Here is a 57,671-nt window from a genome sequence, read left to right on the forward strand (position 1 = left end):
TTACCCGAAATCTGATTTATTCAACAAAGCCTCGATCATTCCCGGCGCAACGGCATTTACTCGTACGCCCCGCGGCGCAAGCTCAGCGGCCAGCGTTCGTGTGAAACTTAAAATGGCACCTTTGGAAGCGCTATAATTAACCTGACCAATACTCGGAACAATAGCAGCAATAGATGCAACATTAATGATTGTAGGGTTCTGGGCCGAACGTAACAAAAGTAAGACCTCTTTAGTCAAGCGAAAAAGCCCCAGAAGATTAGTATTAATAACAGAGCTAAAATCATCAAAAGTCATAGCAGCAAAGAGGTTATCTTTCACTATTCCTGCATTGTTCACTAAAACATCCAGTTTTCCTTTATCACTGGATAATTGTGCACATATGGCCGCAACATCTTCCTGATTCGATAGATCCCCCTGCAGGAGATGAAGTTTTTTTCCAGCAGGATGATGTGATTGAAGCTCCTTCAACTGCGTTTTATTGGTGCAGTAAAGTGCATAAACGACGCATCCTTGCTCAAGAAATTTGCCGCAAATGGCGTGACCGATATCACCGCTGGCGCCTGTGACTAATACGGTTTTATCAACGAGGTCATTATAATTATACATATCTATTGATCACCTTAATTAACAAAGAATAGTCACTGCGATTGCATGAGTACGGCAATGAGAGATACTTAAGGAGATATTAGCAACTCCTTGCTCATCGAGGATTTCCTTCAGTCTTCCGGTTATCAAAAACGCTGGCTTTCCATATTCATCATGCGTGACCTCAATATCATGAAAGCGGATTTTATTGTTAAACCCATAACCTACTGCTTTTACAATTGATTCTTTTGCCGCCCAGAACCCAGAAGCGCGCTCATAATTTGGGTCGTGCGGGTTAATTTTATTAATCTCAGCATGAGTAAACACTCTCTGTAAAAAGCAAGAATTGCTGTTCGTCAAGGCCTGAATAATTCTTTCCACTTCAACAATATCCGTACCAACACGCATGATTTATCGCTACGATAGTTATAATTGGTAATTAAAGTTAAACTTAACTTTATACTTATCTACATTTAAATTATCGGGGTAGACAAAAGGGCTCGATAAGGATAAATCGTACTCCAAACCATAAACAACTCCTTTTAAACCGGTTATGCCGCCCATTATTTTTTTACTCTCAATCTCCTGCACCGGGACCTTACCGATGATTTGGCCATAATCCAGACCAAAATAGGGAGTTATGTTTTTATAACCTGTAATAAGATTGAGCGTGTTCTGTATATAAAATCCCTTATTACCATAAATTCCTCCACTATCATCAAAGCCACGAACACTCCAACGGTCGCCTATAGTAAGCTGATCCTGTAGAGTAAGATTATCCGGCGTATACTGTACACCGAGATTAAGTTCATAATAAGCATCAACAGGTAATGAAGTTAGCCATTTCATATAATTCACATTCAGATTCATGATCTGACTCTGGCGACTTACATCTCCGTTACGCATATCCGGCGTTTCTGTACTTCCTAAGGCCTTGATAAAACGTTGCCAGCTTAAACTGGAATCTAATACGGCCCCGGGGAAATTTTTCTTGTAATTTACCCCGAGCTTCAAATTACTCATATCGCGTTTTTGTAAAACTAATTCTTCCCCCCCTAATGTATAATCATACTTGCGTCTGATAAGTTCTGCATTGGCGGAAAGCTTTGAACTCGCATCACGATGCAGCATTCGTGATCCCTTAAGGCTGAAGTACTGCGTCTTCCCCACATAGTCAAAATCATAGGGGCCAACATCAATACTCTGTTTTGATTTACTACTACTATAAAAAAGGCTTAATTCAGAGTATCCAAAAGGGATACTATAGTAGGTGCTAACATTTTTATACCCTCCTGTCTGACTACTGGTACCGGCCAAATAAAAAAGATCGCTAGATTTCGTTAAATTATAAAGATAACCGGTTGTCCCTAAGAGTTGGTTGCCAGTACTTTTATCACCAAAATTGTTATATGTTGTTCTTAAATTCCATCTTTTAGTACGCTGAGGTTTAATCTCAACTTCACTGGTACCGTTGTTAACGCCAGGTATGATATTTATCTTAACATCAACCCAAGGCGTCCTCTGTATATTTTCCAGCCCCTGCTCAATATCCCTGACATTCAGAATATCTCCTTCCTTAAAGGGCAACCCCCATGTACTTATATCATTATCAGATATAATAACTTGTGATATTCGCCCAGGAATAACTCGCAGCTTTAGTTTTTTAGTCAAAAGATCCTGAGAAGGTATCTCGACTCGGGTTGTTATGTACCCGGAATTTATAAAGTGATCCTGCAAAACGACAGCTGCTTTTTGTAATCCTTTGACCCCCAAACACTTACCGGTGATTCTTTTTTTAATTTTTTGGATCCAGCGATCGTTCAGGAAGTCATTTTCGAGAATAAGCTCGTCAATATCATAGCATGGCGTCTCTTGTGGAAAATCGCTATCCACCGCTATTTCCTGTACGGCTTGCGAAAAAACATCTTTTTTTTCAATCTTCCGTTCTTTGATTGATGTATTATCATTACTCTGCTGTTCTTTTATCATACGCCCGAGCGGCATGTCTGCAAACGTCTTCGAGCTGAAACTCATTAATATCAAGGCCGCGCTGAAAATATATCGAATATCCATTTCGTTTCCTGACAGGTAAAAGCAGCAATCCCTTGCTGCCTTTACCTTATATTTAGCGTTCTATCTATTTACCAACCACAGTACCAAATATATTTGTTATATTTGCAGCTGTCTGAAGTCCTTGAGCCCCACCAAAGACAGCCCAAAAGCCAGTATTGATAACTTTTTTGGCATTGATTACTGCTTTTCCTTCGGTATAGATATTCAAATAATTATAGATATTATTTGCCACATTCAGATTGAGTTGGGATGAAGCAACCAGGTTACCCATATTAGAGACATTATTAGCATCGACCCTGGTCGTATACCCAGTGATATTACCATTAGCATTGTTGGTCAAGTCAGTATTGGTAGTAATTGTCAATGCCTTCCCAGAAACGATATCTTTATTGTTAGCTATAGTGTATCCACTAACGTTAAGATTCCCGTCAGCATTAATGGTATGAGAATTTCTTAAATAGCCGGTGCTTTTTACAGTCACATCCCCCTTGCCACTAATCCAGCCATTATTGAAATAATCACCATTAACATTTATGAAAATATCTCTATCTGAGGAAATAATACCAGTTGCGGTATTTTTAGCGATAGAACCGTTACCTTCTAAAGACAGCGAGTCAACATTAATATTCATGTTGCCTGCACTGTAAACGGTTGAATAATCTGCAGCAACATGTTTGGCAGCGATGTTCATGTTGCCAGAATTAGCAACCACCTGCCCTTTGTTGTTTGCCAGGTTACCAGAAAGGTTAATGTTAGCATCTCCCGACTGAGAGATAATACGTCCAGAAGTATTGTTGACATTTTTTGCGGTAATATTCAGATCTTTACCGGCGATTACACCGCCTTCCTGGTTGATATAACCGAAATATTGTCCAGCATAAGCTCCAAACATGTTACTAGAACTAACATTAATGTCGCCTTCCGCCTTTAACGTCAGGTTTTCATCGGAGACCATCATTGAATACTTGCTGTCCAGATATGAGCCTGATTCAACGTTGATATTTTTGGCGAGAATCAATGAGCTGTCGTTAATAATTTTGTTAGCTTTAATCGATACGTCACCCTCGGTAGACGTTACCATAGCAAGACGGCTATCAAATTTGTCGCTAAGCTCGATATTAACACCTTTTATACCATTGATTCCTGCCTGGCTGGTCCGCAGCTCACGACCTTCGATTGAAATATTCTGACTACTTTCAATTTTCCCCTGGTAGTTATCGATATCTCTAGTGGTCTTTAATTTAATATCACCAGCTGAGGCGATTGTTCCAGCATTATTAAAGACATAATCTGCCGAGATGTCTGTGCCGCTTCCAGAAATTATACCTTTGGCCTCAGCACCGGCCGGATCGAGTGATTTATTATTGTTATTTTTAATAGCTTTAGTAGTTGTTATTTTCACATTAGCTGCACTGGAGCGAATCAAGCCAGTTATATTTTCTATATTACCAGTACTATTAATCTCTACGTTTCCATCGGCATCAATAACGCCAGAGTTATTAGCCATAGAGCTATTCTTTAGATTAATATAATTGCCATGTATTTGACCATTACTATTGCTGAGTTCTCCGCTCTCGATAAGTACTATTGCCGCTTCGATACCAGCGTTTTTGCTTCTTCCGGAGTTGTTCAGCTTATTATTGTTGGTATTAACCGTTAACATTCCTCCAGATGCAATCTTACCATTGGCATTATCCAGTGCACCGCTTAGAATGTTAATATCTGATGCAGCAGAAATATTTCCCCCAGTGGTATTATTGATGCTGCTTTTGGCAGTATCAATTGTAATACTTCTACCGCTGTTAATTTTACCGTTTATATTATCCAGAGCACCATTGGTATTTACAGCTATGTCGCCACTAGATTGAATCATAGCGCTGTTATTTATTAGCTTACCGTTGCTAGTGATATTAAGGCCACTGGCACCGCCGGCAATAGTCCCTTCGTTACGTACCCCAACGCCGCCTTCAGTGCTAATCAAATTAATGCGGTTGGCATACATACCGCCGAGTTTAGAGACATCCACGCCATAGGAAGCAGCTTTATCGATGGCCTCCACTGTGCCGGTGATAGAACCATCGACATCGATAACGTTGTTGCCTGCGGTGACTGATAGCTCATCAACTCTTAGACTTCCGTTCACTTTGACGCTGCGGGCTAAAATTTCTGTGGGTGATTCACTTTGGAAGTTACCAACAGTAATATTGCCGCCCTTCACGGTATAACCGGTTAATGCACCATCTTTTACATTTGGCGTACCGGTCGTCAGCGTCCCTTTTTCCGCATTGATGAAACCACCCCCTTGGGTGGTAATCCCATTTGGGTTAGCAATGATCAGATGAGCAGAATCGCCGGCCACTTCCATCATCCCGTTGATGGTACTTGCATTTTTTGAAGTTACTTCATTCAGAATAACTTTCGCGGTTCCACCCGCGAGATTAGCATTACCTTCAATCTGCCCGGCCAGAGTCGTTTGCACAGCGCTGGCGGAGTTATTGAAAATCACCCCTTCTTTGCCCACGTTCAGTGTTTCGTAAACGTTATGTGAAAGTCCTTTGCTATTTGCTTCTTTAATATTCACAACAGGAACACCGTTTGCTGACGTGACGTTCCCATTAATGATTGAGATATCAGCCTGGGCCATTACCGGTAAAAGCAGTAATATTGAAGCAGCAACAGGATTTAATTTTAGCATTCTTTTTTTATTCGCGTAATGTTTCATATAAACCTTTTCAGATAGTATTGATAGAGCACAGCCTGATGGAATTACACAATGTGCAAGCATCATCATTCACATCAGGCCATTTTTAGCACACTAATTAGTGCACCGATCCTTGTGTATAAATCACATCCAATTCATCAACATCTTGTATACAGCAACTAATATGATTTATGAAATATATGAAGCATAAACTTTAGTATTTTTAAGCAAAATATTTAGTCGATTATATTTTTAATTTACGAATTTTACCCTCTGCAGAGGTTGTATCCGCGTAAGCTTATCTCTGTTCTGCACCTTATGGTTTAGGCCGCTGATATTATCCCTGCCGGCCACAACTTTCATACAACACTTAACTGACTTCGCTATACTTTCCTCGAATAGTTTCATAAACAAAAGTGAATTATTACCCATTATATCAACTTCCAGACCTTCATGATGAAGATCAAGAATGAATATTATCTTTAAATTAAATCGGAAGATTTCTAATATCCTCAACTTTGTGTTTACTATTGTTTCATGCGAAATCAAAAAGAATAACACCGCTCAAATCCGGGCTTCAACAATCTGATTTTATTGGATTTTAGCAGCAACCTCAGATAAACACACCATTCAGACAGGCGCTATTCGTTCGAAAACTCATTTCACAATATTAATAAAGTGAGGGTTCTGGTAAACATCCGGATGTTAGTGTTACCTATCTGAAATCGCTTTAATTTTATTTTCATCAATTTCTGATACCTTATGCGATGTGTTATTGAACATTAAATTATAAAAATACCAGGCAGGTAAATAATAAGTACGATGAATAAAAACATCTCCATATTCCCCTACCAGACAAATTTTATATGGTGGCAACATAGTGAAATTCGAATAATTCAACCGACTCTTTGATGAGTAAAAGCGCTAATACGTCAATGAATAGTCTATTAAGGAATTAGTATGGCAAAACATGAAATATATTTGAATGCAAGCTCAAGGACATAACCTTGCCGGCTATCGCCAGTATTATGCAACTGGCGTGCTGTACCGCTTACCAGTCATAATCGATATGCGGGTTTAATGTCTGAGAGCAAGCCGCTGTTGCAAGGCTGAAAGGAGATTGATTAACTAAAGGGAATATTATTGTGTAGTTGAACTCATTAATTTCACATTTAAAATGTCATGATTCAGAACGTGAGTGAAAATGGGCGACGGCTTATCCGACCGTTCTAATGGGCCGGATAAGCGTGTACTATCTGAGCATACTGGCTAATCGCGGAAATTTTTGAACTGGAACGGCTGACCTAAATCACCGCCGCGTACCAGAGCCATAACCGCCTGCAGATCGTCACGAGATTTTCCAGTAACGCGAATTTCTTCACCCTGGATCTGCGCCTGCACCTTCAGCTTACTGTCCTTGATAAGCTTAACGATTTTCTTCTGCGTCGCGCTCTCAATTCCCTGCTTCAGCTTTGCATCGACAAACCAGGTCTTACCGCTGTGCACGAACTCATCCGGAACTTCAATAGAACTGCCTTCAATTCCGCGTTTAAGCAGCTTGGCGCGCAGAATATCCAGCAGTTGATTAATCTGGAAATCAGACTCACTGAGGACCTTGATGGACTCGTTCTTTTCGTTCAGTTCAAAGCTCGCTTCGACGTTACGAAAATCAAAACGCGATTCAACTTCACGGGTCGCGTTCTCTACGGCGTTTCGAACTTCCTGAAGATCGACTTCAGAGACAATATCGAAAGATGGCATCTTTTCCTCTCCTTCAGTTTCTTTTGCGTTGCATAATACCTGCAACGCGACATAACTCAACTTGTTATCCCGAAAGGATAACTGATAACGCTATACTTTAGCCATGAGCACCTGATGCAGCACTCACAGGTGAGGAGGAATAATGAAAGTAACCGTACTCGGATGCGGTGCACTGGGACAGTTATGGCTAACTGCGCTGTACAAACACGGGCATGAAGTCCAGGGCTGGTTACGCGTCCCCCAGCCATTCTGTAGCGTCAATGTCATTGATACCGACGGTAGCGTGTTTAATGAATCATTTATCGCTAACGATCCTGATTTTCTCGCCAGTAGCGACCTGTTACTGGTCACGCTGAAAGCCTGGCAGGTCTCCAACGCGGTGAAAAATCTGAGCGCAATTTTGCCCTCATCATCGCCTGTTTTGCTCATGCATAATGGTATGGGAACCGTGGATGAGCTTAAAAGCATCAGACAGCCGCTGCTGATGGCTTCGACAACCCAGGCTGCTCGCCGCGACGGCAACGTCATTGTCCATGTTGCCAATGGCACCAGCCACATTGGTCCAGCGAAAAATTATCCGCAGGACTACAGTTATCTTGCCGATGTGCTCCAGGGCGTGCTACCTGACGTTGCCTGGCATAATAATATCTACCCCGCAATCTGGAGTAAGCTGGCTGTTAACTGCGTGATCAACCCGCTGACGGCGTTGAAGAACTGCCATAACGGCGCCTTACGCGAATATCCTCAGGAGGTCGCTGACATCTGCTATGAAGTTGCGGCGGTTATGGAGCGCGAGGGGATGCATACCTCGCCGGAAAACCTGTTATTCTATGTTCATCAGGTTATTGAAAGTACGGCAGAAAATACTTCTTCAATGCTGCAGGATATTCTCGCCCAGCGCCATACGGAAATCGACTATATTACCGGTTTTCTGCTAAAGCGTGCTCGAGCCCACGGTATAGCCGTACCTGAAAATACCCGTCTGTTTGAACTGGTTAAGCGTAAGGAGAATGAATATGAGCGCGTCGGCACTGATTTGCCTCGCCCCTGGTAGCGAAGAGACCGAAGCGGTCACCACCATAGATTTACTCGTTCGCGGCGGCATAAAGGTCACAACCGCCAGCGTCGCCAGCGATGGCGATCTGACGATTGTCTGCTCGCGCGGCGTCAAGCTGCTGGCCGATGCGCCACTGGTGGAAGTGGCCGATGGCGACTTCGATATCATCATTCTTCCTGGCGGCATTAAGGGCGCCGAGTGCTTCCGCGACAGCCCTCTGCTGGTTGAGACCGTGCGTCAGTTTCACCTTTCCGGGCGTATCGTCGCAGCGATCTGCGCCGCGGCGGCCACCGTACTGGTGCCGCATAATCTGTTCCCCATCGGCAATATGACCGGATTTCCCGGGTTGAAAGATCGCATTCCTGCCGGGCAGTGGCAGGACAGGCGCGTCGTCTGGGATGCTCGCGTTAAGCTACTTACCAGCCAGGCGCCCGGGACGTCCATTGATTTCGCTTTAAAGATAATTGATCTGCTGGTTGGGCGTGAAAAAGCCCATGAAGTCGCATCACAGCTGGTCATGGCGGCGGGAATTTATAACTACTACGAAGCGTGAGCCAACGGCGGAAATTTCCGCCGTTACCTTCACATATGACGTTCAATAAACCTGAATACCTGCGCTCGCGGATACGCATCTAAATCAACGGGGATCCACAAAAATCCTAAGGTCCCTAAATCTAAATAATCCATTTTTCCGTGACTTACGATCCCCTTAACGTGTCTCCACGCCAGAAAAGCCCGGTAATTTTGATTAGAGTGATCCATCCAGCTTACGCCCTCCTCCCACAGCTGAAGGCAATATCCGCTGCGAATAGCTTCATTGGCGTCATAAAAGCGACGGGACCAACATCTCTGAAATCGGCGATAAAGAAGCCGGATGGTCAACACGCCGACAATGTAGCATCCCAGAAAAACGGCTATCACCTTTGAATTGCGTAACCTGAAAAGATACTCGCCCGCCCCATCGCTAATGGACCAGGCGCTTAATCTGAACTGATAATGACCATCGCTCAATGACGCAAAAAAGGCAAAAATCAGCCACATAATAAGTGTGCTAATAAGAAATGCGGGTACAGGAGCTAAACGGCGGCGACGTTCTGGCAATGCGAGCCGGGCCAGCCTCGCTCCCCACTGGTATTGGGAAAACGACAAACACTGTCCCGGAATATAAATCGTCAACGGCACGCCATCCTGGCCTGCGGGTTGTTCAGGAATCATATAACATCCTTGTTATCAATTTGTTATGGGCGATACACCTTCACATTCTGGAAGCCCTGCTCGCGCAGATACAGCGCCTGCAGGCGGCTCATCACGCCGCGTTCACACCACAGCAGCCAGGTTTTATTCTGGTCGAGATCGCCAAATTTGGTGCTGAGCTTATAGAACGGTAGAGAGACCACATCCACGCCTTCCACCTTTAACGGCCTGTCATCCTGTTCGTCGACAGAACGAATGTCGAGGATTACGTCGTTCGGGCCAAAGCCGCTGACGGTTTCCACTTCCACCACGTCCTGTTCTGTCTGCTGAGCAATATCGCGGATATCGATATTCGTCGCTTCCGCTACCACTCTTTCCAGGATGTCGAAATCGAAGTGCTCTTCTTCCGCCTCGATCTTCGCCTTTACCGCTTTAATGGTCGGGCTCTTCGAGATAACCCCGCAGTATTCCGGCATGGTACGGGCAAAATCTTCGGTACCGATTTCACGCGCCAGATTAATAATGTGCTCTTTATCGTGTGAAATCAGCGGACGCAGAATCAGGGTATCCGAGACGTTGTCGATCAGACGCAGGTTGGTCAGCGTCTGGCTGGAGACCTGTCCCAGCGCTTCGCCGGTAACCAGCGCCTGCACGCCGTAGCGCTCGGCGACTTTTGACGCCGCGCGAACCATCATACGCTTGAGCACCACGCCCATCTGGCCATCATCGACTTTTTCCAGAATCTCGCCAACCACGGGTTCGAAGTTAATCGCCACGAAACGTACCCGGTGGGAACTGCCGAAACGGTTCCACAGGTAGTGCGCCACCTGACGTACGCCGATTTCATGCGCAGCGCCGCCGAGATTAAAGAAGCAGTAGTGCACGCGACAACCGCGACGCATCAGCATATAGCTGGAGACGCCGGAGTCGAAACCGCCGGAAATAAGCGACAACACGTCTTCCTGGGTGCCGATCGGGAAACCGCCAATACCTTCATAGCGCCCTTTAACCAGCAGCAGGCGATCGTTTTCAATCTCGAGGTTCACCGTCACATCGGGGTCGGTTAACTTCACGCGCGCCGTTTCAATATGTTGGTTCAAACCGCCGCCAACGTAGCGCTCGACTTCGATTGAGGTAAACTCATGCTTACCGCGGCGCTTAACGCGCACGCAGAAGGTTTTACCTTCCAGCGCTTCACGCCACAGCGGCAGCGTCTGCTCGAAAATATCGTGCAGGGAAGTATAAGGAACGTCCTCGACTTCAAGAATATGGTGAATACCGGGGATACGGGTCAGGGCATCGCGAATAGCCAGGCGCTGGTTTTCATCCTTTGCCCGAACCTCGATATGATCCCAATGACGAACGACGGCAAGCGTCTCATCATAGTTTTTGAGAACGTTACGAATGTTCCCGGTTAAAATTTTAATGAAGCGCAATCGCACAGATTGGCTTTTGATGGTGATTTCCGGGAACAATTTAATGATAAACTTCATGGCGACAATATTCGTTGGCAAGCCCGACGGGGCTTTAAGCATAAAAAGTTGTACAGGCGCGATCGGCGTCTGCATCCAGGGCGCGGAGTATACCACTATTGGACGCTTTTCACCTGGCATTGCGCGTTATTTGATTAACCGCGCGACTTCGTTACCATATTGATAGCCATCGAGACATAACAAGAGTCTATATTCACTATGCCAAAGAAAAATGAGGCCCCGGCCAGCTTTGAGACCGCCCTGGGCGAGCTGGAGCAGATTGTTAATCGTCTGGAAAGCGGCTCGCTGCCGCTAGAAGAAGCGCTCGGCGAATTCGAGCGCGGCATACAGCTTGCGCGCCAGGGGCAGGCAAAGCTGCAGCAGGCCGAGCAGCGCGTGCAAATTTTGCTGGCGGATAGCGAAGATGCGCCGCTGACGCCTTTTACGCCGGACGCTGAATAAATGGATTTTCCGCAACAGCTACAGTCGTGCGTTGAGCAGGCTAACGAAGCGCTGCGTCGTTTTATCGCTCCGCAGCCCTTTCAGAACACTCCGCTGGTCGAAGCCATGCAGTACGGCGCACTATTGGGCGGCAAGCGCCTGCGCCCGTTTCTGGTTTACGCGACCGGCGACATGTTTGGCGTTAGCCGCGCTACGCTGGACGCTCCCGCCGCCGCCGTCGAATGCATCCATGCCTATTCGCTAATGCACGACGATCTTCCGGCAATGGACGATGATGATTTGCGCCGTGGACAGCCGACCTGCCATATAAAATTCGGTGAGGCGAACGCAATTCTTGCTGGAGACGCCCTACAAACGCTGGCGTTTTCTATACTGAGTGATGCGCCGATGCCGGAAGTACCGGATCGCGATCGTCTGGCGATGATTTCTGAACTGGCGCAGGCCAGCGGCATCGCCGGGATGTGCGGCGGTCAGGCGCTGGATCTGGAAGCGGAAGGTCATCAGGTTGACCTGCCGTCGCTGGAGCGTATTCATCGCCATAAGACCGGTGCATTGATTCGCGCAGCGGTACGAATGGGCGCACTGAGCGCAGGTGAAGCCGGACGCAGAGCGTTGCCCGCTCTCGATCGATACGCAGAAAATATCGGTCTCGCCTTCCAGGTCCAGGATGACATTCTCGACGTGGTAGGGGATACTGCCACCCTTGGCAAACGTCAGGGAGCCGACCAGCAGTTGGGCAAAAGTACCTACCCCGCCCTTCTGGGACTTGAGCAAGCCCGGAAAAAGGCCCATGACCTGATTACCGACGCCCGCCGGTCGTTAAACGAGCTGGCCGCGCAATCTCTGGATACCACGGCACTGGAAGCGCTCGCGAATTACATAATTCAGCGTGATAAATAAACAATAAATGAGTCTCTGATGAGTTTTGATATTGCCAAATACCCGACCCTGGCGCTGGTGGACTCCACCCAGGAGTTGCGTTTGTTGCCGAAAGATAGCCTGCCGAAACTGTGCGACGAACTGCGGCGCTACCTGCTGGACAGCGTCAGCCGCTCCAGCGGGCACTTTGCCTCCGGCCTCGGCACGGTAGAGCTAACCGTGGCGCTGCACTACGTCTATAACACGCCTTTCGATCGCCTTATCTGGGACGTCGGCCACCAGGCTTACCCGCATAAAATTCTGACCGGACGCCGCGATCAAATCGGGACTATCCGTCAGAAAGGCGGACTGCACCCCTTTCCCTGGCGCGGGGAGAGCGAGTATGACGTTCTTAGCGTCGGCCACTCGTCCACTTCTATCTCCGCCGGCATCGGCATAGCCATCGCCGCAGCCAAAGAAGATAAGCAGCGTCGCGCGGTCTGCGTGATCGGCGACGGGGCGATCACCGCCGGGATGGCGTTTGAAGCAATGAACCACGCTGGTGATATCAAACCCGACCTGCTGGTAGTGCTCAACGATAACGAAATGTCGATCTCTGAGAACGTCGGCGCGCTAAACAATCATCTGGCGCAGCTGCTTTCCGGAAAACTCTACTCCACGCTGCGCGAAGGCGGCAAAAAGGTCTTCTCTGGCGTACCGCCGATTAAAGAGCTGCTCAAACGCACCGAGGAACATATCAAAGGGATGGTGGTTCCGGGGACGCTGTTTGAAGAGCTGGGCTTTAACTACATTGGGCCGGTGGACGGCCACGATGTTATCGGTCTGGTTAACACGTTGAAGAACATGCGCGACCTGAAAGGTCCGCAGTTCCTGCATATCATGACCAAAAAAGGCCGCGGCTATGAGCCCGCCGAAAAAGACCCGATTACCTTCCACGCGGTGCCGAAGTTCGATCACACCAGCGGCGTGCTACCTAAAAGCAGCGGCGGCCTGCCAACTTACTCGAAAATCTTCGGCGACTGGCTGTGCGAAACCGCCGCAAAGGATGACAAGCTGATGGCCGTTACCCCCGCGATGCGCGAGGGTTCAGGAATGGTCGAGTTTTCGAAAAAGTATCCCAGCCAGTATTTCGACGTGGCTATCGCCGAACAGCATGCGGTCACCTTTGCCGCTGGCCTGGCGATTGGCGGCTATAAGCCGGTGGTGGCGATTTATTCAACCTTCCTGCAGCGCGCCTACGACCAGGTGATTCACGATGTCGCTATCCAGAAGCTGCCGGTGCTGTTCGCTATCGACCGCGCAGGAATCGTTGGCGCTGACGGTCAGACCCATCAGGGCGCATTTGATATCTCCTTCCTGCGCTGCATCCCGGATATGGTTATCATGACGCCAAGCGACGAGAACGAATGTCGCCAGATGCTCTATACCGGCTATCACTACAACGACGGCCCGAGCGCAGTGCGCTATCCGCGTGGCTCCGGTACCGGTGCTGCCTTTGAACCGCTGGCATCGCTGCCTATTGGTAAAGGCGTGGTGAAACGCGAAGGCGAGAAGATCGCCATCCTTAACTTCGGCACGCTGCTGCCGCAGGCCGCTAAAGTCGCGGAGAAGCTTAATGCCACTCTGGTGGATATGCGCTTTGCCAAACCGCTGGATGAAGCGCTGGTGCTACAGCTGGCCGCAGAACACGAGGTGCTGGTTACGCTGGAAGAGAATGCCATTATGGGCGGCGCGGGCAGCGGCGTGAATGAGCTGCTGATGTCTCGCCGTCGCGCGGTGCCGGTGCTGAATCTCGGCCTGCCTGATTTCTTCATCCCGCAGGGAACCCAGGAAGAAGCGTATGCCGATCTCGGCCTCGACGCCGCAGGAATTGAAGCCAAAATCCACGCCTGGCTAGCATAATTGCCGTCACCGCTCCTGCTATGCTTAAGGGATACTTTTATCCGTAGCAGGAGCGCACTATGCACTATATCCCTCTTGGCGATACCGATCTCCGCGTTTCCCGGCTCTGCCTTGGCTGTATGACCTTCGGCGAACCGGACCGCGGCAACCATGCATGGACCTTACCGGAAGAGAGCAGCCGCCCACTCATTAAATACGCCCTCGAAGGCGGGATTAACTTTTTCGACACCTCCAATAATTACTCTGACGGCAGCAGCGAAGAGATCCTCGGCCGCGCGCTACGCGAATATGCCCGACGCGATTCCGTAATCGTCGCGACCAAGGTTTATCATCAGGTGGGCGATCTGCCGCAGGGACTGTCGCGGGCGCAGATCCTGCGATCTATTGACGACAGCCTGCGCCGTCTCGGCATGGAGTATGTCGACCTGTTGCAGATCCATCGCTGGGATTACACCACGCCCATTGAAGAAACCCTCGAGGCGCTCAACGACGTCGTCAAGGCGGGTAAAGCCCGCTATATCGGCGCATCGTCGATGCATGCGCGCCAGTTCGCGCAGGCGCTGGCATTGCAGGAGCAAAATAACTGGGCTCGCTTCGTCACCATGCAGGATCATTACAATTTGATTTACCGTGAAGAAGAGAATGAGATGCTACCGCTGTGCAGCCGCGCAGGGGTCGCGGTAATGCCCTGGAGCCCGCTTGCGCGCGGTCGTCTGACGCGTCCCTGGGGAGAAACCACCGCCCGCCTGGTATCGGATGAATTCGGTAAGTCGCTCTATAATGCCATGGATGAGAATGACGAGCAGATTGCCGCAAACCTTGCTGAGGTCGCGGAAGAGCTTGATGCCGAGCGCGCTCAGGTCGCGCTGGCCTGGCTATTGAGCAAGCCCGGCGTGGCCGCGCCGATTATCGGCGCGTCAAGGCAGGAACAGCTGGATGAACTGCTGCATGCGGTCGATTTAACGCTGACGCCAGAGCAGATTGAGAAGCTGGAAGCACCGTATAAACCGCACCCGATCGTGGGGTTCAAGTAACCCGCCGTCCCTACCAGATTCCCGGCTCGCGCTGCGCTTAGCCGGGCTACAGATTCACCAATATCTGCGGACAACGGGTTGACCACCGCCTCCGGGAAATTACGCCACTCTGCGCTTTGCTCCCGGGGGCGGCGCAAAGCGCCTTGCCCGGGCTACGAGTTCTCCACCGTCTGCGGGACAGTAGCCCGGACAGGTGCGCAGCACCGCCTCCGGGAAACGCCGGCTTGCACGATCTACGGGCGGTACACGCCAGGTGGGTCGGACGACCTTTAGAAAAGCCCAATTGGCCAGTGGTGGCCAATGACGTACAGCACCCCGGCGGAAATCACCCCGGCGACGATATCATCCACCATGATCCCCATCCCGCCGTGGATATTGCGGTCGAACCAGCGGATAGGCCACGGCTTCCACATATCAAAGATGCGAAAAATCACGAACCCGGCGGCAACCCACTGCCAGTCCATCGTCGGCAAAGCCATCAGCGTAATCCACATCCCGACAAACTCGTCCCAGACGATACTGCCGTGATCGTGGGTCCCCATATCTTTCGCCGTACGGTGACAAATATAGACGCCGATGCAGATACTCATCATCACCACCAGCGAATAGAGCTGCCAGGGAATAAAGGTCAGCAAGTACCAGAAGGGAATCGACGCCAGCGACCCCATCGTGCCGGGGACCACGGGGCTAAGACCGCTGCCAAATCCCGTTGCCAGCAGATGCCAGGGGTTGCTCATCTTCAGCCGGCTTTTCGCCACATCTCTACTACGCGCCAAAATGGTCATACCCCTTAACGTCCAGCGTTACCGGCTTGCCCTCACGGGTGAATTGCAGGCCTTCCGATTCAGGAACGATCTGTCCAATACAGGTAAAACGCGCGCCGAGATTGGCAAGCGCCACGTCCAGCGCCCCGCGGTTGAGTTCAGGTACGGTAAAGCACAGTTCATAATCTTCACCGCCGGCGAGCGCCCAGCGCAGCGCCTGCTCCTTATCCACCTGGCGCAGCATCGCATCCGAGAACGGCATTGCATCAAGGTCGATGCGCGCGCCGCAGCCGCTGGCGTTGAGAATATGCCCCAGGTCGGAAATCAGGCCGTCGGAAAGATCGATGGCCGAATTCGCCAGATCGCGCAGCGCCTGACCCTGCAGAACCCGCGGCAGCGGGCGCAGATGACGCGCCAGGAGGTAATCCGCGTCGGTGGCATCTTCCACCTGCAGCCGATCCTGCAAAATCGCCAGGCCAGCAGCGCTGTCTCCCGGCGTGCCGGTGACGTAAATCCAGTCGCCATGCTTTGCCCCGGAACGCTTCAGCGCGCGTCCCGTTGGCACATAGCCGTGAATACCCAGCGTCATCGCCAGCGGTCCGCGAGTAGTATCGCCGCCAATGAGCTGCATATCGTAATAGTTAAGCTGTACGAACAGGCTGTCGCTAAAGGCTTCAAGCCAGGCTTCGTCCGCTTCCGGCAGGGTCAGAGCCAGCGTTAACCATGCCGGTTCGGCGCCCATCGCCGCCAGATCGCTTAAATTTACCGCCAGCGCTTTATAGGCGAGGTCGGCAGGGTCGATGTCGGGTAAAAAATGGTTTCCCGCCACCAGGGTGTCGGTGCTGATTGCCAGCGTTTTTTTCTCGGGGATATTCAGGAGCGCGCAGTCGTCGCCAATGCCGGTTTCAACATCAAGACGTGCGCTTTTTACGCGATCAAAATAACGGGCAATCAGGGAAAATTCGCCGCATGCCATACGTTATGCCTCAGAAAAAGAAAAGAATAAGGCCGGTTTGCAGAAGTGAGACTCTGCAAATCCGGCCCTGGAGTTTACTTTTTGTTGGGACGAATTACCGGGGCAGCTTTGTCCAGCACGCCGTTGACAAACTTGTGGCTATCTTCAGCGCCAAAGGTTTTCGCCAGTTCAATGGCTTCGTTAATCGCAACTTTGTACGGTACATCGCTACGCTTTGACAGCTCAAACAGCGCGATACGCAGGACCGCCTTTTCCACCTGACCCAGCTCATCCAGCAGACGAGAAAGGTACGGCTTCATCAGGCCGTCGAGATACGCGCTGTTAGTCGCCACTCCGGACAGCAGCTCGCGGAAATACAGAACGTCGACATCTTTTACATCCTGTTCCGCCAGGAACTGGTATTCGACATCAGCAATGTCGTTTTTGGACAACTGCCAGGAGTAGAGCGCCTGGACAGCACACTCACGGGCGCGGCGACGAGCAGCAGGTTTCACGGAATTCCCCTTACAAAAATCAGGCCTTGATGGCTTTCAATACGTTAATCATTTCCAGCGCGGTCAGCGCTGCTTCAGCGCCTTTGTTACCGGCTTTGGTGCCAGCGCGTTCGATGGCTTGTTCAATACTTTCTGTGGTCAGAACACCGAAGGCTACCGGGATTCCGCTGTCCTGAGCGACGTGCGCCAGGCCATTGCTTGCACCGCCAGCCACATATTCAAAATGCGCAGTGCCGCCACGAATAACGGTACCCAGCGCAATCACCGCGTCATACTTACCGGTTTTCGCCAGTGCGTCAGCCGCCAGCGGCAGTTCGTACGCGCCTGGAACCCAAACAACGGTAATGTTTTCATCTTTAACCTGGCCAATACGCTTCAGGGCGTCAATCGCACCTTCCAGCAGGCTGTCGTTGATAAAGTTGTTGAAACGCGCAATGGTGATGGCGACGCGAGCGTCCGGGGTAGCAACGTTAGCTTCAATAATGTTCATACTCTTCCTTCGGGTTCAGTTCATTTGGCCCCGCAAGGGGGGCGGATTCTATCATAATAATCGGCGCACTGCTTTCCCTTTTGATCGGGGAAATCAAGCGTTCACTAAATGCAGGCAAATATCCGGGCCTACATGACGTATCTCGTTGAATTTGAAATGGGGTGCTTGCGCTAGTTTCTCAAGCCCCGGCAGCGCGCATAATCCGCGCGCATCGCTGCCTAACAGTTTAGGCGCAATATAGACGATAAGCTCATCCACCAGCCCGGCTTGCAACAGCGCGCCGGCAAGCGTTGGCCCGGCCTCTACCCAGATCGAGTTAATTTGCTGTTTGCCCAGTTGCATCATCAATAAAACCAGATCCAGCCGACCGTTATGCTCCGGCACCAGCAGAGTACGTACGCTCTCCGGCCACTGCCGTTCATCTTCACGGGTGCGGGCAAACAGCGTTTCGCCCGCCTGCTGCACGATACGGTGCTGCGGCGTGACGCGATTGTGGCTATCAATAACGATGCGTAAAGGCTGGCGCAGATTTTCCTGCGGGTACAGCGCCTGGGTTTCAGCGTTGAGCTCGTCCCAGCGTACGGTCAGCGCCGGATCGTCCGCCAGCACCGTCGCGCTGCTGGTCAGAATAGCGTGGCTTTGCGCGCGCAGGCGCTGGACATCACGCCGCGCCTGCGGTGAGGTGATCCACTGGCTCTCTCCGCTGGCCATCGCCGTGCGGCCGTCCAGCGATGCGCCCATTTTTAGCTGGATCCACGGAAAGCCGGTGCGCATGCGCTTGAGAAAACCTTTATTCAGCGCTTCGGCTTCATTCATCATCAGCCCGTGGCTGACGTCAACGCCATCCTGCTGCAAGCGGTACAGACCGCGCCCCGCGACCTGGGGATTGGGGTCCTGCATTGCGGCAACGACGCGGGTTACCCCTGCGGCAATTAGCGCTTCGCAGCACGGCGGCGTACGCCCGTGATGGCTACAGGGTTCCAGCGTCACGTACGCCGTCGCGCCCTGGGCTTTTTCGCCCGCCATGCGCAGCGCATGCACCTCCGCGTGCGGTTCACCGGCGCGATAGTGAAAACCTTCGCCGGCGATCTCGCCATCTTTGACAATCACGCAGCCGACATTCGGATTTGGGTGAGTCGTGAAGCGTCCGCGCGCAGCCAGCTTCAGCGCTCGCGCCATGTATATTTCGTCCTGCATGGATCAGTCCTGTAAGCGGGCGATCTCTTCGCCAAACTCTTTGATATCTTCGAAACTGCGATAGACGGAAGCGAAGCGGATATAGGCCACTTTATCGAGCTTTTTCAGCTGTTCCATCACCAGATTGCCGATCATTTTGCTCGGCACTTCACGTTCGCCAGTTCCGCGCAGGTGGGTTTTAATGTGGTTAAGCGCCATTTCGACGTCATCTGAGCTGACCGGACGCTTTTCCAGTGCTTTAAGCATGCCGCTGCGCAGTTTGTCCTCATTAAAAGGCTCGCGCACGTCGTTGCTTTTTACGACTCGCGGCATCACCAGCTCCGCCACTTCAAACGTCGTAAAGCGTTCGTTGCAGACCAGACACTGGCGGCGACGACGCACGGAAGAGCCTTCGCCCACCAGACGTGAGTCGATAACCTTGGTATCTACGGCGAAACAGAAAGGGCAATGCATAGCGCGTCCTGACAAGTAGTTAAACTAACAGGTAGTTTACCGCGAAGTGACCCGACAACAAAGAAAGAGCTTTTGAGACAAAGGATCTATAGTGCGTTTAGCCGAACGATCTACCATTAAGCATCCTCTGTTAACGGAATCTCGACTATGACAAGACGTTATTTAAAGCTGGCCATTGTGGGTAGCATTTTCACCCTTAGCGCCTGCGCGCAGCAAAGCGAAATTCGCCAGATGAACCAGAGCGTGAGCACTCTGAGCAAAGAGATGACCCAGCTCAATCAGCAAACGGTAAAAATTACTCAGCAAAACGTTCTGAACGAGAAATCAAACAGCGGCGTATACCTGCTGCCGGAGGCGAAAACGCCAGCTCGCCTGAAAAGCCAGATTGGTACCCTGCGCATGTCGCTGCTCAATATCGCCCCGGATGGCGACGGTACCCGCCTCACCCTGCGCATTCAGGGGGAATCAAACGATCCGCTGCCGGCCTTTAGCGCGACGGTCGCCTCCGGGCAGATCAGCGGCACAACCGATAGCTACCAGGAGGTTAATGTACAAAATCAGCTCATTAGCGCTCCGGCAAGCGTCCTGGCGCCGAGCGATGTCGACATTCCGCTGCGCCTGAATGGCGTGACGCCAGAGCAGGTTGGCTTCGTTCGCATCCACGATATTCAGCCCGCCAGTATGCAGTAATGCCGTCTGCCGGATGCGTTCAACATCCGGCATTTTTCCGCTGTGCAAATCCACTTACAGATTTCCCGATCGGTTCACTAAAAATTGACAGGAATTATGAATTTCGGTGGCATTTCGTCAAGAAATGCATAAAATCGTGAACGCAATCGATTACCTATGTCTTCGTTATGTGAAACAACACATATTTTTGTGAGCAATGATTCCTATAATAGACGCCACAGAAATACGAAATATTTAGAAACGCTACGGCGATTCTTTTAACGCCTTCAGGCTTAATTTAAACAGTGGCATCATTATGAAAAAAACATTACTGGCAGCTGGCGCAGCTCTGGCGCTCTCCGCATCTTTCTCTGCCAGCGCGGCAGAAAACGACAAACCGCAATATCTGTCTGATTGGTGGCACCAGAGTGTGAACGTGGTGGGCAGCTACCACACTCGTTTTGGGCCGCAGATTCGTAACGATACTTATCTGGAATATGAAGCGTTCGCTAAGAAAGACTGGTTTGATTTTTATGGCTATATGGATGCGCCGGTATTCTTCGGCGGCAACACCGACGCGAAAGGTATCTGGAACCACGGTTCTCCGCTGTTTATGGAAATTGAGCCGCGCTTCTCTATCGATAAACTGACCGGTACCGACCTCAGCTTCGGCCCGTTCAAAGAGTGGTATTTCGCCAACAACTATATCTACGACATGGGCCGCAACAAATCCGGTCGTCAGAGCACCTGGTATATGGGTCTGGGTACCGATATCGATACCGGCCTGCCGATGAGCCTCTCCCTGAACGTCTATGCGAAATATCAGTGGCAAAACTATGGCGCATCTAACGAGAACGAATGGGACGGTTACCGTTTCAAAGTGAAATACTTTGTGCCGCTGACCGATCTGTGGGGCGGTTCACTGAGCTATATCGGCTTCACCAACTTTGACTGGGGCTCCGATCTGGGCGATGACAACTCTTATGATTTGAACGGTAAGCATTCACGCACCAGCAACTCCATCGCTTCCAGCCATATCCTGGCGCTGAACTACGATCACTGGCACTACTCCGTCGTGGCGCGTTACTTCCACAACGGCGGCCAGTGGGCGGATGACGCGAAACTGAACTTCGGCGACGGCGACTTTAACGTCCGCTCTACCGGCTGGGGTGGTTATTTCGTGGTCGGTTACAACTTCTAATCGGCTCGATTATCCCCGGCAAATGCGCCGGGGATAATTAAAGCTAACGCTCTTCGCACCTCACCTTACGCAAGAAATCACTCAATGAACGATCGGCTCGTTCGCTGAAATGACGCCCGGTGGCGGAAATCTCCAGACAGCGGTCGAGACGGAAACAGCGATAATCCTCACGCAGCTCGCACCAGGTCACCAGCAGCCAGCGCTCGCCCCAGAAAAAAAGCCCCAGCGGCAGCACTTCTCGCTGCGACTGATTTCCCGCTTCATCACGATAGCGCAGCGCGAGCGCCTGCTGAGCGGAGACCGCCCGATGCACCAAATCAAACTGATCTTTGCTATAGCCCTGGGAACCAAAGTCCGGTGCGAACAGCCGCGACTGCTCGGCCTTACGTCGGCTCTCCGCGGGCAATATCGCCAGCACCTTTTCCTGCGCCGATTCCAGCGCCCGGGACAGCGACGCGCCGCCCCAGGTTTGCAGTAGCCGAATAGCGGCTATCAGCGCTTCCGATTCCTGGGTTGTCAGCATTAACGGCGGTAGATCATAGCCCGCCAGCAGCCGATAGCCGCTTCCGGCCTCTCCCTCAACCGGAACCCCGGAAAGCGAGAGATCGCGAATGTCGCGGTAAATAGTGCGCTCTGACACGCCAAGCCGCTCGGCCAACAATCCGGCGGTGGTTAATCTCCTCCCCCGCAGGATCTGCACGATTTGAAAAAGACGGTCGGCGCGTCGGCTCATTTTTGTTATCTCATTTATGCGGGTTGATGCAAACCAATCCGATTCCCCTCACTATCGATAAACAGGGCAATCGTGCCGATATCGTCCGCCAGCTCAAAGGGGCCAAAAACGCAGCTTCCGCCCGCAGAGTTGACGCGTTCTAGCGTGGCCGTCAGATTATCGGTATGCAGATAGATAATGCATCCCTGATCGGAGGGCTTTACGCTATCAAACTTTGCCAGCGCGCCGCCGGGAGCCGGGTCCTGATAAGGAAATACGGCCATTTCGGCACACTCCATATTTTCCCGTTTCAGCGTGACCTGCATCACCGGCTCGTAAAACGCCACGGCACGATCCATATCGGCAACCGGGATCTCAAACCAGTTAATGACGTTGTTCATACTTCCTCCTGTCCATTGTTTGGGTTCAGGAGGAGTGTATGACAGACCTACTGACAGCATTGTGTCAGCATGGTGCGCAGACCAGCGCGCGCTCCGGGCTAAGCAGCCACGGACGCAGGTAGCCGACGGTACTGGAGAAAGGCAGCACCTCTTCAGGAAGCGCAATGCCAAGCCGATTGCCGATATACGATCGTCTGGCGACAATGCGCTGCCAGAGCTCGGGGTAACTTTGCTCCAGCTCCCGACGCAGCGCGCTGTCGGCAAGCGCCACGGTATCTTCAATGCTTGCGCCGCCGTAGCCCGCTCGGGAAGGAATAATGTCGATCTGCAATATCATTCCGCTTTGCAGACAGGCGGCTGAATGGGGACCAATGGGCGAGCAGAGCCACTCTTCATCCGCGACCAGATGCCCCGGATTCAGGTGCCAGTGATATTCCGCCTTCGGCAATACTCGCTCGATCAGGGCATACATATCGCCGCCGCGCATGCCGATGCGCAGATTTTCCAGCCAGTTCACCACCGCGTTGAAATAGGGCTTCGCCACTACGTCCAGATAATCAGCCACCTCAGGCGCCAGTTCACTCTCATCGGCCACCACGTAGGCGGCGCGGCTGCTCAGGCCGCCTTTAAAACTGGTGGTGAGCGAGAATTTATCTCCGCGCTGGATAGCTTTATCGCTGGGGTAGAGATTCGCTCCGGCAAAGCGATCGCCGGTGGCGGCAATCATCACCACGCTATTCGCTTGCCCTTCCGCCGCCAGCAGCGCGCCGATTTGCTTTTCCGTTTTTCCCGGCGCAATGGCGTTAAGCGCGGTCAGAATCGCGGTTGAGGCGAGATTAGCACCGTACTCATAGTGCGCCAGCTCGTTGGCATTATTGGTGATTCGCGCTCCGCTTGCCGGGTCGATAAAAATGCCGGTGGCGTTGGTTATACTTGCCTGCGGCCCGGCTGCCTCGCGAATAGCGTCAACGATAAAGGCGGGCAGATCGAACATCCGCGCGCGGTCATCAACCGCGCCGGTAAAGAGCTTCCAGCCCGCGAGGCCAATTCTTTTTCCCCCCGCAACGCCCGCCTCCTGAAACAGCTGAGCCAGCGTTTTGTGGGCTTCCATCGGTTGATTGGGCAGCGAAAACCACGGGGCGTGAATCACACGATTTTCCAGCCGCGCGTAGCTTGCCAGCTTCAGGTTCTCGTTACCCAGTACCAGCACCGCCTCACCGTCCCGATGCACTACCAGTAGCGCCTCTTCGAAACGGGGAATAAAACCGGTGAGATACTCAAAGTTGCCGCCGTGCTCTTTATCGGCATAGATGATAAGCGTATCCAGCCCTTGCTGCCGCATATTCGCCAGCACCTTCGCTTTGCGCTGGCGCAGCGTGTCGTCGTTAAGCGTGACGGAAGGCACATCGTACCAGAGCGGGGGTTGAGGAACGGTGGAAAGAGTTACGACAGCCATCGGCATTTCTCCATGTCATTTAGCGCTGATACAGGAGAGTAACCAAAATCCGGCCGGTTGTAATAAAAAAAATCCCGGCCTTACGACCGGGATTCGTTTATCAATGCACGATTGCCTTACGGCAGAATTGACGGCTGATCCGCCCCTTCTTTCTCGACTTTCTGCTGCAGCATGTGCTCGCGCTTCATGCCCAGCTTGAGCGCCAGCGCGGACGCAACGTAGATAGAAGAAGCCGTACCGATGGAGACACCGATCAGCATGGTCAGCGAGAAGCCTTCCAGAATCGGGCCACCGAAGAGATACAGCATCAGGATAACCATCAAGGTCGTCCCGGAGGTGATCAAAGTACGGTGCAGGGTCTGCGTCAACGACACGTTAAAGATTTCGTACGGCGTACCGCGGCGAATCTTGCGGAAGTTTTCACGAATACGGTCAGATACCACGATACTGTCGTTCAGCGAGTAGCCGATAACCGACATCAACGAGGCCACAATGGTCAGGTCGATCTCGATATGCAGTAGCGACAGCACGCCCATGGTGATCACCACGTCGTGCGCCAGCGCAATAACAACCCCTGCCGCCAGGCGCCACTCAAAGCGGAACCCTACGTAGATCAGGATACACACCAGCGCGGCTATCAGCGCCAGCGCACCGGTCTGCGCCAGGTCTGCGCCGACGCTCGGCCCCACAAACTCAATACGCTTGACCGTCGCATTCTGGCTGGTCGATTCGTTAATCACGTTAACGACCTTGCTGCCCAGCTCCTGGCTGCCGTTGGCGTCATGTACCGGCGGCATACGCACCATGATGTCGCGGCTGCTGCCAAAGTTTTGCAGCTGCGGCTCTTCGAAGCCCGCCTTCTGCAGCGACTGGCGCACCTGATCCATATCAACAGGCTTTTCGAGGGTGATCTCAATCACCGTACCGCCGGTGAAATCCAGACCCCAGTTAAACCCGCGCACGCCAATGATAATAATGGACAGAATCAGCAAAAAACCTGAAATGCCGAAGGCCCAGTAGTCCCAGCGCATAAAGTCCCAGACTTTACGGCCGTGGTTCAATTGTTCAACAGTATATTCCTGTGCCACAACGCACTCCTCAGATAGACAGCTTTTTAACGCGCTTGCCGCCGTACAGCAGGTTCACGATGGCACGGGTGCCGACGATAGCGGTAAACATTGAGGTCGCAATACCGATACCGGTGGTAATCGCAAACCCTTTAATGGCACCGGTACCGACCGCGTACAGGATAATGACTTTGATAAGCGTCGTAATGTTGGCATCAAAGATGGAGCTGAACGCGCCGCGATATCCTTCGTCAATCGCCTGCTGCACGGAACGCCCGTTGCTCAGCTCTTCTTTAATACGTTCGTTAATCAGAACGTTCGCATCGACCGCTACCGCAAGGGTTAACACGATCCCCGCAATCCCCGGCATAGTCAGCGTCGCCCCCGGAATCAGGGACATAATGCCGACAATCAGCACCAGGTTGGCAATCAGCGCCGAGGTCGCAATCAGGCCGAACTTCTTGTAGAAGAAGATCATGAACAGGATAGAGACCACCAGACCGGCCAGACAGGCTTCCAGGCCCTGTTTGATGTTCTGCATCCCCAGGGTTGGGCCGATAGTCCGTTCTTCAACAATCTGAATCGGCGCAATCAGCGCACCTGCACGCAGCAGCAGAGAGAGCTGACGCGCTTCGGTCGCATTGCTGATGCCGGTAATACGGAAGCTGTTACCCAGACGAGACTGGATATTGGCGATGTTAATCACCTCTTCCTCTTTCGCCAGAATCGCACGACCGTTGGCATCTTTCTTACCGCTGTCTTTGTACTCCACGAACAGGGTCGCCATCGGTTTACCGATGTTGTCCTTGGTGAAGTTAGACATGATGTTGCCACCAGCGCTATCGAGGGAGATGTTAACCTGCGCCTGGTTGTACTCATCCATGCTCGACGTCGAGTCGGTGATGTGGTCACCGGTGAGGATCACGCGCTTGTACAGCACAACCGGCTGGCCTTCGCGGGTATATTTCACTTCAGAGTCGCCCGGAACGCGACCGGAAGCCGCTGCGGCGCTATCAACGTTAGTGTTAACCAAACGGAACTCCAGCGTCGCGGTCGCGCCAAGAATCTCTTTGGCTCGCGCCGTGTCCTGGATACCCGGCAGTTCAACCACAATACGGTCGGCGCCCTGACGCTGAACCAGAGGTTCGGCAACGCCCAGCTGGTTTACACGGTTACGCAGGATATTGATGTTCTGCTGTACGGCGTATTCGCGGGCTTCTTTCAGACGGTCGTCGGTCATCACGGCTTTCAGGCCAGTGCTGCCCTGAGCGGAAATAACCAGATCGCGATGACGAGGGCTAAGGTAGGAGATAGCCTGGTCGCGCGCGGCGCTATCGCGGAAGGCGATGCTCAGGCCGTAGTTGTCTTCTTTACGCACGGTCGCGTAAGGAATGCCTTTATCACGCAGTTCGCTGCGCAGGCTGTCGATGTTTTGTTCCTGCAGCTTGCTCAGCGCGGTATCCATGTCGACTTCCATCAGGAAGTGCACGCCGCCGCGCAGGTCAAGACCCAGCTTCATTGGCTCGGCATACAGGGCCGCAAGCCAGCGCGGGGTTGCCGGAGCAAGGTTAAGCGCCACGACGTATTTGTCACCCAGCACGCCCATCAGCGCTTCGCGCGCGCGCAGCTGGATATCAGTGGTGTCGAAGCGCGCAAGAATTGCGCCCTCTTCCAGTGCCACAGACTTCGCGGTAATTTTTTCTTCTTGTAGTGTTTTCTGGACCTGGATCAGCGTTTGCTCACTGGCGGCGACGCCGCGCGCGCCAGTGATTTGAACGGCCGGATCCTCACCATACAGGTTGGGAAGCGCATACACTAAGCCGACGACAATAACGACGACCAGCATGACGTACTTCCACAAAGGATAACGGTTTAACACGGCAGTTCCCTTAGGGAAAATGGGTAATTACAGCGCCTTCATGGTGCCTTTCGGCAGAACGGCAGCTACGAAGTCACGTTTGATAACCACTTCAGTGGTGTCGTTCAGTGCGATAGCGATGTATCCGCTTTCGGCAACTTTAGTGACGCGCCCAACCAGGCCACCGTTCGTCAGCACTTCATCGCCTTTAGCGATGGAGTTCATCAGGTTTTTATGTTCTTTGGTGCGTTTCTGCTGTGGACGCAGGATCATGAAGTAAAAAATCAGACCAAACACCACCAGCATCAGGATCAGAGACATCGGGCTGCCCTGCGCCGCGCCACCGGTTGCTGCTACCGCATCAGAAATAAAAAAGCTCATTGAAATTCCCTCATTATTAAAATTAGTCAACGTTCAAAGGTGGAACGGTTCGACCCTGACGTTGGTAAAAATCGGTCACGAAGCTCTCTAATTTACCCTCTTCGATAGCCTTGCGTAAACCAGCCATTAAGCGCTGATAGTATCGCAGGTTATGAATGGTATTGAGACGCGCGCCCAATATTTCGTTGCAACGGTCAAGATGATGCAAGTAAGCGCGTGAATAGTTGCGACACGTGTAGCAATCGCACTCCGCATCCAGCGGCGAAGTATCGCTCTTATGCTTCGCGTTGCGGATTTTCACCACGCCGTCGGTGACGAACAGGTGGCCGTTGCGCGCGTTGCGCGTCGGCATGACGCAGTCGAACATATCGATCCCGCGGCGCACCCCTTCGACCAAATCTTCCGGCTTACCGACGCCCATCAGGTATCGCGGTTTGTCGGCCGGGATTTGCGGGCAGACGTGCTCCAGAATACGATGCATATCTGCCTTCGGCTCACCGACAGCCAAACCGCCGACAGCGTAGCCATCAAAGCCAATCTCTACCAGACCTTTAACAGAGATATCACGTAAATCTTCGTAAACGCTGCCCTGAATGATACCAAACAGCGCGTTTTTGTTGCCGAGGCCGTCAAAACGGTCGCGGCTGCGCTTCGCCCAGCGCAGGGACATTTCCATTGAGCGCTTAGCGTAGTCCCAGTCCGCCGGATATGGCGTACATTCGTCGAAGATCATCACGATGTCGGAGCCGAGATCGTACTGAATCTCCATTGATTTTTCCGGATCGAGGAAAATCGGATCGCCGTTGATCGGGTTACGGAAGTGCACGCCCTGCTCGGTGATTTTGCGAATATCGCCAAGGCTGAAGACCTGGAAGCCGCCGGAGTCGGTGAGGATCGGTCCTTTCCACTGCATAAAGTCGTGCAGATCGCCGTGCAGCTTCATGATCTCCTGACCAGGACGCAGCCACAGATGGAAAGTATTACCGAGGATGATTTGCGCGCCTGTCGCTTCGACTTCCTCCGGCGTCATCCCTTTTACGGTGCCGTAGGTGCCAACCGGCATAAAGGCTGGCGTTTCAACGACGCCGCGCTCAAACACAAGACGGCCGCGACGCGCGCGACCATCGGTAGTATCTAACTCAAATTTCATTATCACTCCTGCGTCAGAAAAACAGTCTGACGTTTAACGATTCGCTACGGAATGATTCCATAGCTAATAAATTCCTGAAGGCGTCACCGGCGCAGCCTGTTTGCAATCGCTCAGCGCACAGCCACCGGAGCGTACGCCGTGTCCGTGAGAATGGCGATTACTGCCTGGCGTCAAAATGGCGAGTGAGATCGCCTTCTTAGGGACGCTCAAAAATAGCCTGCGGATTGTACGTGATAAACATCGCGTCCCCGTAGCTAAAAAAGCGATATTTTTGTTCTACCGCAGCCTTATAGGCGTTCATCGTATGCTGATAGCCGGCAAAAGCAGAGACCAGCATAATCAGCGTCGATTCAGGCAGATGGAAGTTGGTCACCAGCGCATCAATGACTTTGTACTGATAGCCCGGGTAGATGAAAATCTGCGTATCGTTAAAGAAAGGCTCAATCAGGTCGTTTTTTGCCGCCTGCGCCGCGCTTTCCAGCGAACGCACCGACGTCGTCCCGACGGCAATCACCCGGTTGCCGCGCGCTTTTGCCGCCAGCACCGCATCGACCACCTCCTGCGGCACTTCGGCATATTCAGAGTGCATGATGTGATCTTCAATGCTGTCTACGCGCACCGGCTGGAAGGTTCCGGCCCCAACGTGCAGCGTGACGAAGGCCATCTCCACGCCTTTTTCACGAAGCTTCGCCAGCAGGGGCTCATCAAAGTGCAGGCCGGCGGTTGGCGCGGCAACGGCCCCCGGTTTTTCGCTATAGACGGTCTGATACAGCTCGCGGTCGGCGTCTTCGTCAGGACGATCGATATACGGCGGCAGCGGCATATGGCCGATAGCGTTGAGAATATCCAGCACGCTGCGCGCGTCATCGAACTCAACTTCAAACAGCGCGTCGTGACGTGCAACCATGGTCCCTTTAATACTTTCATCGTCGCCGAGCAGCAGTTCTGCGCCCGGTTTCGGCGCTTTCGAAGCGCGAATATGTGCCAGAATACGCTTATCATCGAGCATCCGCTCAACCAGCACTTCAATCTTGCCGCCGCTGGCTTTACGGCCAAACAGACGGGCCGGGATCACGCGGGTATTATTAAATACCAGCAGATCGCCAGGGTTGAGCTTATCGAGTAAATCAGTGAAAGTACCGTGCGTCAGCGCGCCTGTCGGCCCGTCTAATGACAGCAAGCGGCAGCTGCTGCGCTCAGGCATCGGATAGTGGGCAATCAGGGATTCAGGTAATTCAAAGGAAAAATCGGCAACGCGCATGACGGTAACTCAGACTTAATAAAGAGGCGGGTAGTCTAGTGCCGGGAGGTTATCCCTGCAACCTTTACCCCTCGGGATGAATAACATAATCTATACACAAAATCATTCAAGATGCATCGAAACAGCAACTGAGTGAGTGACAAATCTGCCAGGAACAGATTTGAACGCCGCGCAGCGGCGGCCCGTAAGGGCCAGTCTCATGGATGAGACGAGTAACTCAGCAGCCAACAAAGAGGCAGTTTGAAGGATGAAGTTTATATGAATTTTCTCGCGCACCTGCATCTTGCTCATCTCGCCGATAGCTCCCTTTCCGGCAATTTGCTGGCCGATTTCGTTCGCGGCAACCCCGCTGATGAGTGGCCGGCTGACGTCGCGGAGGGCATCTTTATGCACCGCCGGATCGATGTGCTGACCGATAACCTGCCGGAAGTCACCGAAGCCAAAGCGTGGTTCCGCGCCGAAACGCGCCGGGTTGCCCCCATTACGCTGGATGTGATGTGGGACCATTTTTTGTCACGCCACTGGGCGCAGCTGTCGCCGGAACTGCCGCTGCCGGAGTTTGTCCGCTACGCTCACGCCCAGGTCACGCCGATCCTCCCAGCCTCCCCGCCGCGCTTTATCAATCTCAATGAATATCTGTGGTCGGAGCGCTGGCTTGAACGTTACCGGGATATGGATTTTATTCAGCGCGTGCTGAACGGGATGGCCAGCCGCCGCCCGCGACTCGATGCCCTGCGCGACTCCTGGCAGGATCTGGATACCCACTACGATCGCCTTGAGCGGCAGTTCTGGCGCTTTTATCCGCAGATGATGACGCAGGCGGAAAAACGCGAACTATAAATGATTGCGCTTTTGGCGGAAAAGGCTATTCTGAAAAGCGTTTTTAAATAACGATTGATAGGCAAAAACTATCTCAGCGATTGTCAGCGTCGCGTTGAGTTCCCCTGCCCCTCTCCCTATACTTGCCCGCGTTGCGTTCCAATTAACCTTAGTATTAACAGGAGAATCATATGGTTCTGGTTACTCGTCAGGCTCCGGACTTCACCGCGGCGGCAGTTTTAGGTAACGGCGAAATCGTTGAGAAATTCAACTTCAAACAGCATACCAGCGGTAAAGCGACCGTTCTGTTCTTCTGGCCGATGGACTTCACCTTCGTTTGCCCGTCCGAACTGATCGCTTTTGACAAACGCTACGAAGAATTCCAGAAACGCGGCGTCGAAGTGGTTGGCGTTTCTTTTGACTCCGAGTTCGTCCATAACGCATGGCGTAACACTCCAGTGGACCAGGGCGGCATCGGCCCGGTGAAATACGCGATGGTTGCGGACATCAAACGCGAAATCCAGAAAGCGTACGGTATCGAGCACCCGGACGAAGGCGTTGCACTGCGCGGTTCCTTCCTGATCGATGCCAACGGCGTTGTTCGCCACCAGGTCGTTAACGACCTGCCGCTGGGCCGTAACATCGACGAAATGCTGCGCATGGTTGACGCGCTGCAGTTCCACGAAGAGCACGGCGAAGTTTGCCCGGCGCAGTGGGAAAAAGGAAAAGAAGGGATGGCCGCTTCTCCGGAAGGCGTGGCTAAATACCTGACCGAGAACGTTTCCAGCCTGTAATCGGCAAACGTTCAGCAAAAGGCTCGCAGATGCGGGCCTTTTTTGTTTTTACCGCCTGGAGTTACCCGCTCGCCACAGCTTTTTAACTCATCAGCATACAAATATTGATGTCACGAATAAGTAAGATCCTCCGTCAGGGCTTTTTTTGGTATCTCGTTCAAACTTTGTAAAAAAAAACCGCCCAATATTTGTGATGAGTATTACATTTCTTCATTTTAAATTCAGCGATTTAACCATTAGCTCCTGCTCCCATTTTCTTACCGGCAAAAAGAAAAAACACAACCAATTGATATTAAACAAGATAATAAAAAACCTCAGAACCGATAAAGTAATTCACTTTTGCCGTCAGTGTGATCGACTTCAATATTTAAAAATCCATCTGTGATCTAACCCATAATTTTTATTGATATATTTGGTCATGATCGAGTTCAAGAATATGAACCCAGTAAGGATCGGATGATGGATATTATTTTTAACGCTGAACTGGTTGCGCTTAAGCAGGATATTTCCAACGCCGTACAGGGTATCGAATTCGCCGGAAAGCTGCTGACTCAACAAAATATATGTCATCCGGAATATGTGAATGAAATGGTCGAGGTCTATCAGGATTTTGGTCCCGCCATTGTTATCGACTACGGCCTGGCGATGCCTCATGCCCGGCCAGAAAAAGGCGCCTTGCGCACGGGCTTCTCTTTAGTCACCAGCAGGCAGCCAATCGTCTTTGGCCATGAGGAGTTTGATCCGGTTAACGTCATCATCGCCATCGCCGGCGCGGATGCCGATAGCCACATAAAAATGATTCAGCTAATAGCCTCGCTGATTGAGTCTGACATTGTGACCTTCCTTCAGCAGGCCAATGATATCGATTCAGTATTACATTTCATCCAACAACAAATGGAGTAGTCATTATGTTAGTTATCAGAACAGTTTGTGGTAACGGTATTGGCAGTTCATTAATGGCTGCGAATAATGTCAAAAAGATCTGTGATGAATTGGGTATTAAAGCCGACGTCGCCTCCGTTGATTTTGCCAACGCTGTTGGAGAAAAAGCTGACCTTTACGTCACAATTAAAGAGCTGGCAAACCAATTTCCTGCGCATTGTAATGTCGCCATTATTCGCAGCTACGTGCATAAAGCGAAAATCGCCGAGGATATTACCGAAGCACTCACCAAAATTGCTGCGACTCACTCTTAATCATTATTGAGGGAACGATCATGCAGGCTATTCTTAGTTTCTTATCGGAAATATTTAGTCAACCCGCATTTCTGATGGGGATTATCGCATTTGTCGGTTTAGTGGCGCTGCGCTCCCCCGGAAATAAATTACTCACCGGCACCTTAAAGCCTATCCTGGGCTATTTAATGCTAAGCGCCGGCGCAGGGGTTATCGTTGCTAACCTCAATCCGCTGGGTGGGATTATCGAAGCCGGGTTTAATATCCGTGGCGTTATTCCTAACAACGAGGCCATTGTCTCCGTCGCCCAGAAGGTGCTGGGCGTAGAAACCATGAGTATTCTACTGTTAGGTTTTATTTTTAACCTGCTTATTGCCCGCTGCACTAAGTATAAATATATCTTCCTTACCGGCCATCACTCTTTCTTCCTTGCCTGTCTGTTCTCAGCGGTGCTACAGGCGGCGGAATTCCGCGGCTGGATGCTGGTGCTCATCGGCGGATTCCTGCTCGGCTCATGGTCGGCGATATCTCCGGCCATTGGCCAACGCTATACCAAGCAGGTCACCGAAGATGGCGGTATTGCGATGGGACATTTTGGTTCTCTGGGCTACTACATTTCAGCGTGGATCGCCACCAAAACCGGCAACCCGGCGAACTCGTTCGCCGATACCGAAATCTCAGAGAAATGGGGCTTTCTGCGCGATACCACGGTCACCACCGGGATCGTCATGTTCGTCATCTACTTTGTATGCAGCGCCGTCGCCGGTAGCGAGTATCTCAGCACCATTACGGATCAAAATATGCTGATCTTCTCTGTCCTGACCGGCCTGCAGTTTGCGGTTGGCGTCGCTATCGTCTACAACGGCGTGCGGCTGATCCTCGGCGATCTGGTACCTGCGTTCCAGGGAATTAGCCAGAAGCTGATCCCCAACTCCATCCCCGCCGTTGACTGCGCGGTATTCTTCACCTTTAGCCCAACCGCGGTCGTCGTCGGCTTTATCAGCTCGTTCATTGGTGGACTGGTCGGCATGCTTTTTCTTGGCGGATTGGGTATGGCGCTGATTATTCCGGGCATGGTGCCGCACTTCTTCTGCGGCGGCACCTCCGGTGTTTTCGCCGATAAGCTGGGCGGTAAACGCGGCTGCATCATCGCCTCATTTATCGGCGGTATCTTCCTTGCATTCCTTCCGGCGATGCTGCTGCCGGCGCTGGGTAATCTGGGCTTTGAAAATAGCACCTTCGCCGACTTCGACTTCGCGGTTTGGGGCATCATCATCGGCAACGCTTTCACCCAGTTTGGCCAGATTACTATCTATTTGATTTGTCTGGCGCTGATCGTCGCACTGCTGGTGCCATTCTGCTTTCGTTCAGTTCGCGTAGTCGGTGACACGCTCAGCTATGAGGAGCTCACTGCAGATAAGAAAAATGAATAAGCGGTTTCATTTTTCCCTGCGGGAAGGAACCTCTCTTCCCGCAGCTGACAAAATAATCAGGAGTGGTTATGGCTATCTTGTCCATCGGGTTTTCATGTTTTGATCAGTTTTTCTTTTTAAATGAATGGCCGCAGGAGAATACCAAAAATTTCTGTCACGACTTTATTGAAAGCGGCGGCGGGCCGGCAGCGAATGCGGCATGGCTGTTGGGGCTATGGGGGGAGGATGTCTATTACATCGGCCATCTGAATCAGGATCTTTACGGCCAGCGAATTATTGCTGAATTTGCCGAAGCGGGCGTTGATACCAGTCAGGTGGTCTTTTCTGATGAAATGATCACCCCCCTGGCTTCGGTGCTGGTCAATCGCCTGACGGGTTCGCGGACGATCATCACCCGTAAAATGCAGACGCCGCCGTCGCTGACCTACGATCAGAAGCTCAAGCTCGATGATTTAGCCGAACGGCTCATCGCCGCTGAAGAACCGGTAACGCTATTAGTGGATGGCCATGAAGCCGAGATCAGCGAGTATTTAATTAAGAAACTGCCAAACGCCCGGGTAGTCATGGATGGCGGCTCACTACGCGCCAGTAATATTAAACTGGCGGCCTGGACCGATTATTTTGTGGTCAGTGAACATTTTGCCCGGGACTATATGGGATATCGCGCCCTGAGTACTGAAGCAGAAATTAAGGCGGCGCTCATTGAGCTTAATAAAATTTGCCGCGGCGAAGCCTTTATTACCCTTGGTGAAAAAGGCTGCGCATTTTTAAAGAGCGGGATGCTGCAAATAGTTCCCTCCTGGCTGTGCAATGCTGTTGATACCACCGGCGCGGGAGACGTATTCCATGGCGCTTTTACCTACGGCGTTCACTACTCCTGGCACATTGACAATATTATTTTATTCGCCAGCCTCACCGCCGCTATTTCTATTGAGAAAAAAGGTGTACGTGAATCGATGCCGGATCTTGCCGTCGTTCACAATTCTTTAAATAGCTATGAAAGAAACTTAAAGCAATATTTTGATGAATGATTGCTATTAATTAATAACACGAGGTGACTATGTTAGTTTCTATGAAGGACATGCTTCAGCATGCCCTACGGGACGGTTATGCCGTAGGGCAATTCAATATTAATAATCTTGAGTGGGTCGGCGCTGTATTAAGTACCGGACAACAACTGCGATCGCCCATTATTTTAGGCGTTTCCGGCGGTACGGTGAAACATATGCTGGGATTAAAATGTATTCATGACATCGTGGTCAATGCCATGGATTATTTACATATTGATATTCCGGTGGCTTTGCATCTGGACCACGGTACCACCCGCGAGGCCTGCGAGGCGGCTATCGAGGCCGGATTCAGCTCCATTATGTTTGACGGCTCACATCTGCCGTTCAGCGAAAACCTCGCCATCACTCGCCATCTGGTTGCGCTGGCGCACAGCAAAGGCATCTCCGTCGAGGCGGAGCTGGGGACGATTGCCGGAAGCGAAGATGGCATCGTCAATTCGGCGGTCATCTACGCCGACCCTGAGGAGTGCTACACCCTGGTGAAAGAAACTCAGGTTGACTGCCTGGCGGCGGCGCTGGGTTCGACCCATGGACTGTATAAAGGCAAAGCCAAACTGGGTTTTACGGAGATGAAAGCCATTTCTGAGCGAGTCAATGTTCCGCTGGTCCTGCACGGCGGTACCGGTATTGCCGATGACGACATGCGTAAAGCCATCGCCTGCGGTACGGCCAAAATCAACGTCAATACCGAAAATATGTACGCCTGGTGTCAGGAGGTGAAAGCCCTGTTTGCCGCCGATACCGGTCATGACGTGAACGACCCGCGCAAAGTGATTAATCAGGGACTGAAACCGGTACGCGAAATGATTGCGCGGCGCATCGCGCTTTTTGGTTCACAGAACCGCTATTAAAAAACGGAAAGACAAGCGCTTTCGTCAGGAAGGGAACCCGCCGCCGGACAATACCGGGGCGGGTTGAGCTGGTGCTAAAACGCAAAGCAGGAGCAGCCGAGTACGCCCCAGAACGCCTGCTCATCGGCAACCGGAATCGCCGACTGGCGCGCAATATCATGCTGATGCCCGTGTACGCCGCAGCTGCCGCAGCATTGGTGCATCTGAACTATCGCGCCGATTTTCGCGGCGGTCGGCGGCGCGGAACGGTAATGACCCGGCACCTTCACCACCGGTGACCACTCTGGCAGCACCGGAATGGGCGGCGGCGCCAGCGGCGAAAAGTGGCCGGCGGCGTACACCACCTTGCCGTCAACGACCGTCAGTACCGACTCGATCCCCTTAATTTCCTCTTCCGCGACGCTGAAATAGTCTTTCGACAGCACCACCAGATCGGCAAGCTGGCCTTGCTCAATGCGCCCTTTCTTACCCTGCTCGCTTGAGAACCACGCGCTTCCCGCCGTCCACAGCTCCAGCGCCACGTCGCGCGGCAGGCGGTTGCTGTCGTCGTACATCGCCATTCCGCCGACGGTACGTCCGGAAACCAGCCAGTAGAGCGCGGTCCACGGATTGTAGCTCGCCACGCGGGTTGCATCCGTCCCCAGCCCTACCGGAACGTCCAGCTCGAGCATTTTCGCCACCGGCGGCGTATGTTTGACCGCATCTTTACCGTAGCGGTCGACAAAATATTCGCCCTGGAAAGCCATACGGTGCTGAACCGCTATGCCGCCGCCCAGCGCTTTGACGCGTTCGATATTGCGTTCGGTGATGGTTTCCGCATGATCGAAGAACCAGTGCAGACCATTGAACGGAATTTCGCGATTTACCTTCTCGAAGACGTCGAGCATCCGGCTGATGGATTGATCGTAGGTGGCGTGCAGGCGGAATGGCCAGCGGTGCTCTACCAGGTGGCGCACCACCCGCTCCAGCTCATCTTCCATTCCCTCCGGGAGGTCCGGACGCGGCTGCAGGAAATCTTCAAAATCCGCCGCCGAGAAAACCAGCATCTCCCCGGCGCCGTTGGCGCGGTAAAAGTCGGTGCCCTGTCCCGGCTTGAGCATATCGGTCCAGCGCTCAAAATCTTCCAGCTCCTGCTTAGGTCGCTGGGTAAACAGGTTATAGGCGATCCGCACGGTCATCTGCTCTTTGGCGTGCAGCTGTTCAATAATTTCATAATCTTCCGGGTAGTTCTGGAAACCGCCTCCAGCATCGATAGCGCTGGTTAGCCCCAGACGATTCAGCTCGCGCATAAACTGGCGCGTTGAGTTGACCTGCAGTTCCAGCGGTAGCTTCGGCCCTTTGGCCAGCGTTGAGTAGAGGATCATCGCGTTGGGTTTGGCAATCAACATGCCGGTAGGATTACCGTTGCCGTCGCGAACGATCTCGCCGCCCGCCGGATCCGGCGTCTCTTTGGTGTAGCCCACCGCCTTCAGCGCCGCGCGGTTCAGCAGCGCGCGATCGTACAGGTGCAGGACAAATACCGGGGTATCCGGCGCCGCATCGTTAAGCTCCTCGAGCGTCGGCATCCGCCGTTCGGCGAACTGAAATTCGCTCCAGCCGCCGACCACCCGCACCCACTGCGGCGACGGTGTGCGATCGGCCTGATCTTTCAGCATCCGCAGCGCATCCGCCAGCGAGGGAACCCCCTCCCAGCGTAGCTCCAGGTTGTAGTTCAGACCGCCGCGGATCAGGTGCAGGTGGGAGTCGTTAAGACCGGGGATCACCGTATGACCTTTAAGATCGATAATTTGCGTCCCTTCCGCGGCAAAGCTCATGATCCGATCGTGGCTACCGGCGGCGAGAATTTTACCGTCAGCGATCGCCACCGCATCGGCCAGGGGATTTTGACGATCGAGAGTATGAACCCGACCGTGAGTCAGGATTAGTGTGGCAGTTTGCGACATAACGTTCTCCTTCAGGAGGCTGGCTCAGTTTTTCTTTAACCAGCCAGCAAACAGACGGGTCACGATGGGCATCCAGAACCAGACCACCAGCGCGACCACACAGGCATCATTGATGAGGTGCAGCAGCAGGCTTCCCTTCAGCGAGGGCAACAGCATTCCGGTTATCGACGGCACCAGGTTAGTACTGGGGAAAATCACCAGCAGGGTGATTAAAAATTGCTTCCAGCGTCGCGGCTGGCGCACGTTCGCCGCAGGCGGCGTAAACCAGAAGGCCGGTTCAGTCCGGACTTCGGTACGATCGCCTTCGCTCAGCAGCGGTGCGATTTCCGCCACCAGTTCGCGCCGGGTTTCCGACTGGGTCCAGGCGTAAAGATGCTCAATGGTGTCGAAGCGAATGATAATGCTCCATAAATTCTGCCCGGGAGCCGGGCGAATCACGTTTGCGCCAAGATGACCGGGAAATTCAGCCGCAATCGGCATAATTTTGCCCAGCCACGCTTCATACCGTTGGCCATGCTCCGGGTCGAGCACATGACTGATAACCAGGGTCACCGATTTCTGCTGCGCCATTAAGAGTTCCTTGCTTCAGGGGAATGACGGGATATCCCCGCCATTAGCCATAAACAACAATGCACAAAATCGTTCATGCTGCGTCGAGGCGGCAAGGTTGTTCGTCCCCGGGAGCTGACATAAGTCAGTGACCGGGGCGGGCAAACGAAGCCAACAAAGAGGCAGCTTGAAGGATGAAGTGTATTTAAGCTTTACGCTCTGGCGCGCCATGCACCATCGTATAAGCGTAATCCACGCCCATGCCGTAAGCGCCGCTATGCTCGCGCACCAGATCCATCACCGCGTCATAGGTCTCTTTACGCGACCAGTCGCGCTGGTACTCAAGCAGCACCTGCTGCCAGGTCACCGGCACCGCACCGGCCTGCACCATACGGTCAATGGAGCGTTCGTGGGCATCAACCGAGGTGCCGCCGGAGGTATCGGTCACCACGTAAACTTCATAGCCCGCATCCAGCGCCATCAGCGCCGGGAACGTCAGGCAGACTTCAGTCCACAGAGCAGAAATAATCAGTTTCTTGCGTCCGGTCGCCTTTACCGCTTCAACAAAAGCCGCGTCTTCCCAGGAGTTCATCGAGGTACGTTCAATGGGTTTCACATCAGGATGTACGGCCAGCAATTCCGGCCAGATATAGCCGCTGAAGCTTTTGGTTTCGACGGAAGTATAAATTACCGGGACATTAAAAATTTTGCCTGCTTTGGCTAAAGCAACCGTATTATTTTTCAGGGTCTGGCGGTCAATATTTGCCACACCAAAAGCCATTTGTGGCTGGTGGTCAATAAAAATAAGCGCCGAGTTAGAGGGATCGATCAGTTCACGAATAGACATAACATATCCTGTTAATCAATGAGTTAAAAAGATACTACCGTTGCCGTTGAGCTGTCTGGATCCTGACTGATAAAGCATGGTGAGTATAGTCAGTAATTTCTAACGAGTTATTAAAGATTTTTTTCTAATTTATTTCCAAAGCGAAAAGTTATGGCGATTAGATTAACCATTACAAAACGAGCAAAATTATGTTTATCAAATTTTTACGGTTAACCGTTCTAAATTATTCACTGGAATTGAACAGGGCGCTCCGGTAAAACGGAGGCACTCATTTTTACCGGAATCTGACGCATGCGCCTGAATCTTGATGTCCTGTTAATTCTCGACGCGCTGGACAAACATGGCTCTTTTGCCACCGCCGCCGAATCGCTATTTAAGACCCCAGCTGCGCTGAGCTACATGATCCAAAAGCTGGAAAACGATCTGAATATCACTCTGCTGGATCGCTCCGGCCACCGGGCTAAATTTACCGATACGGGCAGAATGATGCTGGAGAAGGGTCGATTGCTGCTGAATGCCGCTAAGGATCTGGAAAAGCAGGCAGTGCAGCTCAGCGCCGGTTGGGAGCGGGATCTGGCTATCGCGCTGGATGACTCTTTCCCGTTTAGCGCGCTGCTGCCGCTGATCGATGCTTTCTACGCCCAGCACCCGCAAACCCGGCTTAACTTTACCCACCATACCCTCGCGGGCTCGTGGGAAGAGCTCACCCACAACGGCGCGGATATTATTCTTGGGGCGATCAATGAACCGCCAACCTCCGCCGAGTGGTCGTGGAAAATGCTCGGCGCCATGGACAATATTTTCGTCATCGCGCCGGGGCACCCGCTGGCGCAAACGACCCAACCGCTGACCAACAAGCAGCTCAGCCTGCACCGCGCGGTCGTGATCAGCGACAGCGCCCGCTACTGTCATCCGCTCAACAGCAACCTGCTCGACGAACAGCCGCAAATCCGCGTGGATGATTTTGCCAGTAAAGTTGAACTCTTGCGCGCCGGGCTGGGCTGCGGCTTTTTACCGCGCCATATTGCCCGGCGGTGGCTGGAAAGCGGCGAGCTGGTCGAAAAGGCCGTCATCTCGTGCCGCGAGAAAGATATCACCTATATGGCCTGGCGCAGCGGTAATGACGGACTGGCCCAGCGCTGGTGGCGCGAGGCCATTTTGCAGAGCGAGAGCCTGAGCCAGCTCTATGACTAACGGCTAAACCACACGCTGGCGGAGATCGCTGGCAGCGTCAGCACGCTCTCGTGCAGATCACCGGCGCCCTCTTTCAACTGCCAGCCGTGAACGTCAAGCAGCGGCGAATCTTCTACCACCACCTCGCAGGCCGCGCCGCGGTTAATCGCCACCAGCACGCGCTGTTGCTTATAGACTCGCACGAACACCACCACGTTCTCTTCGGCATAGATCACCTGACAGCCGCCGTAGCGTAGCGCCTGATTAGCCTTACGCAGTTTGCTCATGCGCTTGTACAGGTCGAGCAGTTCGCCATCCTGCAAAGCCGGATCCCACGGGAAGGGTTTACGGCAGAACGGATCGTTATTGCCATCCACGCCCACTTCATCGCCGTAGTAGATGCACGGTACCCCAGGCCAGCTGAACAGCCACACCACCGCCAACGGCAGACGCGCAACATCTTTACCCAACAGAGACTTAAAGCGCGCGGTATCGTGGCTATCAAGCTGGTTGAACATCCGCAGCTGCTGCTGATGCGACAGTCCGGCACGATAGTTGTCCATCCACGCCATGCAGGTTTGCGCATCGATTTTCTGCGGGTCGTAGGAGATATCGGTATTGGCGAGAAAGCCCCATAGCGGGAAGGTAAAGCCGCGGTAGTTCATCGCCGAGTCTTCTACGTCGGCCTGTAGCCACTGGCGCGCGTCGCCGAAATGCTCCCCGAACACGAAGGCTTCCGGCCGCTCCTGCTTCGCTGCCTGGGTAATGCCGGCGATATGGCGCAGGTTATTACGCGCCCCGCCGTCTTCACCGAGCATATGCACGACATCCAGCCGCCAGCCGTCCATGCTCCACGGCGCTTTCAGCCAGTGGCGCACCACGCTATCTTCTCCACCATAGATCTCATCTATCAGCGTCGCCGACCGGTAGTCGAGCTTAGGCAGACTGGCGTATCCCAGCCAATCGTGGGCAATGCCCTCGGGAGAAAAATTATACCAGTCGCGCCACGGCGAATCGGGGTTGTGGCAGGCGCCGCCGCTACCGCGCTGATGGCGGTCGAACCAGGCATGCGAATCGCCGCTGTGGTTGAACACGCCGTCAAGGATCAGGCGCATCCCCTCTTTTTGCGTGTTGTGACGCAGGCGCAGCAGCGCCGCATCGCCGCCAAACTGCGGGTCAACGCGACGGTAATCCTCGGTATCGTATTTATGTACGCTGGGAGCGACAAATACCGGGTTCAGATAAAGCGCCGTGACGCCAAGCTGCTTCAGGTACGGCAGTTTTTCGCTGATCCCATCGAGATCGCCGCCGTAGAAGGTGGAGCCGCCCGCCTCGCCGGTTAGCGGCTCATCCCACGCCTTGCGCACAATATCGTGACCGGCGGCATGGTGGTAATAAACGTTATCCTGCCCGGCGTCGCGTGACTGGCTGCGGGCGAAGCGGTCAGGGAAGATTTGGTAAAACACCTGATCGGCCACCCACTGCGGCCCGCTGTCCGGCATATCAACCGCAAACTGCTCCAGCCGCGCCGGCGGAAAACGATTGAACCCCTGCGGAGTGAACCACAGCTGGCGGTCGGCCCACAGCAGCTTGAAGCTGTAGCGGCGACGCGGTAGCCCGTTGACGAGGCTGATTTCCCCGCGCCACGCCACCACGCCCGGATGCGGTTCCTGCCGCAGGCGGCGCATCGGCAGCGACAGCTCCTCGTTATCTTCTTCCGCGCGTAGCGTGACCCGCGGCGGCAGATCCTCGCCGCTTAACCATAGCGTGATAATCAGTCGTTCCGGCTGCTCCTTAATAAACGGAGCAACCGGGAGGTGCCATGCCTTCAACATCATTATTCCTCTCTTTGCAGAATGGGCACACCTTGCCATAGCGTACTGGCGTATGACTCATCGTCGGCAGAATTATTGGGGGAGGATGGCGGGGGTGGAGGAACGGCTTGCCGGATAGCCCGTGCGTATCCGGCAAGAAGAGAACGAAAAGGACTAGGCTTTCGCCAGCTTACGCTCGCGGCGAGTTTTAAACTGCCAGCCAATCAGTAACAGAATAATCCACGCAAAGCCCACGTACAGCGAGATGCGCGTGTCAGGATGGTAGCCAATCAGACCGATAATAAAGACCAGGAATAGCAGGCCAATCACCGTGGTCGTTACTCCGCCAGGCACCTTAAACTTCAGCGCCTTCGCCTCTTCCGGCGGCAAACAGCGACGGAAGGCGATCTGCGACAGCAGGATCATAATCCACACCCAGACGGTGGCGAATGTCGCCAGAGAGGCGATCACCAGAAAGACGTTCTCCGGCATAATGTAGTTAAGGTAAACGGCGAACAGCAGCGCGATAGTCATTACCATCACGGTTACCCACGGCACCCCGCGACGGGACGTTTTGGTAAACATTTTCGGCGCGCTGCCCTGCTCCGCCATACCGTGCAGCATACGCCCCACGCCAAAGACATCGGAGTTAATCGCCGACAGCGAAGCGGTCAGCACCACAAAGTTCAGGATGCTGGCGGCAAAGGTAATACCCAGATGCTGGAAGGTCAGAACGAAAGGACTGCCGTTAGTTCCAACCTGGTTCCACGGATAGATAGACATAATCACGAACAGCGTACCGACGTAAAACACGAGGATACGCATCGGCACCGAGTTAATGGCGCGCGGAATGGATTTCTCCGGATCCTTCGCTTCACCGGCGGTGATGCCGATGATTTCAATCCCACCGTAGGCGAACATCACCATCTGCAGCGACATCACCATCCCCAGCCAGCCGTTGCTGAAGAAGCCACCGTTGCTCCACAGGTTGTGGATACCCGTCGGCTGCCCGCCGTTGCCGATCCCCCAGATAATGATGCCGAAACCGGCGAGGATCATGATGATAATAGTGGCGACTTTGAAGAAGGAGAACCAAAACTCCAGCTCGCCGAAGACCTTGACGCTCATCAGGTTGACGGCGCAGATAATCAGCACCACGCTGAGTACCCAGATCCAGTGCGGCACCGCCGGGAACCAGACCCCCATATAGATGCCGAAGGCCGTGACGTCGGCTATGGCGACAATCAGGATTTCAAAACAGTAGGTCCAGCCGGTGATATAGCCCGCCAGCGGGCCAAGGTAATCCTGGGCATAGCGCGAGAACGAACTGGCGGCCGGGTTGTGTACCGACATTTCGCCCAGCGCGCGCATAATAATGTAGGCCGCGACGCCGCCGATAATATAAGCCAACAGAACGCTCGGCCCCGCCATTTTAATCGCGTCAGCCGAACCATAGAAAAGGCCGGTACCGATTGCCGACCCCAGCGCCATAAAACGAATATGCCGGGTACTTAGCCCGCGCTTAAGCTTGTTACTACTTTCCATCATGTTCCATGCCGTTTTTCTCCTCTGGCCTTCGCGGGGGCAAAGCACCGGGGAGGATGACCAAAAAAACAAAAAACCACGGGACCTGAAGTCCCGTGGTTAAACACCTGTGTAAAGCGTCGGTTAGTGCGCGCTGGAGGCCACCTGACGCCCTGCTGCGCGATCCCAGATAACGGCCAGAATCACCATCACGGCGGTTGGCATCAGCCACGCCAGCCCTTGCTCCGCCAGCGGCAGGCGCGCGGTCCAGGATGGCAAAATCTCTGCAAACGCCGACGCTTTAATGCCGTCAATGATACCAAACATCAGGCTGATAAACATTGCCGGGGCAATAACGCGGGACGAATTATGCCACCAACTACGGGTAAAGCTTAATACCACGAGTGCGATACACGGCGGATAGATAGCCGTCAGCACCGGAATCGAAATCTGAATCAGGTGGCTCAGGCCAAGGTTGGAAACCGCCATCGAAAACAGGCCAAGGATAAAGACCAGCGTACGATAGGAGAACGGCAGATACTGGGCAAAAAACTCCGCACAGGCGCAGGTCAGGCCTACCGCCGTCACCAGGCAAGCGATGAAGATCAGCGCTGCCAGCAGGAAGCTCCCCGCGCCGCCGAAGGTGTGCTGGACATAAGCGTGCAGAATCGCCGCGCCGTTAGCGGACTGCTCCACCAGCGTGCCGCTATCGGAACCTAAACGGAACAACGCCAGATACAGCAGCGTCAGGCCCACGCCGGCCATCAGGCCAGCCCAGACGGTGTAACGGGTCAGCAGGCGGGCTTCGGTCACGCCGCGAGAACGCGCCGCGTTGACAATCACGATCCCAAAGACCATCGCCCCAAGGGTGTCCATGGTCAGATAGCCGTTGACGAAGCCGTTGGAGAATGGCGCGGTACGGTAGGCTTCCATCGCGTGGCTCAGCGGACCGGCTGGCCAGACGATCGCCGCAACGGCGAGAATAATCAGAGCGATGATTTTCAACGGCGCGAGGAAATTCCCGACGGTGTCCAGCAGCTTGCCCGGATAGAGCGAAACGAGGATCACCAGGGCAAAATAGATAACGCTATAAATCAGCAGCGGCAGCGGGCCGTCGCCGGTCAGCGGAGCAATCCCCACTTCAAAAGAGACGGTGGCGGTACGCGGAGTCGCAAACAGCGGCCCAACGGCAAGATAGCAAACCACCGCCAGCAGGATACCGGCAACTTTACCAATCGGCGTGCTCAGGCTCTCTACGCCGCCGCCGACTTTCGCCAGCGCCACAACCGTTAGCACCGGCAGACCCACGGCGGTAATCAGAAAGCCAATAGCCGCGGTCCAGACGTGTTCGCCGGCCTGTAAGCCAACCATCGGAGGAAAGATAATATTGCCTGCGCCGACGAACAGCGCGAAGGTCATAAAGCCCAACGCAATGATGTCGCGAGATTTTAACTGATGGGTCATAAATTCATTACAGCCTGTGGATGTGGTGTTGTAAAAACGGATAAATACCGCGCCTTTCCCCTGGGGATGATACAGCGGCCATTGTCAGTAAACTCAGCGGGATATGCTCCCAAAGCGGCGTGGAAAAGAATTGTTTTTTGAATTACCACGCAAAAACAGTCTGTCTGCGACCGTAGGGGGGCAATTTAAACGCTTATAACGTTTTAAAGCAAGGAGGGATCGCAAAAGCAGATGATTATGCTGACTCTATTTTAATGCGTAGAATTATTTACCTGATGGATGGAAAACATCTGGCTTATCATGCGAACAAAAAAGCAGCTAACGTTCGTTAATTACTCAACTTCGATTTTACTGCAAACGAAAATGACCAGCCGAAGCTGGTCATTGGCAAGTTATGCTGACACCCACATGCAGGCGTTCAATTTTTGGCAATTAAACGTTCCGGTAGCAGGAAGCTAAAGCGGGTGCCTTTACCCAGCGTACTCTCAATTTCGAGGCGGCTATCGTGATGGCTGACCGCATGTTTGACAATCGCCAGCCCCAGACCGCTGCCGCCGGTCTGTCTCGAGCGCGCTTTATCCACCCGATAGAAACGCTCGGTCAGGCGCGGAATATGTTCCGGCGCGATGCCCGGCCCGTTATCTTCGACGCTGAACATTGCCCCGTGCGGCGCTCGCTGCCAGCTTACGGTAATATCCGTTCCCGGCGGCGTATGATTGACCGCGTTATACACCAGGTTGGAAATCGCGCTGCGCAGCTGTTCTTCATTACCCAGCACTTTCAGCGATTCATCAACCGAAAAATGCAGCGCATGCTTCTGCTGGCTTAGCGTTTGCGCTTCGCGCTCAACGACCCGCAGCATCATCGGCACATCGATTTTATCGTTCATCGCCAGGACCGGCGCGGCTTCGATTCGCGACAGCGTCAGCAATTGTTTCACCAGGCCTTCCATTCGCTGAGTTTGCTCGCGCATGGTGTGCAACGCTTTTTCGCGCGTCCCCCCTTCCAGCACCTGCTCCTGCATCATCTCCAGATACCCCTGCAGCACCGTCAGCGGCGTACGCAGCTCATGGCTGACGTTAGCGAAAAAGTTTCTCCGCGCCCCTTCCAGCTGGTGCATCTGCGTAACATCGCGCGCAACCATCAGCAGCTGTTTATCGCTGTAGGGCATCACGCGAATCTCCAGATGGCGACCGTTATTCAGTACCAGGTTGAGCGGTTTAGAAAAATCCCTGTATTTCAGGTAATTGGCAAATTCAGGATAGCGCAAGAGGTTAAGGATGTTCTGCCCGTTATCGTCAGGCCAGCGCAGATTCAGGATCTGCTGCGCCAGGCCGTTACACCAGAACATCGCGCCTTCTTCGGTGGTCAGCACTACCGCATCCGGCAGAGACTCCGCCCCGCTGCGAAAGCGCTTAATCAGGTTGCCCAGCTCACGGCGACGCTTTTTATTACGCATCTGCATTTGATGCAGTCCGTACAGCAGCGGCTCCCAGCTGCCACTACCCGGCGGAGGCGTCATGCTGCGGTCAACCCACAGCCACCATGACAGGCGCATCAGATTCCAGAAATGCCAGATAAGAAGACCGGTCACTGCCGCCAATAAAAACCACGGCAGATGACCTAAAAACGCCCCGAGGATCAGGGCCGGGATACAACACAAGAAAAGCTCAAGCGCCAGCCTTTTCCATGACAGCCGTTCCAGCACGGTTCACACTCCTGTCAACATTCAGAATCGGGCGGAGAAACGATATCCCGTACCGCGAACCGTTTGTACCATCCGGTCATGGCCGCTATGTTCCAGCGCTTTGCGCAGACGGCGAATATGCACGTCTACCGTTCTGTCTTCGACATAAACGTTGGTTCCCCAGACGTGATTCAGCAGCTGTTCGCGGCTATAAACCCGTTCCGGGTGGGTCATAAAGAAGTGTAATAATTTAAACTCCGTCGGCCCCATATCCAGCGGATTTTCACCGGTCATGACCCGATGCGAAGAGGGGTCGAGGCTCAGCCCCTGCATTTCAATCACCTCTTCCACCGCCATCGGCGAAATGCGCCGCATCACGGCTTTAATTCGCGCCACCAGCTCTTTCGGGGAAAACGGCTTAGTGATGTAGTCATCGGCGCCGGTCTCCAGACCGCGGACGCGATCTTCCTCTTCGCCGCGGGCGGTGAGCATCACCACGGGAATATCGCGGGTCATCGCTTCACGCTTGAGCTGTTTAATAAACTGCAGACCCGACCCACCCGGCAGCATCCAGTCGAGGAGGATCAAATCCGGCCAGGGTTCATTGAGCTGATTAACCGCGCTGTCAAAATCTTCCGCCTCGACGGGCTGAAAGCCGTTTTGCTCCAGAACAAAGCAAACCATCTCGCGGATTGGAGCTTCATCTTCAACGACCAGAATTCTTCTCGCCATTATTTACCCTGTATTTTTTAGCCATCAGTATAGAAGTGCGCGGCCATTATGCGTCAGATTTATGACAGATTTATGAAAAAAATGACCGCCGGATGAACGCGGATTTCGAATTGTGACACGGACTTATCGCGCCTGAGAGCAGTCTTATCCCCGTAATAATTCGGCTTGCTTAAAGGCAGCAAGGGCGTAAGTCCCAAAAAAGAGATAACGATGCGACTGGGTGGGCGCGGGTAGCCAACGCATAAGCAACTTGAAGGATGACGGGTATATAATGCCGCTTTCGCTTTTACGCTATGGAACAACTATGCGCATCCTTCATACCTCTGACTGGCATCTTGGGCAAAATTTTTACAGCAAAAGTCGCGCCGCCGAACATCAGGCGTTTCTCGACTGGCTGCTGGCCAGCGCGCAGGAACATGACGTCGATGCCATTATTGTCGCGGGCGATATTTTTGATACCGGCTCCCCGCCGAGCTACGCGCGCGAGCTGTATAACCGGTTTGTCGTTCAGCTGCAGCAAACCGGCTGTCGGCTGGTGGTGCTGGCGGGCAACCATGATTCGGTCGCCACCCTCAACGAGTCGCGAGACATTCTTGCGTTCCTGAAAACCACGGTCGTGGCCAATGCCGGCCACGCCCCCTTTATTCTGCCGCTGCGCGACGGTTCGCCGGGGGCGATTTTTTGCCCGGTGCCGTTCCTGCGCCCGCGTGAACTGGTAACCAGCCAGGCCGGGCACTCCAGCGGCGAAAAGCAGCAGCAGCTCCTGAGCGCCATCAGCGACTATTACCAGCAGCAGTACCAGCAGGCCTGCGAACTGCGCGGCGACCGGGCGCTACCGATTATCGCCAGCGGCCATTTAACCACCGTCGGCGCCAGCAAAAGCGACGCGGTGCGCGAAATCTATATCGGTACGCTGGACGCCTTTCCGGCGAGCCGTTTTCCGCCTGCCGACTATATTGCGCTCGGCCATATTCACCGTGCGCAGGTGGTGGGCGGCTGCGAGCATATCCGCTACAGCGGCTCCCCCATCCCGCTGAGCTTTGATGAAACAGGGAAAAATAAAAGCGTCAATCTGGTCACTTTTACCCACGGGCGTCTGGCGGATGTCACGCCGCTTATCGTTCCCGTCACCCAGCCGCTGGCGGTGCTAAAGGGCGATTTCGCCAGCATTAGCGAGCAGCTAAACCAATGGCAGGATAGCGCCCTGCAGCCCGCAGTGTGGCTGGATATCGAAATCACCAGCGACGAATATATGCATGATATCCAGCGTAAAATTCAGGCGCAGACCGAAACGCTGCCGGTGGAAGTCCTGCTGGTGCGCCGCAGTCGCGCCCAGCGCAACCGCATTCTGGCCGGCGCTCAGCGAGAGACCCTCAGCGAACTGCAGGTGGAGGATGTCTTCGCCCGCCGTCTGGCGCTGGAAACGCTGGAAGCCGCGCAGCAGCAGCGCCTGGAACAGCTTTTTAATGAAACGCTGCATAGCCTGAACGGTGAGGATCGCCTGTGAAAATACTCAGCTTACGCCTGAAAAACCTCAATTCACTGAAAGGTGAATGGAAAATTGATTTCACCGCTGAGCCGTTCGCCAGCAACGGTCTGTTCGCGATTACCGGGCCGACCGGCGCCGGAAAAACCACGCTGCTGGATGCTATCTGCCTCGCGCTCTATCACGAAACCCCGCGCCTGAGCAGCGTGTCGCAATCACAAAACGATCTGATGACCCGCGACACCGCCGAATGTCTGGCGGAAGTGGAGTTCGAAGTCAAAGGCATCGCCTATCGCGCCTTCTGGAGTCAGAACCGGGCGCGAAACCAGCCGGACGGCAACCTGCAGGTGCCGCGCGTCGAGCTGGCGCGCTGCGAGGATGGCAAAATCCTCGCCGATAAGATCAAAGACAAGCTGGAAATGACCGCCTCGCTCACCGGCCTGGACTATGGCCGCTTCACCCGCTCGATGCTGCTATCGCAGGGGCAGTTCGCCGCCTTCCTGAATGCTAAACCGAAAGAGCGCGCCGAGCTGCTGGAAGAGCTGACCGGTACCGAAATTTACGGCCAGATTTCCGCGCAGGTCTTTGAAAAGCATAAGCAGGCCCGCGTCGAGCTGGAGAAAATCCAGGCTCAGGCTTCCGGCGTCCTGCTGCTAAGCGACGACCAGCAGCAGGCGCTACAGCAAAGTTTGCAAGCGCTTACTGATGAAGAAAAACAGAAGGTTAGCGAACAAAGCCGTCTGCAAAATGCCCGTCAGTGGCTGGTACGCCGCGCAGAGCTGACAGCAGAAGATCTGCAGGCGCAGAGCGCGCTACGCGAAGCCCAATCTGCGCTGGAGCAGGCGCAGCCGCAGCTGACCGTGCTGCTGAATGCCCAGCCTGCAGAGCACTTACGTCCACAGTGGACGCGTCAGCAGGAACAAACCACCGCGCTGGCGCAAACCCGTCGCCTGAGAGAAGAAGTAAATACTCGCTTACATGAAAGGCTGCGACGGCGAGCGGGGATTCGCCTCGCCGCCCGCCAGCAGTCTGAACGCCTGCAGAGCCACCAGCAAACGCTCTCCGCATGGCTAAAAGAGCATGACCGTTTTCAGCGGTGGGGCAATGCGCTGGCGGGCTGGCGGGCGGCTTTCCAGCAGCAGACTCGCGATACCCAGCAGCAAGCCGCCCTGCAGCAACGTCTGGCGGAAACCCGTCGCAGACTGGCAGACCTGCCGCCCGCCGGGCTGACGCTGGATGCCGAACAGGTCAGCGCCGGGCTGGCGCAGCACGCCGCGGCTCGCGCTCTGCGCCAGCAGCTCTCAGCGCTACATAGTCAACTTCAGCCTCTGGGCCAGCGCCTGATGCAGCTCAACGCCGCCGGGCAGGCCACCAGGCAGGAGCAGGAAAAACTGGAAGCGATACTGGCTCAGCGCCGTCAGGCTTATAAAGAGAAGAATCAGCAGCTGAGCGATGTGAAAGCCCTGTGCGAAATGGAAGCGCGCATTGCCGGTCTTGAGGCCGAGCGTGCTCGCCTGCAGCCCGGTACCCCTTGTCCGCTCTGCGGTTCCGCGCAGCATCCGGCCGTCGCCGAATATCAGGCGCTGGTTCCCGGCGTTAATCAGGCGCGGCGCGATGCGCTGGAGCGCGAAGTTAAACAGCTGGCGGAGGCTGGCGCCCTGGTGCGCGGCGAGCTGGACGCCCTGATTAAGCACCAGCAAAAAGAGGCGGCTGAGAAAGCATCGCTTCTGCAGCAGGAGCAAGCGCTTACATCACGCTGGCAGGAGACGATCGGCGGATTAAATATCGACCTGACGCCAAAGGATGATATTCCGGGCTGGATAAATGCGCAGCAGGAGCATGAACAGCGGCTCTATCAGCATCAGCAGCGTCTGGCCTGGCAGGCTCAGCAGCAGGAGTGCCAGCAGCAGCTTCAGCAGCTACAGCAGGAACAAGAGCAGCGCAGCGCCGCGCTGGCGGCCGAACTGAGCGCCTTTAGCCTGAGCCTACCGGCTGCAGAGCAGACCGCGAGCTGGCTGGCGCTGCGGGAAGAAGAGACCCGCAGCTGGCAGGCCAAACAGAATGAACTGCTCGCCCTGCAGGAACAGCTCCAGCAGCTGACCCCGCTGCTGGAGGCCTTACCGGAAACGGACTTAGCGGCAGAACCCGCGCCGCTCGACGGCTGGCGTCAGGTGCACGATGACTGCCTCGCGCTCCAGAGCCAGTGGCAAACTCTGGGGCAGCAGGAGAGCCAGCAGCAGGTTCAGTTGAAAGAGAGCGAAGCGCAGTTCAGCGCAGCGCTGGCCGCCAGCCCCTTCGCGGACCGGCAGGCATTTCTCGCCGCGCTGCTTGATGAGGAAACGCGCCAGCGTCTCGAAAACCTGAAACAGACGCTGGAGAGCAGGCTACAGCAGAATCAGGCGCTGGCGCTACGGGCTCGCGAAGCGCTCGATAACCACAGCCGGCAGCCGCCGGCGGAAATGGACTTCAGCCAGTCTCTTGAGCAGGTGCAGGAACAGCTTCAGCAGCTAACGACGCTGCTGCGGGAAAACAGCGCCCGTCAGGGAGAGATTCGCCAGCAGCTGAAACAGAATGCAGAAAACCAGCAGCGTCAGCACGCTTTACGCCAGCAGATGGAGCGCACCGCGCAGGAAGTGGAAGACTGGGGATGGCTGAACTCGCTTATCGGCTCCAGGGAGGGCGATAAATTCCGTAAATTTGCCCAGGGCCTGACGCTGGATAATCTGGTGTGGCTGGCCAACCATCAGCTTAATCGCCTGCACGGTCGCTATCTGCTGCAACGTAAAGCCAGCGATGCCCTGGAGCTTGAAGTGGTCGACACCTGGCAAGCGGACGCGGTGCGCGACACCCGGACCCTCTCCGGCGGCGAGAGTTTCCTCGTAAGCCTCGCGCTGGCGCTGGCGCTCTCCGACCTGGTGAGCCATAAGACGCGGATAGACTCGTTGTTTCTTGATGAGGGCTTCGGCACGCTGGATAGCGAAACCCTCGATACCGCGCTGGATGCGCTGGACGCGCTCAACGCCAGCGGCAAGGTTATCGGCGTCATCAGCCACGTCGAGGCGATGAAAGAGCGCATTCCGGTGCAAATTAAAGTTAAAAAGATCAACGGGCTGGGCTATAGCCGCCTGGATAAAACCTTCGCCGTCGAATAATGTTCTCCCTCCGCACCTGTCTTCAAGACCTCTCCCACGGGAGAGGTCGCTCCGTTGTCCGGGTCAGAAATTCACGATACATCTTGATATCGCACGAATATGCATGATAAGTTCAATTAAATTGCTTTAATGATGAAAACCAGGCTAATTCATGCATGAAAACGCGTTTATTATCGTCATCGCATCATTTCGTGCAAAAACGTGCATCGATAACTTTTCTGACGGGCGAACTGCGGCCTCCGGCAGCATCGTCCCATCCCCTCTGGCCCATTAAGAAGGTCTTAACCATGAAAAATTTACTAATTTTGATTGCCGGCCCGGTACGCAGCGGCACTCACAATCGCGCGGAACTAATCGACGCTAACCTGAACAATATGGCCCAGGTTGCGCTACGCGTTTATCAGAAAGGACATATCCCCGTGGTCGGCGAATGGCTGGCTCTCCCCATTGCCAAAGCCGCGGGCTCCACGGAAATTGGCGATGCGATTAGCGAGGAATATCTCTACCCCGTCGCTCACCGCTTAATTAGCCGCTGTGACGCTATTTTACGCCTGCCGGGCGAATCTCGCGGCGCGGATCTGGATATTGAGGAAGGCAAAAAAAGGGGGCTGTCGATTTATTACAGCCTGGAGGAGATCCCGGACCGATAATCCGCAGGGTACCCGCTGCACCGTTCAGGCCGCGCAGCGGGTTGAAGATTACAGCGGCCACAGCCAGGCCGCGCCGCGCACGCCACTGGAGTCCCCGTGCACCGCCCGGCGAATCGGCGTCTCGCATTCACCGCCGAATACCCATGGTTTTAGCAGATTCGGCACCGTTTGATAGAGACGATCAACGTTGCTCATTCCCCCGCCAAGCACAATGACGTCCGGATCGAGAATGTTGACCACGTGAGCCAACGACTTCGCCAGCCGCATCTCGTAGCGGCTCAGCGCCAGTTCCGCCACCGGATCCTGCTCGCTGACGCGCTGCATAATCTCGCTGCCCTTTAGCTGGTGGCCGCTTAACCGCTTGTAATCGATAGCAAAGCCGGTGCCGGAAATAAAGGTTTCGATACAGCCCTGTTTACCGCAGTAGCACGGTACTTCAGCGCGATAGCGCAGTTCATCCTCATCCATCCACGGCAGCGGATTGTGTCCCCACTCGCCCGCCGTGCCGTTGCCGCCAATATGGGCGCGTCCGTTAAGCGCCACGCCTGAACCGCAGCCGGTGCCAATGATCACCGCGAATACCGTTTGCGCCCCGGCCGCCGCGCCGTCGACCGCTTCCGACACCGCGAGGCAGTTGGCATCGTTGGCCAGACGCACTTCACGTTGCAGGCGCTGGCAAAGGTCTCTATCAAACGGCTGGCCGTTGAGCCACGTTGAGTTGGCATTTTTAACTACGCCGGTATAAGGCGAAATCGAACCGGGGATGCCGACGCCGACCGTGCCGCTCTGCCCGGTAGCCTGCTCGGCCATCTCGACCAGCGAGGCTATCGTCTCTATCGTCTGGCGATAATCCCCCCCTGGCGTAGGCAGGCGGTGGCGAAATAGCTGCTCTCCCTGGTCGCTCAGCGCGATGACTTCCGTTTTGGTCCCGCCTAAATCAATCCCAATGCGCACTGTGAATTCCTCTCCCGATTAACAATGCAAGCATAGCGACAATTCGCTATCATGCCCGCTGGATTTAACGACAAAGCCGTGGAAATTATCATGCTGTGGTTCAAAAATTTAATGGTTTATCGTCTCAGCCGCGACATTTCCCTGCGCGCCGAGGAGATGGAAAAACAGCTGGCCGAGCTGACATTTACCCCATGCGGCAGCCAGGATATGGCCAAAACCGGTTGGGTTCCGCCGATGGGCTCGCACAGTGATGCGCTGACCCATACGGCAAATGGCCAGATAGTTATCTGCGCGCGTAAAGAAGAGAAGATCCTGCCGTCTCCGGTGATCAAACAGGCGCTGGAAGCAAAGATCTTCAAGCTGGAAGCCGAACAGGGCCGTAAGCTGAAAAAAACGGAAAAAGATTCGCTGAAGGATGAAGTGCTTCATTCCCTGCTGCCGCGCGCCTTTAGCCGCTTCAGCCAGACCATGATGTGGATCGATACCGTCAACGGGTTGATCATGGTGGACTGCGCCAGCGCCAAAAAAGCGGAAGATACGCTGGCGCTGCTGCGTAAAACCCTGGGCTCGCTGCCGGTTGTTCCGCTGGCGCTGGAAACCCCGATCGAACTGACGCTGACCGAGTGGGTGCGTTCCGGTACCGTGGCTCAGGGCTTCCAGCTGCTGGATGAAGCCGAGCTGAAAGCGATGCTGGAAGATGGCGGCGTGATCCGCGCGAAAAAACAGGATCTGGTCAGCGATGAGATCGCTGTGCACATTGAGGCTGGTAAGGTGGTGACCAAGCTGGCGCTCGACTGGCAACAGCGCATTCAGTTCTTAATGTGCGATGATGGTTCGATTAAACGTCTGAAGTTCTGCGACGAGCTGCGGGACCAGAATGAAGATATCGACCGGGAAGATTTCGCTCAGCGCTTTGACGCGGACTTTATTCTGATGACCGGCGAACTGGCCGCGCTAATTCAGAATCTGGTAGAAGGGTTAGGCGGCGAAGCGCAGCGCTAATCGGGTAAATTCCTTCCTGCCTGCGCAGGAAGGAAACGAACGTTACAGATAGCGGCACAGATAAGACGTGGGTTCAGCCACCTGCAAATTAAACTCGCTATTCCCCGGAACGTTGAATACTTCCCCGGCAGCATAGACTTTCCACTCGGTTTCACCCGGCAGAAGAACGTTCAGCGCGCCGCTGACTACGGTCATCTCTTCCGGCTGCGCGGTCCCGAAGGTGTATTCCCCTTCCGCCATAACGCCCACGCTCGCACGACCGGTGCTGCTGCTGGTGAAGCCAATGGATTTTACTTTTCCGTCAAAGTATTCATTGCTTTGAAGCATAAACTCGCCCTTATGATCTTGTGTTGAAGGCACAATATAGGGGGCGCTCCTTGCCCCTGTCACGTAAAATTAACGTGTTACAACAGGTTAAACTAATAGTTCTGCCGCCAGCCGTGAAATCAGTATATTTGACAATAAAACCGGAATATCCAGCGCTTTTTGTAATATATCGCGATGCTGCTGGTGGTAACAAAGACAATCCAGCATTAATACGTCAGCGCCTTGTTCAATTAACTCCCTGCCCGCGGCCAGCAGCTGTTCTTTACTACCGTTAACCGGACTGCAGATAGCATAAAAAGGAGTATGCGTTAACACCTGCCATTTATCCCGCTGCAGCGGCAGCATCTCTTCCACCGGAACAATTACTCCCACCTGATGGCCGTCAACAATCGACGCGACCAGCGGCGGAATGATCCTTTGCGGCTCGAGCAGGATTGCATTATTTGCTTTAAATCCGCTAAAAGGATGGGTACTCATCAGTAAAATAAGGTCGTAATTTTGTTTATCGAGCATCGCAATGACGCTATGTAAATCACGTTCAACTTTCTGCCGCGAGACTTGCGCGATTTGATTATCATTGAGCAAGGTTAACAGCGCTTCATCGCCGGGTTCCACGCAGTAATCGCGCATAACCTCTTCGCGCGCCATTTTGCCTAACAGGCTAATATGATTAATCTGATCTTCCCTGATATGTTCAGTTAAAAGCGGCAACATCTCCGCCACCGGTACCACCCCAATGGTCAAAATTGCCATCGATGCACTACTCATATCATTTACCTTTGTCACAACCGCTGTTTCAAAACAGGCTTCTATTTACGACTTCTGCCCCCTGGTGACCAAAATCAACCGTCGTGAAGCGTAGCAGGTTACGGCTAATATGGAATGTAAAGATTCCAGAAGCGCTTAAAACGCTCCTGAAAATCCGTATCTTAGTTAATCATTAGTACTGTTAATTAATTAAAAATGTGATATATGCCCGGTTACGACTTTTTCAGAGCGAATCCCGGACATTTATTGGGGGATTATGACTTATCAGGATCTTCGTAACGCCGTTTAGCGTCCAGCGCTTCCTGTTCTGTAGGGTGCTCACTGATAAGCGAGTCAGGCGTCGGATGGTCAGCGCGCAGTTCATACCAGGTCACCGTTTGCCCCTCGGGGCCTTTCTCAACGGCGACAACGCGCGCTTCCCTTGGATATGGAGGTCTGGTCGGCATAGCATTTCCTTTTTTTACCTTAAGAGATTTAAAGTATAGGCGCTGCCGATCCGTTTACCCCAGGTAAAGTCTTAACTGGTATAGGTCTCACCGCAGACGGTCGTCATAATCTGTTCAACGACTTCATCCGGCGGGACGGTCGCGTTGATAATATGATGCGCGGCGGCCCGATACAGCGCTTCCCTCTGTGCCAGCACCTCCCCCACTTCATCGCGGATCGGCTTTCCGGTCAGCGTAGGGCGCTGTTCCGCCTTCGGATAGGCTTCAAGACGACCAATCAGGGCAGAAACCGTGGCCTCAAGATAGATCACGACGCCATTTTCCCGCATAAACTGACGATTGTATTCGCTGAGAATAATGCCGCCGCCGGTAGCGATGATCGTTGCGGGTTGAGCGACGCGTTCCAGCGCCTGCGTTTCCAGAGCGCGAAAGCGTTCCCAGCCTTCCTGCTGAACGATAGTCGCCACGCTGCGTTGTTCATGCTCCTGAAGCTCATGATCCGTATCGGCGAACTGGAAACCGCGAGCTTCCGCCAGCGCATGACCGATCGTCGTTTTACCGCAGCCGCGAGGCCCGACAAGAAAAATTAGCTGTGTCATTACCGAAGACCCCTTGGTTCCGCGTTTTGCGGATAAATGAAAGCGAAAAGAGAAACAATGGTACCGCAAACTTACCTGACGATAACCGTAAAATAAACGTTACACACCATCTGCAAACCCTTTCACCTTAGTATTAGAAAGGACTTTAAATGTAAACTTATCATTGCATGTGGTGTTATGCCAGCTTTACTTTTGTACAAAAGTTATTTTTTGTTCGCAGTCTGGCGTAAACAGTAACACATTTCCGCACAGCTTTACGCAGCCACATATTTACAACATCCGTGCTTCGGAGCGAATCTGAGGCTAATCAATCAGTATGACAGAGGTATGTAGTATGCAATCTGAAGAGCAACGCCTTATCGATGGACTGTTTTCCCGGTTAAAAGAGGCCGAGAGCCGCAGCGCATCGCGCGATTCCAGCGCCGAGGAGCGGATTGCCGGGCACATTAAAGAACAACCGTTCGCCCCTTACTATATGGCGCAAACGATTCTGATTCAGGAAGCGGCAATCAAGCAGCTCAACGAGCGGATCCAGGCGCTGGAAAGTCAGGTCAGCCAGCTGCAGGCCGCGAAGCCGAGCAGCGGTGGCTTTCTCTCTGGTCTGTTTGGCGGCGGTCAGTCTCGCGGTTCCGCTCCCATTCCTGGGGCCGAGCAGTATGGTCGCCCTCAGGCCAGCGTCCAGCCTCAGTATGCTCCGCAGACGCAACAGCAGAGCTATGCGCCTCAGGGCGCCCGCAGCGGCGGCGGTTTTATGGCCGGTGC

The 57,671-nt window shown here is 53.6% G+C and carries 54 protein-coding genes and 1 pseudogene (1 of these 55 running past the window's edge); 21 read left to right on the forward strand and 34 right to left on the reverse strand.

Annotation, left to right across the window (positions count from 1 at the left end; translation table 11 throughout):
* Positions 1-15: 15 nt before the first annotated feature.
* From HMPREF3178_RS10250 to HMPREF3178_RS10270, 5 genes and pseudogenes are all read right to left on the reverse strand, one after another.
* Positions 16-606, reverse strand: a pseudogene (locus tag HMPREF3178_RS10250) (SDR family oxidoreductase); the annotation flags it as partial.
* 18 nt (positions 607-624) lie between these two features.
* Positions 625-993, reverse strand: a complete 369-nt coding sequence (gene acpS / locus HMPREF3178_RS29835; RefSeq protein WP_004099485.1) for a holo-ACP synthase — start codon at positions 991-993, stop codon at positions 625-627.
* Positions 994-1,011: 18 nt separating this feature from the next.
* Positions 1,012-2,658, reverse strand: a complete 1,647-nt coding sequence (locus HMPREF3178_RS10255; RefSeq protein ID WP_017146513.1) for a ShlB/FhaC/HecB family hemolysin secretion/activation protein — start codon at positions 2,656-2,658, stop codon at positions 1,012-1,014.
* 64 nt (positions 2,659-2,722) lie between these two features.
* Entirely contained in the window at positions 2,723-5,380 is a 2,658-nt protein-coding gene (locus tag HMPREF3178_RS10260) for a two-partner secretion domain-containing protein (protein WP_024273834.1), read from the reverse strand.
* A 1,248-nt stretch (positions 5,381-6,628) separates the two neighbouring features.
* Positions 6,629-7,120: a YajQ family cyclic di-GMP-binding protein gene (locus tag HMPREF3178_RS10270; RefSeq protein WP_004099480.1), complete on the reverse strand. Its 492-nt coding sequence runs from the start codon at positions 7,118-7,120 to the stop codon at positions 6,629-6,631.
* Between the two features lie 142 nt (positions 7,121-7,262).
* Here HMPREF3178_RS10270 and panE point away from each other — a divergent pair, with 142 nt between their 5' ends.
* Together panE and yajL are read left to right on the forward strand one after the other, a co-directional pair.
* Positions 7,263-8,174, forward strand: coding sequence for a 2-dehydropantoate 2-reductase (panE, locus tag HMPREF3178_RS10275; RefSeq protein ID WP_017146517.1), 912 nt, complete (start codon positions 7,263-7,265; stop codon positions 8,172-8,174).
* Positions 8,137-8,730, forward strand: coding sequence for a protein deglycase YajL (yajL, locus tag HMPREF3178_RS10280; protein WP_004099475.1), 594 nt, complete (start codon positions 8,137-8,139; stop codon positions 8,728-8,730). The genes panE and yajL overlap by 38 nt, the downstream gene beginning before the upstream one ends.
* A 29-nt stretch (positions 8,731-8,759) precedes the next feature.
* On the opposite strand, the gene HMPREF3178_RS10285 is transcribed toward yajL, so the two are convergent.
* Entirely contained in the window at positions 8,760-9,392 is a 633-nt protein-coding gene (locus HMPREF3178_RS10285) for a hypothetical protein (RefSeq protein WP_004110984.1), read from the reverse strand.
* 23 nt (positions 9,393-9,415) lie between these two features.
* Positions 9,416-10,864 (reverse strand): tRNA uracil 4-sulfurtransferase ThiI, encoded by a 1,449-nt coding sequence (thiI, locus tag HMPREF3178_RS10290; RefSeq protein WP_024273832.1) that lies wholly within the window; start codon positions 10,862-10,864, stop codon positions 9,416-9,418.
* Positions 10,865-11,062: 198 nt separating this feature from the next.
* Between thiI and xseB the strand changes: the two genes are divergently transcribed.
* The 4 genes from xseB to HMPREF3178_RS10310 are packed head-to-tail and all read left to right on the forward strand — an operon-like array spanning position 11,063 to position 15,120.
* Positions 11,063-11,305, forward strand: a complete 243-nt coding sequence (gene xseB / locus HMPREF3178_RS10295; RefSeq protein ID WP_004099468.1) for an exodeoxyribonuclease VII small subunit — start codon at positions 11,063-11,065, stop codon at positions 11,303-11,305.
* Positions 11,306-12,205 carry a (2E,6E)-farnesyl diphosphate synthase gene (ispA, locus tag HMPREF3178_RS10300; protein ID WP_004099466.1) on the forward strand — a complete coding sequence of 300 codons (900 nt, stop codon included), beginning with the start codon at positions 11,306-11,308 and terminating at the stop codon, positions 12,203-12,205.
* Positions 12,206-12,223: 18 nt separating this feature from the next.
* A complete protein-coding gene (dxs, locus tag HMPREF3178_RS10305; RefSeq protein WP_016808654.1) occupies positions 12,224-14,086 on the forward strand; it encodes a 1-deoxy-D-xylulose-5-phosphate synthase in 1,863 nt (620 codons plus the stop codon).
* A gap of 59 nt (positions 14,087-14,145) precedes the next feature.
* Positions 14,146-15,120: an aldo/keto reductase gene (locus HMPREF3178_RS10310; RefSeq protein ID WP_004110982.1), complete on the forward strand. Its 975-nt coding sequence runs from the start codon at positions 14,146-14,148 to the stop codon at positions 15,118-15,120.
* 269 nt (positions 15,121-15,389) lie between these two features.
* Here the strand turns inward: HMPREF3178_RS10310 and pgpA are convergent, their stop codons facing one another.
* From pgpA to nrdR, 6 genes are all read right to left on the reverse strand, one after another.
* Positions 15,390-15,905 carry a phosphatidylglycerophosphatase A gene (pgpA, locus tag HMPREF3178_RS10315; RefSeq protein ID WP_004099462.1) on the reverse strand — a complete coding sequence of 172 codons (516 nt, stop codon included), beginning with the start codon at positions 15,903-15,905 and terminating at the stop codon, positions 15,390-15,392.
* The gene (gene thiL, locus HMPREF3178_RS10320) at positions 15,886-16,860 is read right to left on the reverse strand and encodes a thiamine-phosphate kinase (protein ID WP_004099460.1); all 975 of its coding nucleotides are present in this window, start codon (positions 16,858-16,860) and stop codon (positions 15,886-15,888) included. The genes pgpA and thiL overlap by 20 nt, the downstream gene beginning before the upstream one ends.
* 74 nt (positions 16,861-16,934) lie before the next feature.
* Positions 16,935-17,354, reverse strand: a complete 420-nt coding sequence (nusB, locus tag HMPREF3178_RS10325) for a transcription antitermination factor NusB (RefSeq protein ID WP_004099457.1) — start codon at positions 17,352-17,354, stop codon at positions 16,935-16,937.
* A 19-nt stretch (positions 17,355-17,373) separates the two neighbouring features.
* On the reverse strand, positions 17,374-17,844 hold the full coding sequence (gene ribE, locus HMPREF3178_RS10330) for a 6,7-dimethyl-8-ribityllumazine synthase (RefSeq protein ID WP_003021575.1): 471 nt from the start codon (positions 17,842-17,844) through the stop codon (positions 17,374-17,376).
* Positions 17,845-17,937: 93 nt separating this feature from the next.
* On the reverse strand, positions 17,938-19,041 hold the full coding sequence (gene ribD / locus HMPREF3178_RS10335) for a bifunctional diaminohydroxyphosphoribosylaminopyrimidine deaminase/5-amino-6-(5-phosphoribosylamino)uracil reductase RibD (RefSeq protein WP_017146519.1): 1,104 nt from the start codon (positions 19,039-19,041) through the stop codon (positions 17,938-17,940).
* 3 nt (positions 19,042-19,044) lie between these two features.
* The gene (nrdR, locus tag HMPREF3178_RS10340) at positions 19,045-19,494 is read right to left on the reverse strand and encodes a transcriptional regulator NrdR (protein WP_004099449.1); all 450 of its coding nucleotides are present in this window, start codon (positions 19,492-19,494) and stop codon (positions 19,045-19,047) included.
* A 147-nt stretch (positions 19,495-19,641) separates the two neighbouring features.
* Here nrdR and HMPREF3178_RS10345 point away from each other — a divergent pair, with 147 nt between their 5' ends.
* Positions 19,642-20,184 carry a SadB/YajI family lipoprotein gene (locus HMPREF3178_RS10345; protein WP_017146520.1) on the forward strand — a complete coding sequence of 181 codons (543 nt, stop codon included), beginning with the start codon at positions 19,642-19,644 and terminating at the stop codon, positions 20,182-20,184.
* Between the two features lie 295 nt (positions 20,185-20,479).
* Complete coding sequence (locus tag HMPREF3178_RS10350) at positions 20,480-21,364, forward strand: nucleoside-specific channel-forming protein Tsx (RefSeq protein ID WP_004099436.1); 885 nt, start codon at positions 20,480-20,482, stop codon at positions 21,362-21,364.
* Positions 21,365-21,407: 43 nt separating this feature from the next.
* Here the strand turns inward: HMPREF3178_RS10350 and HMPREF3178_RS10355 are convergent, their stop codons facing one another.
* From HMPREF3178_RS10355 to queA, 8 genes are all read right to left on the reverse strand, one after another.
* Positions 21,408-22,097 (reverse strand): helix-turn-helix transcriptional regulator, encoded by a 690-nt coding sequence (locus tag HMPREF3178_RS10355; protein WP_004099434.1) that lies wholly within the window; start codon positions 22,095-22,097, stop codon positions 21,408-21,410.
* A gap of 14 nt (positions 22,098-22,111) precedes the next feature.
* Entirely contained in the window at positions 22,112-22,477 is a 366-nt protein-coding gene (locus HMPREF3178_RS10360; RefSeq protein ID WP_004099432.1) for a VOC family protein, read from the reverse strand.
* 64 nt (positions 22,478-22,541) lie between these two features.
* A complete protein-coding gene (locus HMPREF3178_RS10365) occupies positions 22,542-23,933 on the reverse strand; it encodes a M24 family metallopeptidase (protein ID WP_070585152.1) in 1,392 nt (463 codons plus the stop codon).
* 116 nt (positions 23,934-24,049) lie between these two features.
* The gene (gene secF, locus HMPREF3178_RS10370; RefSeq protein ID WP_004099428.1) at positions 24,050-25,021 is read right to left on the reverse strand and encodes a protein translocase subunit SecF; all 972 of its coding nucleotides are present in this window, start codon (positions 25,019-25,021) and stop codon (positions 24,050-24,052) included.
* Between the two features lie 10 nt (positions 25,022-25,031).
* Entirely contained in the window at positions 25,032-26,879 is a 1,848-nt protein-coding gene (gene secD, locus HMPREF3178_RS10375; protein ID WP_071530320.1) for a protein translocase subunit SecD, read from the reverse strand.
* Between the two features lie 27 nt (positions 26,880-26,906).
* Positions 26,907-27,239 carry a preprotein translocase subunit YajC gene (yajC, locus tag HMPREF3178_RS10380; protein ID WP_004099423.1) on the reverse strand — a complete coding sequence of 111 codons (333 nt, stop codon included), beginning with the start codon at positions 27,237-27,239 and terminating at the stop codon, positions 26,907-26,909.
* 22 nt (positions 27,240-27,261) lie between these two features.
* Positions 27,262-28,389 (reverse strand): tRNA guanosine(34) transglycosylase Tgt, encoded by a 1,128-nt coding sequence (tgt, locus tag HMPREF3178_RS10385; protein WP_004099421.1) that lies wholly within the window; start codon positions 28,387-28,389, stop codon positions 27,262-27,264.
* 196 nt (positions 28,390-28,585) lie between these two features.
* Positions 28,586-29,650 carry a tRNA preQ1(34) S-adenosylmethionine ribosyltransferase-isomerase QueA gene (gene queA, locus HMPREF3178_RS10390; protein WP_017146522.1) on the reverse strand — a complete coding sequence of 355 codons (1,065 nt, stop codon included), beginning with the start codon at positions 29,648-29,650 and terminating at the stop codon, positions 28,586-28,588.
* A 258-nt stretch (positions 29,651-29,908) separates the two neighbouring features.
* Between queA and acpH the strand changes: the two genes are divergently transcribed.
* From acpH to fba, 7 genes are all read left to right on the forward strand, one after another.
* Positions 29,909-30,490 (forward strand): ACP phosphodiesterase, encoded by a 582-nt coding sequence (gene acpH / locus HMPREF3178_RS10395; RefSeq protein ID WP_017146523.1) that lies wholly within the window; start codon positions 29,909-29,911, stop codon positions 30,488-30,490.
* 170 nt (positions 30,491-30,660) lie between these two features.
* The gene (locus tag HMPREF3178_RS10400; protein WP_004099418.1) at positions 30,661-31,263 is read left to right on the forward strand and encodes a peroxiredoxin; all 603 of its coding nucleotides are present in this window, start codon (positions 30,661-30,663) and stop codon (positions 31,261-31,263) included.
* Positions 31,264-31,722: 459 nt separating this feature from the next.
* Positions 31,723-32,166 carry a PTS sugar transporter subunit IIA gene (locus HMPREF3178_RS10405; protein ID WP_004099417.1) on the forward strand — a complete coding sequence of 148 codons (444 nt, stop codon included), beginning with the start codon at positions 31,723-31,725 and terminating at the stop codon, positions 32,164-32,166.
* Between the two features lie 5 nt (positions 32,167-32,171).
* Complete coding sequence (locus HMPREF3178_RS10410; RefSeq protein ID WP_004099415.1) at positions 32,172-32,459, forward strand: PTS sugar transporter subunit IIB; 288 nt, start codon at positions 32,172-32,174, stop codon at positions 32,457-32,459.
* Between the two features lie 20 nt (positions 32,460-32,479).
* Positions 32,480-33,871 (forward strand): PTS ascorbate transporter subunit IIC, encoded by a 1,392-nt coding sequence (locus HMPREF3178_RS10415; protein WP_004099414.1) that lies wholly within the window; start codon positions 32,480-32,482, stop codon positions 33,869-33,871.
* A gap of 68 nt (positions 33,872-33,939) precedes the next feature.
* Complete coding sequence (locus HMPREF3178_RS10420; RefSeq protein WP_004099413.1) at positions 33,940-34,902, forward strand: carbohydrate kinase family protein; 963 nt, start codon at positions 33,940-33,942, stop codon at positions 34,900-34,902.
* Between the two features lie 29 nt (positions 34,903-34,931).
* A complete protein-coding gene (gene fba / locus HMPREF3178_RS10425) occupies positions 34,932-35,792 on the forward strand; it encodes a class II fructose-1,6-bisphosphate aldolase (protein ID WP_004110975.1) in 861 nt (286 codons plus the stop codon).
* 74 nt (positions 35,793-35,866) lie between these two features.
* Here fba and HMPREF3178_RS10430 read toward each other — a convergent pair whose 3' ends face one another.
* The 3 genes from HMPREF3178_RS10430 to HMPREF3178_RS10440 form a co-directional block, all read right to left on the reverse strand.
* Complete coding sequence (locus HMPREF3178_RS10430) at positions 35,867-37,735, reverse strand: amidohydrolase (protein ID WP_004110974.1); 1,869 nt, start codon at positions 37,733-37,735, stop codon at positions 35,867-35,869.
* Between the two features lie 24 nt (positions 37,736-37,759).
* Complete coding sequence (locus HMPREF3178_RS10435) at positions 37,760-38,305, reverse strand: antibiotic biosynthesis monooxygenase (RefSeq protein ID WP_004099408.1); 546 nt, start codon at positions 38,303-38,305, stop codon at positions 37,760-37,762.
* Positions 38,306-38,489: 184 nt separating this feature from the next.
* Complete coding sequence (locus HMPREF3178_RS10440) at positions 38,490-39,131, reverse strand: hydrolase (protein ID WP_004099407.1); 642 nt, start codon at positions 39,129-39,131, stop codon at positions 38,490-38,492.
* A gap of 291 nt (positions 39,132-39,422) precedes the next feature.
* Between HMPREF3178_RS10440 and HMPREF3178_RS10445 the strand changes: the two genes are divergently transcribed.
* Entirely contained in the window at positions 39,423-40,325 is a 903-nt protein-coding gene (locus HMPREF3178_RS10445) for a LysR family transcriptional regulator (protein ID WP_004099406.1), read from the forward strand.
* Here HMPREF3178_RS10445 and malZ read toward each other — a convergent pair.
* The 5 genes from malZ to phoB form a co-directional block, all read right to left on the reverse strand.
* On the reverse strand, positions 40,322-42,139 hold the full coding sequence (gene malZ, locus HMPREF3178_RS10450) for a maltodextrin glucosidase (RefSeq protein WP_017146525.1): 1,818 nt from the start codon (positions 42,137-42,139) through the stop codon (positions 40,322-40,324). The genes HMPREF3178_RS10445 and malZ overlap by 4 nt on opposite strands.
* A gap of 153 nt (positions 42,140-42,292) precedes the next feature.
* Positions 42,293-43,663 (reverse strand): proline-specific permease ProY, encoded by a 1,371-nt coding sequence (proY, locus tag HMPREF3178_RS10455; protein WP_017146526.1) that lies wholly within the window; start codon positions 43,661-43,663, stop codon positions 42,293-42,295.
* A gap of 123 nt (positions 43,664-43,786) precedes the next feature.
* Entirely contained in the window at positions 43,787-45,106 is a 1,320-nt protein-coding gene (gene brnQ, locus HMPREF3178_RS10460; RefSeq protein WP_004099403.1) for a branched-chain amino acid transporter carrier protein BrnQ, read from the reverse strand.
* A 418-nt stretch (positions 45,107-45,524) separates the two neighbouring features.
* Positions 45,525-46,814: a phosphate regulon sensor histidine kinase PhoR gene (gene phoR, locus HMPREF3178_RS10465; RefSeq protein WP_004099402.1), complete on the reverse strand. Its 1,290-nt coding sequence runs from the start codon at positions 46,812-46,814 to the stop codon at positions 45,525-45,527.
* Positions 46,815-46,835: 21 nt separating this feature from the next.
* A complete protein-coding gene (phoB, locus tag HMPREF3178_RS10470; RefSeq protein WP_004099401.1) occupies positions 46,836-47,525 on the reverse strand; it encodes a phosphate response regulator transcription factor PhoB in 690 nt (229 codons plus the stop codon).
* A 304-nt stretch (positions 47,526-47,829) separates the two neighbouring features.
* Between phoB and sbcD the strand changes: the two genes are divergently transcribed.
* The 3 genes from sbcD to HMPREF3178_RS10485 all read left to right on the forward strand — a co-directional run bounded on the left by sbcD (position 47,830) and on the right by HMPREF3178_RS10485 (position 52,813).
* Positions 47,830-49,032 (forward strand): exonuclease subunit SbcD, encoded by a 1,203-nt coding sequence (sbcD, locus tag HMPREF3178_RS10475; protein WP_017146527.1) that lies wholly within the window; start codon positions 47,830-47,832, stop codon positions 49,030-49,032.
* Positions 49,029-52,163 carry an exonuclease subunit SbcC gene (sbcC, locus tag HMPREF3178_RS10480; protein ID WP_017146528.1) on the forward strand — a complete coding sequence of 1,045 codons (3,135 nt, stop codon included), beginning with the start codon at positions 49,029-49,031 and terminating at the stop codon, positions 52,161-52,163. The genes sbcD and sbcC overlap by 4 nt, the downstream gene beginning before the upstream one ends.
* 287 nt (positions 52,164-52,450) lie before the next feature.
* Complete coding sequence (locus HMPREF3178_RS10485) at positions 52,451-52,813, forward strand: TIR domain-containing protein (protein WP_004099398.1); 363 nt, start codon at positions 52,451-52,453, stop codon at positions 52,811-52,813.
* A gap of 48 nt (positions 52,814-52,861) precedes the next feature.
* Here the strand turns inward: HMPREF3178_RS10485 and mak are convergent, their stop codons facing one another.
* Complete coding sequence (mak, locus tag HMPREF3178_RS10490; RefSeq protein ID WP_004099397.1) at positions 52,862-53,767, reverse strand: fructokinase; 906 nt, start codon at positions 53,765-53,767, stop codon at positions 52,862-52,864.
* A 90-nt stretch (positions 53,768-53,857) separates the two neighbouring features.
* On the opposite strand from mak, the gene rdgC reads away from it, so the two are divergent.
* Positions 53,858-54,769, forward strand: a complete 912-nt coding sequence (rdgC, locus tag HMPREF3178_RS10495; RefSeq protein ID WP_004099396.1) for a recombination-associated protein RdgC — start codon at positions 53,858-53,860, stop codon at positions 54,767-54,769.
* Positions 54,770-54,811: 42 nt separating this feature from the next.
* Here rdgC and ppnP read toward each other — a convergent pair whose 3' ends face one another.
* From ppnP to aroL, 4 genes are all read right to left on the reverse strand, one after another.
* Complete coding sequence (gene ppnP, locus HMPREF3178_RS10500) at positions 54,812-55,096, reverse strand: pyrimidine/purine nucleoside phosphorylase (protein WP_004099395.1); 285 nt, start codon at positions 55,094-55,096, stop codon at positions 54,812-54,814.
* Positions 55,097-55,183: 87 nt separating this feature from the next.
* Entirely contained in the window at positions 55,184-55,864 is a 681-nt protein-coding gene (locus HMPREF3178_RS10505) for an AroM family protein (RefSeq protein WP_029496867.1), read from the reverse strand.
* A 254-nt stretch (positions 55,865-56,118) separates the two neighbouring features.
* Positions 56,119-56,310 (reverse strand): protein YaiA, encoded by a 192-nt coding sequence (yaiA, locus tag HMPREF3178_RS10510; protein WP_004099393.1) that lies wholly within the window; start codon positions 56,308-56,310, stop codon positions 56,119-56,121.
* 71 nt (positions 56,311-56,381) lie between these two features.
* Complete coding sequence (gene aroL / locus HMPREF3178_RS10515; RefSeq protein WP_004099392.1) at positions 56,382-56,909, reverse strand: shikimate kinase AroL; 528 nt, start codon at positions 56,907-56,909, stop codon at positions 56,382-56,384.
* A 334-nt stretch (positions 56,910-57,243) separates the two neighbouring features.
* Here aroL and HMPREF3178_RS10520 point away from each other — a divergent pair, with 334 nt between their 5' ends.
* Positions 57,244-57,671, forward strand: partial view of a DUF2076 domain-containing protein gene (locus HMPREF3178_RS10520; RefSeq protein WP_017146530.1) — the 5' portion only. It continues 271 nt past the right edge of the window; only the first 428 of its 699 coding nucleotides appear in the window; its start codon is at positions 57,244-57,246; the stop codon falls past the right edge of the window.

Source organism: Klebsiella sp. HMSC09D12, assembly GCF_001808475.1.
Lineage (GTDB): Bacteria > Pseudomonadota > Gammaproteobacteria > Enterobacterales > Enterobacteriaceae > Klebsiella > Klebsiella oxytoca.

Coding starts and splice junctions, on each gene's coding strand:
- HMPREF3178_RS10420 (WP_004099413.1), top strand. CDS start 33,940: ATGGCTATCTTGTCCATCGGGTTTTCATGTTTTGATCAGTTTTTCTTT.
- HMPREF3178_RS10310 (WP_004110982.1), top strand. CDS start 14,146: ATGCACTATATCCCTCTTGGCGATACCGATCTCCGCGTTTCCCGGCTC.
- HMPREF3178_RS10270 (WP_004099480.1), bottom strand. CDS start 7,120: ATGCCATCTTTCGATATTGTCTCTGAAGTCGATCTTCAGGAAGTTCGA.
- HMPREF3178_RS10355 (WP_004099434.1), bottom strand. CDS start 22,097: ATGAGCCGACGCGCCGACCGTCTTTTTCAAATCGTGCAGATCCTGCGG.
- queA (WP_017146522.1), bottom strand. CDS start 29,650: ATGCGCGTTGCCGATTTTTCCTTTGAATTACCTGAATCCCTGATTGCC.
- brnQ (WP_004099403.1), bottom strand. CDS start 45,106: ATGACCCATCAGTTAAAATCTCGCGACATCATTGCGTTGGGCTTTATG.
- HMPREF3178_RS10260 (WP_024273834.1), bottom strand. CDS start 5,380: ATGAAACATTACGCGAATAAAAAAAGAATGCTAAAATTAAATCCTGTT.
- thiI (WP_024273832.1), bottom strand. CDS start 10,864: ATGAAGTTTATCATTAAATTGTTCCCGGAAATCACCATCAAAAGCCAA.
- sbcD (WP_017146527.1), top strand. CDS start 47,830: ATGCGCATCCTTCATACCTCTGACTGGCATCTTGGGCAAAATTTTTAC.
- fba (WP_004110975.1), top strand. CDS start 34,932: ATGTTAGTTTCTATGAAGGACATGCTTCAGCATGCCCTACGGGACGGT.
- rdgC (WP_004099396.1), top strand. CDS start 53,858: ATGCTGTGGTTCAAAAATTTAATGGTTTATCGTCTCAGCCGCGACATT.
- xseB (WP_004099468.1), top strand. CDS start 11,063: ATGCCAAAGAAAAATGAGGCCCCGGCCAGCTTTGAGACCGCCCTGGGC.
- panE (WP_017146517.1), top strand. CDS start 7,263: ATGAAAGTAACCGTACTCGGATGCGGTGCACTGGGACAGTTATGGCTA.
- HMPREF3178_RS10430 (WP_004110974.1), bottom strand. CDS start 37,735: ATGTCGCAAACTGCCACACTAATCCTGACTCACGGTCGGGTTCATACT.
- HMPREF3178_RS10505 (WP_029496867.1), bottom strand. CDS start 55,864: ATGAGTAGTGCATCGATGGCAATTTTGACCATTGGGGTGGTACCGGTG.
- aroL (WP_004099392.1), bottom strand. CDS start 56,909: ATGACACAGCTAATTTTTCTTGTCGGGCCTCGCGGCTGCGGTAAAACG.
- HMPREF3178_RS10365 (WP_070585152.1), bottom strand. CDS start 23,933: ATGGCTGTCGTAACTCTTTCCACCGTTCCTCAACCCCCGCTCTGGTAC.
- HMPREF3178_RS10415 (WP_004099414.1), top strand. CDS start 32,480: ATGCAGGCTATTCTTAGTTTCTTATCGGAAATATTTAGTCAACCCGCA.
- nrdR (WP_004099449.1), bottom strand. CDS start 19,494: ATGCATTGCCCTTTCTGTTTCGCCGTAGATACCAAGGTTATCGACTCA.
- yajC (WP_004099423.1), bottom strand. CDS start 27,239: ATGAGCTTTTTTATTTCTGATGCGGTAGCAGCAACCGGTGGCGCGGCG.
- yajL (WP_004099475.1), top strand. CDS start 8,137: ATGAGCGCGTCGGCACTGATTTGCCTCGCCCCTGGTAGCGAAGAGACC.
- pgpA (WP_004099462.1), bottom strand. CDS start 15,905: ATGACCATTTTGGCGCGTAGTAGAGATGTGGCGAAAAGCCGGCTGAAG.
- thiL (WP_004099460.1), bottom strand. CDS start 16,860: ATGGCATGCGGCGAATTTTCCCTGATTGCCCGTTATTTTGATCGCGTA.
- HMPREF3178_RS10350 (WP_004099436.1), top strand. CDS start 20,480: ATGAAAAAAACATTACTGGCAGCTGGCGCAGCTCTGGCGCTCTCCGCA.
- HMPREF3178_RS10255 (WP_017146513.1), bottom strand. CDS start 2,658: ATGGATATTCGATATATTTTCAGCGCGGCCTTGATATTAATGAGTTTC.
- HMPREF3178_RS10485 (WP_004099398.1), top strand. CDS start 52,451: ATGAAAAATTTACTAATTTTGATTGCCGGCCCGGTACGCAGCGGCACT.
- HMPREF3178_RS10345 (WP_017146520.1), top strand. CDS start 19,642: ATGACAAGACGTTATTTAAAGCTGGCCATTGTGGGTAGCATTTTCACC.
- dxs (WP_016808654.1), top strand. CDS start 12,224: ATGAGTTTTGATATTGCCAAATACCCGACCCTGGCGCTGGTGGACTCC.
- ppnP (WP_004099395.1), bottom strand. CDS start 55,096: ATGCTTCAAAGCAATGAATACTTTGACGGAAAAGTAAAATCCATTGGC.
- HMPREF3178_RS10440 (WP_004099407.1), bottom strand. CDS start 39,131: ATGTCTATTCGTGAACTGATCGATCCCTCTAACTCGGCGCTTATTTTT.
- HMPREF3178_RS10285 (WP_004110984.1), bottom strand. CDS start 9,392: ATGATTCCTGAACAACCCGCAGGCCAGGATGGCGTGCCGTTGACGATT.
- phoB (WP_004099401.1), bottom strand. CDS start 47,525: ATGGCGAGAAGAATTCTGGTCGTTGAAGATGAAGCTCCAATCCGCGAG.
- yaiA (WP_004099393.1), bottom strand. CDS start 56,310: ATGCCGACCAGACCTCCATATCCAAGGGAAGCGCGCGTTGTCGCCGTT.
- HMPREF3178_RS10435 (WP_004099408.1), bottom strand. CDS start 38,305: ATGGCGCAGCAGAAATCGGTGACCCTGGTTATCAGTCATGTGCTCGAC.
- HMPREF3178_RS10405 (WP_004099417.1), top strand. CDS start 31,723: ATGGATATTATTTTTAACGCTGAACTGGTTGCGCTTAAGCAGGATATT.
- acpH (WP_017146523.1), top strand. CDS start 29,909: ATGAATTTTCTCGCGCACCTGCATCTTGCTCATCTCGCCGATAGCTCC.
- HMPREF3178_RS10360 (WP_004099432.1), bottom strand. CDS start 22,477: ATGAACAACGTCATTAACTGGTTTGAGATCCCGGTTGCCGATATGGAT.
- HMPREF3178_RS10410 (WP_004099415.1), top strand. CDS start 32,172: ATGTTAGTTATCAGAACAGTTTGTGGTAACGGTATTGGCAGTTCATTA.
- proY (WP_017146526.1), bottom strand. CDS start 43,663: ATGGAAAGTAGTAACAAGCTTAAGCGCGGGCTAAGTACCCGGCATATT.
- tgt (WP_004099421.1), bottom strand. CDS start 28,389: ATGAAATTTGAGTTAGATACTACCGATGGTCGCGCGCGTCGCGGCCGT.
- malZ (WP_017146525.1), bottom strand. CDS start 42,139: ATGTTGAAGGCATGGCACCTCCCGGTTGCTCCGTTTATTAAGGAGCAG.
- ribE (WP_003021575.1), bottom strand. CDS start 17,844: ATGAACATTATTGAAGCTAACGTTGCTACCCCGGACGCTCGCGTCGCC.
- HMPREF3178_RS10400 (WP_004099418.1), top strand. CDS start 30,661: ATGGTTCTGGTTACTCGTCAGGCTCCGGACTTCACCGCGGCGGCAGTT.
- ispA (WP_004099466.1), top strand. CDS start 11,306: ATGGATTTTCCGCAACAGCTACAGTCGTGCGTTGAGCAGGCTAACGAA.
- acpS (WP_004099485.1), bottom strand. CDS start 993: ATGCGTGTTGGTACGGATATTGTTGAAGTGGAAAGAATTATTCAGGCC.
- HMPREF3178_RS10445 (WP_004099406.1), top strand. CDS start 39,423: ATGCGCCTGAATCTTGATGTCCTGTTAATTCTCGACGCGCTGGACAAA.
- ribD (WP_017146519.1), bottom strand. CDS start 19,041: ATGCAGGACGAAATATACATGGCGCGAGCGCTGAAGCTGGCTGCGCGC.